Source organism: Vibrio sp. HENC-03, from assembly GCF_000305755.2.
GTDB lineage: Bacteria > Pseudomonadota > Gammaproteobacteria > Enterobacterales > Vibrionaceae > Vibrio > Vibrio owensii.
Map to the genome: position 1 here is coordinate 481088 of NZ_JH976122.1, position 57671 is coordinate 538758.

General features: G+C 44.6%; 48 protein-coding genes (1 of these 48 cut by a window edge). 26 read left to right on the forward strand and 22 right to left on the reverse strand.

Going from position 1 to position 57671, the window contains the following annotated elements:
* The first annotated feature begins 300 nt into the window (after positions 1-300).
* On the forward strand, positions 301-1767 hold the full coding sequence (locus VCHENC03_RS13155; RefSeq protein WP_230599413.1) for a lytic polysaccharide monooxygenase: 1467 nt from the start codon (positions 301-303) through the stop codon (positions 1765-1767).
* Between the two features lie 503 nt (positions 1768-2270).
* On the opposite strand, the gene VCHENC03_RS13150 is transcribed toward VCHENC03_RS13155, so the two are convergent.
* Positions 2271-3206, reverse strand: coding sequence for a universal stress protein (locus VCHENC03_RS13150; protein WP_009706006.1), 936 nt, complete (start codon positions 3204-3206; stop codon positions 2271-2273).
* A 217-nt stretch (positions 3207-3423) separates the two neighbouring features.
* Here VCHENC03_RS13150 and VCHENC03_RS13145 point away from each other — a divergent pair, with 217 nt between their 5' ends.
* Positions 3424-3855, forward strand: coding sequence for a GNAT family N-acetyltransferase (locus tag VCHENC03_RS13145; RefSeq protein ID WP_009706007.1), 432 nt, complete (start codon positions 3424-3426; stop codon positions 3853-3855).
* Positions 3856-3992: 137 nt separating this feature from the next.
* Here the strand turns inward: VCHENC03_RS13145 and VCHENC03_RS13140 are convergent, their stop codons facing one another.
* Complete coding sequence (locus tag VCHENC03_RS13140; protein ID WP_009706008.1) at positions 3993-4616, reverse strand: HD-GYP domain-containing protein; 624 nt, start codon at positions 4614-4616, stop codon at positions 3993-3995.
* Positions 4617-5376: 760 nt separating this feature from the next.
* On the opposite strand from VCHENC03_RS13140, the gene VCHENC03_RS13135 reads away from it, so the two are divergent.
* Together VCHENC03_RS13135 and VCHENC03_RS13130 are read left to right on the forward strand one after the other, a co-directional pair.
* Positions 5377-7737, forward strand: a complete 2361-nt coding sequence (locus tag VCHENC03_RS13135) for an adhesion domain-containing protein (protein ID WP_009706011.1) — start codon at positions 5377-5379, stop codon at positions 7735-7737.
* Positions 7738-7747: 10 nt separating this feature from the next.
* Positions 7748-10087, forward strand: coding sequence for a hypothetical protein (locus VCHENC03_RS13130; RefSeq protein ID WP_157621127.1), 2340 nt, complete (start codon positions 7748-7750; stop codon positions 10085-10087).
* 30 nt (positions 10088-10117) lie between these two features.
* Here VCHENC03_RS13130 and VCHENC03_RS13125 read toward each other — a convergent pair whose 3' ends face one another.
* The 9 genes from VCHENC03_RS13125 to VCHENC03_RS13085 form a co-directional block, all read right to left on the reverse strand.
* Positions 10118-10591 carry a hypothetical protein gene (locus tag VCHENC03_RS13125; RefSeq protein ID WP_232310328.1) on the reverse strand — a complete coding sequence of 158 codons (474 nt, stop codon included), beginning with the start codon at positions 10589-10591 and terminating at the stop codon, positions 10118-10120.
* Positions 10557-10982: a hypothetical protein gene (locus VCHENC03_RS13120; RefSeq protein ID WP_009706014.1), complete on the reverse strand. Its 426-nt coding sequence runs from the start codon at positions 10980-10982 to the stop codon at positions 10557-10559. Before VCHENC03_RS13120 ends, VCHENC03_RS13125 begins: the two co-directional genes overlap by 35 nt.
* A 2-nt stretch (positions 10983-10984) precedes the next feature.
* Positions 10985-11425, reverse strand: coding sequence for a winged helix-turn-helix domain-containing protein (locus VCHENC03_RS13115; protein ID WP_032802716.1), 441 nt, complete (start codon positions 11423-11425; stop codon positions 10985-10987).
* A 72-nt stretch (positions 11426-11497) separates the two neighbouring features.
* Positions 11498-12289 carry a LysM peptidoglycan-binding domain-containing protein gene (locus VCHENC03_RS13110; RefSeq protein WP_083481834.1) on the reverse strand — a complete coding sequence of 264 codons (792 nt, stop codon included), beginning with the start codon at positions 12287-12289 and terminating at the stop codon, positions 11498-11500.
* Positions 12289-13329, reverse strand: coding sequence for a hypothetical protein (locus VCHENC03_RS13105; protein ID WP_009706017.1), 1041 nt, complete (start codon positions 13327-13329; stop codon positions 12289-12291). Before VCHENC03_RS13105 ends, VCHENC03_RS13110 begins: the two co-directional genes overlap by 1 nt.
* Positions 13329-14030 (reverse strand): hypothetical protein, encoded by a 702-nt coding sequence (locus tag VCHENC03_RS13100; RefSeq protein WP_232310329.1) that lies wholly within the window; start codon positions 14028-14030, stop codon positions 13329-13331. The genes VCHENC03_RS13105 and VCHENC03_RS13100 overlap by 1 nt, the downstream gene beginning before the upstream one ends.
* Positions 14030-16804 (reverse strand): TcfC E-set like domain-containing protein, encoded by a 2775-nt coding sequence (locus tag VCHENC03_RS13095; protein WP_009706019.1) that lies wholly within the window; start codon positions 16802-16804, stop codon positions 14030-14032. The genes VCHENC03_RS13100 and VCHENC03_RS13095 overlap by 1 nt, the downstream gene beginning before the upstream one ends.
* Positions 16801-17319, reverse strand: a complete 519-nt coding sequence (locus tag VCHENC03_RS13090; protein WP_009706020.1) for a hypothetical protein — start codon at positions 17317-17319, stop codon at positions 16801-16803. The genes VCHENC03_RS13095 and VCHENC03_RS13090 overlap by 4 nt, the downstream gene beginning before the upstream one ends.
* A gap of 18 nt (positions 17320-17337) precedes the next feature.
* On the reverse strand, positions 17338-17859 hold the full coding sequence (locus tag VCHENC03_RS13085; protein ID WP_009706021.1) for a hypothetical protein: 522 nt from the start codon (positions 17857-17859) through the stop codon (positions 17338-17340).
* 242 nt (positions 17860-18101) lie between these two features.
* On the opposite strand from VCHENC03_RS13085, the gene VCHENC03_RS0125840 reads away from it, so the two are divergent.
* From VCHENC03_RS0125840 to VCHENC03_RS13065, 5 genes are all read left to right on the forward strand, one after another.
* A complete protein-coding gene (locus VCHENC03_RS0125840; RefSeq protein ID WP_032802717.1) occupies positions 18102-18698 on the forward strand; it encodes a winged helix-turn-helix domain-containing protein in 597 nt (198 codons plus the stop codon).
* Positions 18691-19140, forward strand: coding sequence for a hypothetical protein (locus VCHENC03_RS13080; protein ID WP_032802718.1), 450 nt, complete (start codon positions 18691-18693; stop codon positions 19138-19140). The genes VCHENC03_RS0125840 and VCHENC03_RS13080 overlap by 8 nt, the downstream gene beginning before the upstream one ends.
* 2 nt (positions 19141-19142) lie before the next feature.
* Positions 19143-19574 carry a hypothetical protein gene (locus tag VCHENC03_RS13075; protein ID WP_009706024.1) on the forward strand — a complete coding sequence of 144 codons (432 nt, stop codon included), beginning with the start codon at positions 19143-19145 and terminating at the stop codon, positions 19572-19574.
* Positions 19575-19724: 150 nt separating this feature from the next.
* Positions 19725-20816 carry a linear amide C-N hydrolase gene (locus tag VCHENC03_RS13070; protein WP_009706025.1) on the forward strand — a complete coding sequence of 364 codons (1092 nt, stop codon included), beginning with the start codon at positions 19725-19727 and terminating at the stop codon, positions 20814-20816.
* Between the two features lie 665 nt (positions 20817-21481).
* Positions 21482-24448, forward strand: coding sequence for a M66 family metalloprotease (locus VCHENC03_RS13065; RefSeq protein WP_009706026.1), 2967 nt, complete (start codon positions 21482-21484; stop codon positions 24446-24448).
* Between the two features lie 540 nt (positions 24449-24988).
* On the opposite strand, the gene VCHENC03_RS13055 is transcribed toward VCHENC03_RS13065, so the two are convergent.
* Complete coding sequence (locus VCHENC03_RS13055) at positions 24989-26272, reverse strand: mechanosensitive ion channel family protein (RefSeq protein WP_009706028.1); 1284 nt, start codon at positions 26270-26272, stop codon at positions 24989-24991.
* 295 nt (positions 26273-26567) lie between these two features.
* Here VCHENC03_RS13055 and VCHENC03_RS13050 point away from each other — a divergent pair, with 295 nt between their 5' ends.
* From VCHENC03_RS13050 to VCHENC03_RS13040, 3 genes are all read left to right on the forward strand, one after another.
* Positions 26568-27131 (forward strand): HdeD family acid-resistance protein, encoded by a 564-nt coding sequence (locus VCHENC03_RS13050; RefSeq protein WP_009706029.1) that lies wholly within the window; start codon positions 26568-26570, stop codon positions 27129-27131.
* Positions 27132-27294: 163 nt separating this feature from the next.
* On the forward strand, positions 27295-27939 hold the full coding sequence (locus VCHENC03_RS13045; RefSeq protein ID WP_009706030.1) for an alanine--tRNA ligase-related protein: 645 nt from the start codon (positions 27295-27297) through the stop codon (positions 27937-27939).
* A gap of 144 nt (positions 27940-28083) precedes the next feature.
* Positions 28084-28503, forward strand: coding sequence for a cupin domain-containing protein (locus tag VCHENC03_RS13040; RefSeq protein ID WP_009706031.1), 420 nt, complete (start codon positions 28084-28086; stop codon positions 28501-28503).
* A 62-nt stretch (positions 28504-28565) separates the two neighbouring features.
* Here VCHENC03_RS13040 and VCHENC03_RS13035 read toward each other — a convergent pair whose 3' ends face one another.
* A complete protein-coding gene (locus VCHENC03_RS13035) occupies positions 28566-29468 on the reverse strand; it encodes a DMT family transporter (RefSeq protein WP_009706032.1) in 903 nt (300 codons plus the stop codon).
* Between the two features lie 120 nt (positions 29469-29588).
* On the opposite strand from VCHENC03_RS13035, the gene VCHENC03_RS13030 reads away from it, so the two are divergent.
* The 9 genes from VCHENC03_RS13030 to VCHENC03_RS12990 all read left to right on the forward strand — a co-directional run bounded on the left by VCHENC03_RS13030 (position 29589) and on the right by VCHENC03_RS12990 (position 37235).
* Positions 29589-30071, forward strand: a complete 483-nt coding sequence (locus VCHENC03_RS13030) for a MarR family winged helix-turn-helix transcriptional regulator (protein WP_009706033.1) — start codon at positions 29589-29591, stop codon at positions 30069-30071.
* 32 nt (positions 30072-30103) lie between these two features.
* Positions 30104-30460 (forward strand): MmcQ/YjbR family DNA-binding protein, encoded by a 357-nt coding sequence (locus VCHENC03_RS13025; protein ID WP_009706034.1) that lies wholly within the window; start codon positions 30104-30106, stop codon positions 30458-30460.
* Between the two features lie 116 nt (positions 30461-30576).
* Positions 30577-31011 (forward strand): Mpo1 family 2-hydroxy fatty acid dioxygenase, encoded by a 435-nt coding sequence (locus tag VCHENC03_RS13020; protein ID WP_009706035.1) that lies wholly within the window; start codon positions 30577-30579, stop codon positions 31009-31011.
* Positions 31012-31085: 74 nt separating this feature from the next.
* Positions 31086-31472, forward strand: a complete 387-nt coding sequence (locus VCHENC03_RS13015) for an MAPEG family protein (protein WP_009706036.1) — start codon at positions 31086-31088, stop codon at positions 31470-31472.
* 147 nt (positions 31473-31619) lie between these two features.
* The gene (gene cyaB / locus VCHENC03_RS13010) at positions 31620-32168 is read left to right on the forward strand and encodes a class IV adenylate cyclase (RefSeq protein ID WP_009706037.1); all 549 of its coding nucleotides are present in this window, start codon (positions 31620-31622) and stop codon (positions 32166-32168) included.
* A gap of 139 nt (positions 32169-32307) precedes the next feature.
* Positions 32308-32637, forward strand: coding sequence for a hypothetical protein (locus VCHENC03_RS13005; protein ID WP_009706038.1), 330 nt, complete (start codon positions 32308-32310; stop codon positions 32635-32637).
* A 201-nt stretch (positions 32638-32838) separates the two neighbouring features.
* On the forward strand, positions 32839-35322 hold the full coding sequence (locus VCHENC03_RS13000) for a PAS domain-containing hybrid sensor histidine kinase/response regulator (RefSeq protein ID WP_009706039.1): 2484 nt from the start codon (positions 32839-32841) through the stop codon (positions 35320-35322).
* A 173-nt stretch (positions 35323-35495) separates the two neighbouring features.
* A complete protein-coding gene (locus VCHENC03_RS12995; RefSeq protein WP_009706040.1) occupies positions 35496-36110 on the forward strand; it encodes a sugar O-acetyltransferase in 615 nt (204 codons plus the stop codon).
* A gap of 183 nt (positions 36111-36293) precedes the next feature.
* Positions 36294-37235 carry a DMT family transporter gene (locus tag VCHENC03_RS12990; protein WP_032802719.1) on the forward strand — a complete coding sequence of 314 codons (942 nt, stop codon included), beginning with the start codon at positions 36294-36296 and terminating at the stop codon, positions 37233-37235.
* 100 nt (positions 37236-37335) lie between these two features.
* Here VCHENC03_RS12990 and VCHENC03_RS12985 read toward each other — a convergent pair whose 3' ends face one another.
* From VCHENC03_RS12985 to VCHENC03_RS12975, 3 genes are read right to left on the reverse strand one after another with little or no spacing between them, the layout of a single operon-like run.
* Positions 37336-38439 carry a porin gene (locus VCHENC03_RS12985; RefSeq protein ID WP_032802720.1) on the reverse strand — a complete coding sequence of 368 codons (1104 nt, stop codon included), beginning with the start codon at positions 38437-38439 and terminating at the stop codon, positions 37336-37338.
* Position 38440: 1 nt separating this feature from the next.
* On the reverse strand, positions 38441-38920 hold the full coding sequence (locus VCHENC03_RS12980; RefSeq protein ID WP_009706043.1) for a hypothetical protein: 480 nt from the start codon (positions 38918-38920) through the stop codon (positions 38441-38443).
* Between the two features lie 17 nt (positions 38921-38937).
* The gene (locus VCHENC03_RS12975; protein WP_032802721.1) at positions 38938-42096 is read right to left on the reverse strand and encodes a response regulator; all 3159 of its coding nucleotides are present in this window, start codon (positions 42094-42096) and stop codon (positions 38938-38940) included.
* A gap of 445 nt (positions 42097-42541) precedes the next feature.
* Here VCHENC03_RS12975 and VCHENC03_RS12970 point away from each other — a divergent pair, with 445 nt between their 5' ends.
* Positions 42542-44077: a diguanylate cyclase gene (locus VCHENC03_RS12970; protein WP_009706045.1), complete on the forward strand. Its 1536-nt coding sequence runs from the start codon at positions 42542-42544 to the stop codon at positions 44075-44077.
* A 56-nt stretch (positions 44078-44133) separates the two neighbouring features.
* On the opposite strand, the gene VCHENC03_RS12965 is transcribed toward VCHENC03_RS12970, so the two are convergent.
* Positions 44134-44565, reverse strand: a complete 432-nt coding sequence (locus VCHENC03_RS12965) for a hypothetical protein (protein ID WP_009706046.1) — start codon at positions 44563-44565, stop codon at positions 44134-44136.
* Between the two features lie 285 nt (positions 44566-44850).
* Between VCHENC03_RS12965 and VCHENC03_RS12960 the strand changes: the two genes are divergently transcribed.
* Positions 44851-45513, forward strand: a complete 663-nt coding sequence (locus VCHENC03_RS12960; protein ID WP_009706047.1) for a DNA alkylation repair protein — start codon at positions 44851-44853, stop codon at positions 45511-45513.
* Positions 45514-45602: 89 nt separating this feature from the next.
* On the opposite strand, the gene VCHENC03_RS12955 is transcribed toward VCHENC03_RS12960, so the two are convergent.
* Complete coding sequence (locus tag VCHENC03_RS12955; protein ID WP_009706048.1) at positions 45603-50003, reverse strand: SslE/AcfD family lipoprotein zinc metalloprotease; 4401 nt, start codon at positions 50001-50003, stop codon at positions 45603-45605.
* Positions 50004-50316: 313 nt separating this feature from the next.
* On the opposite strand from VCHENC03_RS12955, the gene VCHENC03_RS12950 reads away from it, so the two are divergent.
* Positions 50317-50706 carry an ATP-binding protein gene (locus VCHENC03_RS12950; protein ID WP_009706049.1) on the forward strand — a complete coding sequence of 130 codons (390 nt, stop codon included), beginning with the start codon at positions 50317-50319 and terminating at the stop codon, positions 50704-50706.
* A gap of 47 nt (positions 50707-50753) precedes the next feature.
* Here the strand turns inward: VCHENC03_RS12950 and VCHENC03_RS12945 are convergent, their stop codons facing one another.
* From VCHENC03_RS12945 to VCHENC03_RS12935, 3 genes are read right to left on the reverse strand one after another with little or no spacing between them, the layout of a single operon-like run.
* Positions 50754-51392, reverse strand: coding sequence for a sugar transferase (locus VCHENC03_RS12945; protein WP_009706050.1), 639 nt, complete (start codon positions 51390-51392; stop codon positions 50754-50756).
* A gap of 10 nt (positions 51393-51402) precedes the next feature.
* Positions 51403-52611, reverse strand: coding sequence for a glycosyltransferase family 2 protein (locus VCHENC03_RS12940; RefSeq protein WP_009706051.1), 1209 nt, complete (start codon positions 52609-52611; stop codon positions 51403-51405).
* On the reverse strand, positions 52608-53720 hold the full coding sequence (locus tag VCHENC03_RS12935) for a glycosyltransferase (protein ID WP_009706052.1): 1113 nt from the start codon (positions 53718-53720) through the stop codon (positions 52608-52610). The genes VCHENC03_RS12940 and VCHENC03_RS12935 overlap by 4 nt, the downstream gene beginning before the upstream one ends.
* A gap of 393 nt (positions 53721-54113) precedes the next feature.
* On the opposite strand from VCHENC03_RS12935, the gene VCHENC03_RS12930 reads away from it, so the two are divergent.
* Entirely contained in the window at positions 54114-55178 is a 1065-nt protein-coding gene (locus VCHENC03_RS12930; RefSeq protein WP_009706053.1) for a molybdopterin guanine dinucleotide synthesis B family protein, read from the forward strand.
* Positions 55175-56683, forward strand: a complete 1509-nt coding sequence (locus VCHENC03_RS12925) for an ABC transporter transmembrane domain-containing protein (protein WP_009706054.1) — start codon at positions 55175-55177, stop codon at positions 56681-56683. The genes VCHENC03_RS12930 and VCHENC03_RS12925 overlap by 4 nt, the downstream gene beginning before the upstream one ends.
* 34 nt (positions 56684-56717) lie before the next feature.
* On the opposite strand, the gene VCHENC03_RS12920 is transcribed toward VCHENC03_RS12925, so the two are convergent.
* Positions 56718-57671: the 3' portion of a GumC family protein gene (locus VCHENC03_RS12920; protein ID WP_009706055.1), read on the reverse strand. 474 nt of this gene lie beyond the right edge of the window; only the last 954 of its 1428 coding nucleotides appear in the window; its start codon lies off the right edge, out of view; its stop codon occupies positions 56718-56720.

Sequence of the window (57671 nt, forward strand, 5' to 3'; positions counted from 1 at the left end):
AAATTTCTTTTGTGATGATTATTTAAGTGATTGTAAATATTGTTATTTGTTAGTTTTTTGTCAGTATGTTCTGAAACTGTCGTTTTATTTAAATTTGTGATGTTTGTTCATATCGATAATCGTCAAACTTTCATTGATAGAACTTACGTATATTATTTTTAACTGTTTACTGATTAAAACTATAAACATGAAATAAGTAACAACGGTTATAAAACATCCGTTGAATCTTATTTGTACTATAAACGGTAGAGAGTGAAAAAAGTGAAAGCAAATAAAAACATTCTTAAAGCAGCAGTGGGTATGGCGATGCTATCTGGCCTACCAACAGCAGCAAATGCTCACGGTTGGTCAGAGTTTCCGAGTGCTCGACAAAATACATGTTATGAACAAGGCGGAATTTGGTCGGGTAACCCACCAAATGCGGCTTGTGCTCAAGCAAAGGAAATCTCTGGTTCTTATCCTTTTGTTCAGCGTAATGAATACGCTAAGAACATTACGGATTTCAACAATATGGCGGCAGTAAAAGCTGCGATTCCAGATGGTACGTTGTGTTACGCAAATGACCCTCAGAAAAAGGGCATGGGCGCACCGCATACTGGTTGGACACGTACGGAACTAAACACAGGAACATTCGAATTTGTGTTTAACGCGACCGCACCTCACAACCCTTCATTTTGGGAATTTTACCTAACCAAACCAGGTGCAGATCTGAGCAAGGCACTTGCGTGGGGTGACCTAGATCTTATCCAGACAGAAGGTAACGTGCCAGTGAGCGGTGGTAAGTACCGCATGAACGTGACAATCCCTTCAGATCGTTCTGGTGATGCGATTCTTTTTGTTCGCTGGCAGCGTGATGATGCTGCGGGTGAAGGCTTCTACAACTGTTCAGACATCACTATTGTGGGCGGCGAGACACCTCCACCAGAGCCAACGCCACAGCCAGACCTTGTGAAGGGCGACCTTTATATTCCAGTTGATTTCGTCGGTCCAGATCTAGGCGATACGGTGAAATACGACATCATCAACAAATACGGTGAAGTGGCACGTAGCTTCGATATCGAAGTGAATGCATCAAACATCAACGATTGGGAACGTCTACTGGCTTCAGAAATCAATGGTTGGCACGCCGAGTTCAAAGACGGCGCAGTCTTCATCGGTGATTGGCATGAAGAAATGTCACACTACATGTACTTCCAGAACGATCCATCACGCAACTTCTTTAACTCAAAAGATAGCCGTGCATCTGGCATGATTTCAGTTATTGATGGTGATGAAGGCGGCGTGGAGCCACTGACTGGTGACATCTACGAGCTTGTTAAGAGTGACAAGGTTGTAAATGCTGGCGACAAAGTGGTTATTGCAACTAGCGAAGCAGCGAATCTAACGCAAACCCAAGGTTCAGCAGTTAGCATTCAGAACAATGGCACGGCTTCTATCGTTGTTGATACAACGGCAATCACACAAAATGAAACACTGTCGTTTGTTGCGAATGCAGTGAACAGCGAGCGTGCAGAGACATTCACGTTTGAAGTTATTGCAGATGACAGCACGGTAGACCCAGAGCCAACACCAGATCCGGATCCAACACCAGACCCAACGCCAGATCCAAGTGGTGATGCATGGGACGCTGCGAAAACTTACCTAGGTGGTGAAGTGGTATCTTACGCTGACCAAAACTGGAAAGCTCAGTGGTGGATTCAAGGTGGTGACAATCCACAAGCGACTTACCAAAAAGACAAGTGGGGTGTTTGGCGTCCAGCTAACTAATCTCACTCGTTAAAGCCAAAAGGAATTGGCTAAGGCAAGCATCAAAGCCATCGCTCTTATTAATAGAGTGGTGGCTTTTTCATATTAACTAAATATAAGTTGAGGTCCGTCGATAAGTGGATGTTGCACAATTGGCAAGTAGAAAAAAGTGGTGTGCTAAGATGCTTATTCTTAAAGCATTTCATGCGTTAATATCCTTTTCGAGCGTTAACTAACACCTCCTATAGTTAGACCTCACCTTATAACGACAATAATGCGAAATTAGTGCTTGAAGCCCCATGGAAGTGAGGGCTTTTTTTTTGCATTTAGGCTAGGCAAACATTTCAAAACGCATCTTCAGACTGCCTCTTTTTCACTAAACGAAGCCAGTATTATCTGACTCGTTAACAGCGCTGCATGTCGCTTTTAACTTTCACCATTCTATATCGTGGATAGTACATTTGTGCATCAATGCTTCGTATGCAGGCCCGCTTCTTGATATGAGAGGCGGGCTTTTTTCATTTTTACGCCAAGGGAGAGATAAAGCCTTCTGGTTTTAAAGCAACCAGTGAGCAGTCGATTGATTGCAGGACATTCTCGGCGGTATTACCAATGATTACCCCTTGGATTCCGGTACGCGCAATTGTACCCATTACTAATACATCGATTTCTTCCTTAGTGACCCAGCGAGGGATTTGCTCATCCGCAGAACCATGAAGGTGATGAACAACAGAATCGCCAGCGATACCAGAGGTAGCAATAATGGCATCGAGCGCTTCACGGTGTGCAGTTCGGTGCGCGTTGATCTGCTGATCTAGCACATCGTCTTCGATTTGAATCCACACGTGATGCCTCAAATAGCTTTCCATCTGATATTCCCAGCACGACACGATGTGTAATTGTCGATTGAAAGAGTCGGCGATTGCACGCGCAAGTTGCAGCAATTCAACCGTAAGGACTTCTTGTTCTTTACTGGAGATAATCGGATCGATAGCAACGGCAACGCGTTTTTTCACCATTGAGTGTTTTGGTTTTCTGTTTAACCAAACTGGGCAGGGGCATTTTCTCAGAAGCTTCATGTCGAGTGCTTTGAACCCTTTGCTGCCTTCATCCAGCGGTTCAGCATCTTTAATTACGAGATCATAGTGTTGCTTAGAGACAGACTGGATGATGGAGACGCCAGGCTGATCGCCACTTTCAACATTAATTGGGAACGGTTCTACTATGTCGGAAGAGGGGTCAAGGTCCTGTGCTGCTTTGATATCAGAGAACAAACTTTCTATCAGAGAGTTTTCGTAAGTGTGTTGATACTCGCTCATGTTGGTTGGCATCGCAGGGCAAACAATCAAACCCGATAATCTTGCATCATGCGACTTAGCGAGTTTCATCGCTTGTTCCAGTGAATCACTTTTACCTTCTAACCCTTGGCTTACGAATAAGATGTTTTGAAATCTTTTCATATCGACCTCCTTTTTATTAAGTGTTGTATCAAGAAGGTGATATTTCCATGTTTATATTGTGGTTAATTGCGCTAGGACAAACCCTCCGCCATTTCGATTCGATGGGCAGTGGATCTCAATGAACAGGATCTTCCAATGTACACGTCATCACCAAGTTGCTAGACTCACGCTTCGCGGCTGCACATTGAACTTCAGTCCACTCAAAGAGAGAACATCTATGACGGTAGAAAATGTGCTTCCTGAACACTATGCAGAGCTGCTAGCTGTTTGGGAAAATTCAGTCCGAGCGACGCATAACTTCATCACAGAAGAAGATATTGAGTTTTTTAAACCGATCATCATTGAGCAGGCATTTCCTGCAGTCACCTTAAAGTGTGTGAAAGACACGACAGGTGCAATACAAGGTTTTGTTGGTGTTCATGAGGAGAAAATCGAGATGCTGTTTCTTCTAGATCAAGCAAGAGGAAAGGGCATAGGTAAGATGTTACTGCAACACGCGATCAAATATCTCGGCGCAGTAAAAGTCGATGTGAATGAGCAAAACCCACAAGCCGTCGGTTTTTACCAACGTATGGGCTTTAAAATCGAATCTCGCTCACCACTCGATGATATGGGTAAACCATTTCCAATTTTACACATGACGTTGTAACGCTCGATATGTCGTACATCCGCCTCAATCAGGTTTTGTTAGAAGAAACGCCCAAAGCTAATAACTTTGGGCTTTTCCGTTTGTGACTGTTGGATATAGGCAGTCACTCAAAACAGGTATAGGAAAGAAAATGTTTTTCATGACATGTTGCTTTTACCGTGAGAATCAATGTAAGTAACAAACAGCTCGACTAGATTTGGATTAAACTGGCCTTTATCTTTTTCGGTTAAAAGGATGTTGATTGCTTTCGAGTTAGGCATGCCTTTTCTGTAAGCTCTGTCTGAAACCATTGCGTCCCATGTGTCAACAATCGCGAGCACTTGCGCGATAAATGGAATCTCGTCGCCCTTAAGTCGAAATGGATAACCATTTCCATCCCAACGTTCATGATGAAGACCACCAACCATTGTCGCTGTTTCTAGAACTTTAATGCCTCTTGCTATCTGATAGGTGTGCTTTACATGCTCGCTCATCACTTGACGTTCAATTGGCTCAAGCTTGCCATGTTTATGGAGGATAGCCGTTGGTGTTTTTAGCTTGCCTAAGTCATGTACTAAAGCTGCATCAAAAATCAGCTCTAACTGCGCATCTGTAAAACTCAGAAACTCACCAAAATCATAAGCGATTAAGCATACATTGAGCGTGTGTGTGTAGGTTTCCGGAGAGTGCTCAGCCATTTCTTGTAGCAACTCAAGTGCTGTAAATGAATGTGCATGATTCAATGCCATTGCATACACATGATTGAGTTTGACGTTTTGCATACCTATACCTTAAGTCGTTCGTTTGGGGCGGCAAGTATGGTGAAGGTCAGTGCTTGTGTTAAATGAATGGTCGTGAATCGAAATTAATTAGGGTTAAATCGGTGTTTTAGAACTTTTTAGAATGGCGTAATTGTTTGGAATCAACGAGATAGCGTCGTATAAAACAGATGGTGAAAATCTATGGAAGAATGGGTTTTAGATTGTGGTTGCGTGGGAAAAACGGTTAACAGCTATGTCTCATCAATACGCGATTAATGGCATTATTCACAATCATTTATTGGTAACTGATTTCGCTCGTGTGGATGATAGCTGCTCGAACAATCAGTATTAATTATCACATCATGACCCGAACACTATTTCACATTACATTGTGGCGTACGACGATAGCTGAATTCTCAAAGGAGATTGGATACTCTCAACATCACCAAGGGTTGGTCAACAACCGAATCATCATTCAGTTGACTCCCGAAAGAACGCGACTGGTGGCAACTGTTCATTTAGATGCCCACTCTCTAAACTATGAAATTAGCAGCACTCAAGATTGCTTCGATTTTTGCCAACTACTTAAGGCAATAGAAAGTGTCAAAAGCTTCTAACCAGCCTTGAGCTCTGGATTTCATCAATTAAAAATAATTAATTCTCAAATTAATCATTTTAATAATCATAGTCTTAATCGTTAATAACTAATCATAGTCATTTAGTGGTTACTTTGAAGCGTAGCAGCCAAAATGGTTGAATCTTCAACAACCGAGTGACATCAATGAAACTGTTCAACATGTATCTGTTGAAAAGGAATTCATCTCTATCTGTACTAACAAGCGTCTCCCTCGCAACACTTCTTACTGCGTGTAATGGTGGTAGTGAGGGCGGTTCGGACAATCCGGTAATTACCTCACCTGTCGACAATACAGCGATCTTCTCTGCCAACATCGGTAACAATGCTATTGTTGGTGAGCGCACTTCTATTAACGTTACTGGTTATGTCAATACAAGCGATGATAGCGAGTTTGAGATTACGTCTGTCGAGTCGTTATCAGGGGACGCTTGTCAGGTCGTCAGTTCTGGCTCAACGTCGTTTGATGTAAGCTCGAATGAAACGCAAGATTGCCTGTATCAATACCGAGTCTCTCCAATGAGCAGTAGCGCACAGTCAGAGTCTTATGTTCGTGTTGCTTCTGCTTCAACATATGCATCGACATCGCTACCGAGAATCACTGCTTCAACCACAGAGAATCAAGAAATCATCATTGACCTTGAAACGGAGTTAGGTGCTTCGATGCCAGATAGTAGCTACGAGTTACAAGAACAGATGGTTGTTATTGGTAACGGAAGTGCTACTTATCTCGACTCACAACGCATTCAATTTATGCCGACAGGGAAAGGGCAGAGTGAGATTTTCTACAGCTACGAAAGCGACTCTGCTATCAAACAAGGTACGATTTCGGTTTCTGTCTCGGAGTTGACTGAAAACACTCCACCAACTGCCGATACTTTTGCTCATCAAGAGCTCATCAAACTTGGTGAAAGTACCACGATAGATGTTGCGTCATATGTCTCTGATTTGGATGGAGATAACGTTCAGTTAGTCAGTGTTGAAGACTTTAACTCTACGATCGCATTGTTGTCGCCAACGGACGTAACGAATACTCAATTTACGTTCGAGTCGACAACACCTGGTGCTCACGATGTGGCATATACCGTCAGTGACCACATGGGAGGATACACAACATCGGTTGCTCGAATCGAAGTAGAGCCTGATTTTTCATTGATTCAAGATTGGGAAGACATCGTCACTTACGACCCTGTTATTGATACAGAGATTCGTTTCTTTGCGCCAATGACAAAAGTATATGCAGACTACGTAAATGCCTCTTACACCTCTACCTATACAGAAAATGGTGAATATGGTTTGAAAGATGCAGAGGTGGTAACGCAAACACTCACCCAAGCACGCCAATACTGCAAGGTGCGTGGCGGACGTTTACCCCTTCAACGTGAACTTGAAACCTTAGTTGCAAATGAAACCAGTGCGTTTAGCAACCACAATTGGCCAACGAGTCAGAAGTATTGGACAGCAGACAAAGTCAGTGAAACCAATGCCGCGACGGTTAACTTGAATGATGGCCTGATTGGCAGCCAGTCAAAAACAGTGGCTATGTACACAACGTGTGTTGACCTCAACAGTGCAGCAGTGAGTGATTTCTCAGTATCGGCGATAGAACAATCGGCTACAGGAAATGAGTATGTTTATCAGATTGAAGTTCTTCACCCTGATGGGGGGATTGCGTCATATCAAGATGTAGAAGTAGAGGCATTAAGTGAAGCTGGTGTATTTGACTCTGGAAGCTCTTCAATATCTCTTGTAATGGATTCCAATGGCTCACAACAGCTTTCTTATTATGATACATCGTTTAGTAAATCAGTAATTGCTGCTGAAGTTGGGTCTGCAAGGGATTTATTTCCGTTTGTCCCAGATGAGGGAGCATCGGCATTGGAGACTACAGATGGGACTAAATGGAATCATATCGATATTAGATATGGCCTCACTCTACCGTCTATCGGTGAAAGTGGTGTGCCTATCCTCTTTAGTTATGACTCTCCGGATGGAATGGGTAGCAGCACTGTGTATAAACAGAGCTTTTCAGGAAATGATTTTGTTATGGCTCTCCACATAAAAAATACAGGGCGAATGGGTAGTGGTGCTGTGTCGTTTTTTATCCAGCAACAAGGAAATCTACCTGATCAAAGCTGGTTTAATGAGGAGGAAGATCCTGAACGAGATCAGCCAGGTGCACCACATACTTCAGACACCTTTAACATCGTGACGCAGTTTTCAAAAAACCAATTCAATTTATATCAAGGATTTGACAACTTTGTAGGAAGTAATTCAGCTGATGTTCAGCATGAAGACCGATATTTATGGTTCCAAAAAAAGGGAGATTTTTTGTACCACTATTCGTCGAATACACCAATCAGACCGAGTGAACCGGATTTTTCAAAGCCTTTCGATTGGGGGGATATAGATCCTACCAAGCCTTATTGGGTAGGAACTGGGGGAAGCACAAACTATGAAGATTTAGAGGCATTTCTCGTTGATGCTAACTTTGCAAGTTATTTATAAAGGTATGACCATGAAAGTATTTGGAAAAATTAGCTTTATCTTCTCCTTATCTTTAATTTTATCCGCATGTAATGGTGGTTCTGGTAATGATTCATCATCCAACAGTGTCGAAGGAAGCACTCCCGAAGCTGTGAACATTGAAACTTCTCCTATCCAATCTAAAGGATTGGTGAGTGAAGAAGTTGCTATCGACGTTTTGGCTACAAATGATGTCAACGCGGTGATGAAGGTGACATCTGTGCGCTCAATGTCAGGAGATAGTTGCCAGGTTACGTCCATTGATGAACAGTCATTTACGACTAGCTCTGACGAAGTAGGCGAGTGCCAATACGAATACACAGTCGCCCCACAAAATAGTGAGCTTTATGTTGGTGAGGAATCTTCAATTGCTCGTGTTTCTGTGTCTGAAACGGCAGCTGATAATACATTACCCAACCTTGCAGAAACGACGGATATTGATACGCCTGTTGTGATTGACCTTTCTCTGGAATTAGCCGAGGAGCTTGATACATCAGTGTTCTATCTATCGTCTGATGCATCTGTGCTTGGCACTGGTATTGTGGATAGCGATGTGGCTAACAACATGCTTACTTTTACTCCTTCTGATGTGGGTGTTTCTCGAATTACTTACTCAATGACAGATGGTTCAGTCACCAAGCTAGGAACGATTGATGTTGCTGTTTCTGATACACAGAATACGCCGCCAGTGGCCCTTAACTATGTCCGTGAAGGAAAGTTAGATAAAGGGATGTTGGTGACGATTGATTTAACGGACTATATCTCTGATGCAGAAGATGCGGTTATCCTCGAATCCGTTAGGGCTTACAACGCGGAGACGAAAATTACGTCCGCATCTGAGCATACCTTTACTTTTCGTTCCTCAGAGCCAGGAGCACATGAAGTTGCTTACACCATTAATGATGGTCGCGGTGGATACGCGGTTGGACAAGTTTATCTTGAAGTAGAGCCTGATTTTAGCCTTGTTCAAGATTGGGATGATGTAACGATTTACGACTCAACAATTGGTGCCGATATTACGTTTACGGCCCCAGTAAGTAAGGTGCTAGCGGACTACACCAATACCGCGTATACGAATTATCAAGCACAAGATGGAGTTACTGGGCCGAAAGGAGCGGAAGTGGTCACCATGAACCTTGAACAAGCGCAAAACTACTGTGCGACAAGGAATGGACGTTTGCCAATCAGCCGTGAGTGGGAATTACTCATTACAAATCAAGGTAACCTTTTTAACTCTCAAAACTGGCCTGCGGGTGCAGATTTTTGGAGTGCAGACATGATCTCCGAAACTGGTGGCAAGAGCATGAACGCGACAGATGGGACGATTTCTGAGTTAGCGAAGTTAACAGGTGAGGGGTTCGTTACCTGTGTGTTGTTAGATAGTGAGGCTGTGAAGGATTTTTCAAGTGAAATTGAATATGTTACGCGCCCTTATAGTAACGTAAGTGATGTGTCTTTAAAGGTAACTGACCCAGACGGAAGTTTAGCGCCATACCAGAACATTGAAATCATATCTGAACGTGAAAAAGGCGTGTTCAGTAATTATGAAACAAGCGAAACTCTTTTGTCGGATGCAAGCGGATCAGCAGTTACCACATACACAGACTTATCTTTTAACAATGAAGTGATCAGTGTTACAAGTAGCTCAAATGCAAAATCTTCAATTGCTTATTCGTCTAAAGACGCGGTAACTGCCTCAACTTTGCCTGTGAATGAAAGCAATAAGTGGAATCGTGTTGCAGCAGAGAGTGGTACGATTTTGCCGATAGATGATATCGGCATTCCATCACTCTATTATGGAACAGGCGGATCAATAAGAGCACTATCAGTATTTAATGAACGCTCTTTTACTGGTAGAAACTTTATTGGTTACGTTAAAGTCGAAAACTTCGGAGAAAAAGATGCGATATCCGGTAAGTTATCGTTTATCGTTCAGCAAGAATCTATAGTCCCTCAGTCAGGTTGGGGGGATGCAGCCTATCAACCAGGCTCACCTCGTAGTAACAAAGCGTTTGAAATAGTGACCAACTACTGGAATGAGAGAACACAGGTTTTTTCTGGTTATGGAAACTCGGTAGGTCTAGCTGATATGAACGTAGCCTCTCATGAGAGGCATATTTGGTTTGAAAATAACAATGGTCACTTTATGGTTTACTCCTCAGAGACGTCAGACAAACCACTAGAACCATCAGTATCATTTAACATGGATTGGGCAGGAATGGATCCAGACCAACCTTATTGGGTGCAAATCAGCAGCCGTATTAGTCGTGACAGTAACTCTTTAGGGGTTATGACGTACGTTACTGATGCTAAGTTTGCGTCTTTTGACTAATGAAAAGCTAGCCAATCTTGGCTAGCTTTTTTAATACCAATTCAACTGGCCGGATAGCCTGGCAAGTTGCTTCTGTGTCCCTTCAGACTCAATTTCTTCATCGTAGGTCAGCAAAAACTCTTGTTTGTTTAGGCGTTCAATTCTTGCGTCAAAATATCGGTTGTTTGCGTTGATGAGATCCCTTTTAAACGCTTGTGAAGAGTGATCAGCGATGTACAAGTACTGGCTGTTCAGCGTCAAGAAGTAAAAGCTGCTGTTTGTGTAACCGACAATGCCGGAACTCTTTCTCATTGTTCCGTCTTCTAATGTGGTAATGAAAGTAAACAAACCATTGTTTACGTACACGCTGAGTTTTCGGTTAGGGTTGCTCAATTGGCTTTCTATGGAGAACTTCGAGCCTAGCAAACTTAACCAAGGACTTAGGATTACCAAGCCCCCTATAATTATCGACACCTTCCACAATGAGAGCTTACCAGAAGCCCATTTGGCCAGTAATTTCGACATTATCGAGCCTTTCATATTCAAACCTCTTGCTGAGATAAACGGTGTTACTTTTTTCATCGAGTTGAGCGACGTTGATTTGAGAGAGGTAATCTTTAGCGTTGAGCGTTATTGTTTGGGCAGCATTTTGATTGCCATCTAAAAATTCATAGCTCTTGTTAAAAGACAGCATAAATACCGTATTGTTTACCACCGCATAAAGCCCTTGGCTATGACGAATGACGTCATGAGGCATGAATTGGAGTGATGAATAAAAGCCATGGGAAAATTGTACGTGCGTTTCTAGTCGTGTTGAGGTCACAGGCGAATACACGGTGAAATCACCACCAGTAGCATTGATAAAAGGCATTGCAACAATGAGCGTCGCAATACCAATCGTTCTTTTGAAGTTCATGATTAGTATAAAGAGTAATAAAGCGCGCTGCTGTAAAGCAAAATGAGAACGCTAAGGAAGATGTCTCCCCAACGAATTGAGGGGAGGTTAGCTTGAGTTGGGTAAGACGGCGCTTGCAATGGTCCTGCCCTTTCTCCCGTTTGTTTTGAGTCGGAGAGAGAGGTAAAGTCCTTGGTTGCCCTGGATCGCAATGACATTAGGTTTACACCAACAGGCAAAACCAGTTTGTAGCCTTGCGTTGGATAAGCCCGGATTTCAATGTGCGAGTTTATAGTGCCCAGTTTTCTACGCAGTTTCATGATACTCACGTTCAGTGAGTTAGAGCCGATAGGCTTATCTGGCCAACCCGCCGCGATGAGGGCATCTCGGCTGTAAATTTTGTCGGTGTCATCGAAGAGTGTTTTCGCGATGTTTAAGCTGCTTACGCTCATGGATACCGACATGACTAAGCTTTTTGTTGAGTCGTCATAGGCATCAATGGCGAGATTAGCCTCATTGATACAAAGCAACATAGTTTATTGGCACTGCAAGTTTGGGATTATGACGGTATCCTTTGGATGAATAACGTCTATATCATGTAAGGTTTTAAAGCCATCGTTGGCTGACATCAGCTCGGTAAATGAAATGTGATGTTGGCTTGCGATTTTGTACAACCAATCCCCTTCTTTTACGCGATATAGGTTCGCCTTACACTCTGTGTCGCGATCTGTGTATTCCATGACCGGTATAACTTGCTTGTCTGTTTGTGTTTCAGAAACCACTTGAATCTCATCATAAACAGGAGAGGGCGCTTGAGTGTTGGTCTTTTGGAATCGATATTGAATCCCGAACCCCAATGATTGCAATTTATAGTCTGGCTCCTGACTGGAAATGAACTTGTAGCCAAAGTTGAACGCCCAAAGCGAGTTTAGCTCATATCGAATGCCAATTTGTGCGATGGGCGAGCGCTCGTCGTTTTCCGATATCATGCCCAACCCACCGTAAAGTTTGTAGCGTTTAGATAGAGGCAAGGTGCCCAGCAACGACAGATCGGTTCCATAGCGAGAGATGTTTTGAGTGGTGTTTCGGTATTCACCGACTTTGAGCATATCTAGCTGGCCATATGTACCGGTTGACGCTTCTATTGCCCAGGTTGGAGAGAGTTGATAGCCAAGCTTTATCCCTCCTCCAAAAGAGGAATCAGAGAACTCGGTATCCGTTTTGCCGTTATGGGTGAGGGAGCCTCCCACGTACCAGTTGGTAGGCTCTGCAATAGCAACAGAAGAGAAGCCTGCAATGATTCCCATTATGAACGTAGTTCTATTCATTAATACAGCTCCTCGAACATAACGGTGAAACTTCCAGAGTAAGTGCCGGATTCAACTTTGGTTGAAGGAATATCTTGGTAACTCACCATGAGATCAAAATTAATCACATTGGTTGGCGCATCGAGTACATAACTTGTTTCGTCATTCGTCAGTTTGTTTACACCATTTTCTACCCAAATAGGGTCCTCACAGTTTGTGGAAGTACATTCAATACTAAACGGGATCTCTGTCTTCCCAGTGTTGGACGTCAACGTGAAATCATGGGTTAGCAAAGTCATAGATAATCCCGTGCTAAAGGTTCCTGTTGCGGTAATATTGAACATGGTTTCAGCTGACACAGTATGGTTGGTTGTGTCATAAGTAGGGTTCATTACACCATCACCAGCCACATCGATGCTTTCCAAACTGTTAGGAACATAATTGATATTGACGGTGAAAACGTCAGATAAAACACGATAGGTAAGGGCGCCACCTGACGACTGATAGTAGTATCGAATGTCAGCAGGAATGGTTGCCGTGTACACACCTTTCTCTTGTCCCTGCAAAGCGGCCAAGAGTGCGGTTGTATCCAAGTCAAATGTTGGCCTGTAAAAATAAAAAGGGGTAACCTCATTGCTGTAATCAAGAGAAAAGCTAGCGCTACAACTTTGCGTGCTGTCATCTGCAAGAGTGACAGTATTTCCAGATAGCTGCGATGTTGCGCAGCTTGGGGTTACAAGTTGAGTGTCATTACGAACATAATTGTTAGATGACACGTTGTATTGCACGCCTTTCAGCCCGATAGGGGCATTAACGCTTGCCCCAGTCGGTCCAGTTAACGTCATTTCATCTGGCTTGTTGGTTAGGTACGCGCCCGGAAGAAAACGATCTGTGGGAGTGAGACCACTTGCTACTGTCCAGTCACTTAAGGTGTATGTGTTGCCACCTAAAGCAATGGCGTTCTCAAGTCGCAATTGTTGACCTTCAATGTGAACATTAAGCGTGGCGCCATGAACCAGCGGGGCTGCAAGCAACAGTAACCAAGAAGCAGAACGAATCATTACTTGCCATCCTTTAACGTTATCTTTTTATGGTAGCTTTCGTCATGGTTAATAACGGTCACTTCTACTTGATCTTTTGAGATGTTTTTAGGCAATTCATACGTGCGCTCACGGCCTGACAAGGACATAGCGGTAAATTCGCAGTCTTCTGTTACCTTATCTGTACATTGGTCCACATAAGCGCGGATGAAGCTGTTACCCGTGTTGTTGATGTGCAGTTTCCCGTTCGACAGTGATACTGAGTAGTCGATTTTCTGTGTTTTCGCAGGAATCACAAAGAGAGGACGATAGCCAAAGTTGATCGTCACAGCAGACTGTGATTTTCCTTCTGGGTCGTAAGGTGATGGTTCAAAGCTAACTAGGTAGTATTGGTCTTCGTTAAAATCACATTTGTTACCACACAAGGAACGCACACCAACTTGCTTTTGGCGGCCTGATTCAAGGATCATCTTTGGATGAGTTAACGTTACGCGCCAATCAGAGAAGTTTGACTCTGTATAAGGTGTGCGCGTCAGTTCGCCATTTTTAACTTGCAGCTGAGTGATATTCGATTGAATGAACTCAGTGGTCGATTTGTTGTTTGAGATAGTGAAAATGCCGTTTCCGTATTCGTCACCTACTAACAACATAGTATCTACATTCATTGCTGAAGCTGCCGTTGAAATAAGTGCAGCAGCGAAAATTGGAAGTGATTTCATCATCAGTTACCTTCTGGTCTATTAAGTACAAAGTCGCGCTCTTGTTGCGTTTCCGAGTTGGCGTACTGAGCGACGTTTTCAATGTTTTGACGTTGTTGATGACTGAGTTGAAGATCCTTATCTCCAGTCAGGTAAACAAAAGACTTACGGCCCAAACGCGTTGTTAGCAGTTCAGCGCCATTGTTGGTCATTGCCTTAAGTTGTTGGTTAATCTCCGTGAGGTCATCGAACTGACCGATGTACATCACATTGATTTCTCGATTGTTTTTGACCAGAACTATTGACTCCAATGGTTCAAGATCTGGCTGGCAGTAATTTGTGCCAAAGTTTAATTGTTTTGCATCGTCTATCGATGGTAAATAACATTGCTGGCCACCGCTCTTGAGTGAAAAAGTTTGCCCTTCTTGAACATCAACCTTGTGAATACCTGAAGTAATGTTTGAGATAGACAAACACGCAGGGCCTTCACATTCGATAGTCTCAATGTCGTTACCGAAAATATCTTTGAATTTACTTACAAAGCTGATGACTCGGCTGACATTTGAGTTGAGTTCAATTACGGTTCCTGGGTGCGTATAACCCGTCGCGTTTTGCTGACCTGTGTTGTGCAGCGCAACACTCTCCACATCTAATTCGATAGTGCTGGTTTGATATTTATCGAGTGAAATCAAGCCAGAATCACCATAGATGTATTCTTTATGCTTCACTTTGTCGTCAGCTTTTACCACCAACAAACCTTTTGTTTGGTCCTCTCCATTGTCAAAACGAATGTTGTTTTTCGTATCAACAGAGACGTACGCATCACTCTGCTTCGTAGTGAAGTGAATGCTATTCTTACCAATAACTTGTGTACTGCTTAGCGACGCGTTAACTGACTTTTCACCGTTGTCAGCAAGGTACACAAAACCATCTGCCTGATAATGTTCGTTTCGGTTTGCCGCATAAGCTGTCACATTGTTGAGTGAAGATTGCGACGAGTTTGCATAGTAGCTGTTGCTTGCCGTTAGACGGAGATCCTTCTCTTCACTATCGAGCAGATCACGAGTTTCTAGACTGTTGGTGTATTGGCTAAAGCCATCTTGATCTATGGTGACACTTGACTTGCCTCTTAGCTTAAAGGACAAGGGTACAGACCAATTAATAGCAAGAGTCAGTTCGCCTTCATCAAAGTCAGAAGCCAACGATTCGTTGTTGTAGCTCAGGTTGACATCAAGATTAGAATCAAGCACGAAAGGTGCACTTAACCCTGATGATAAGAACCAGTTTTTACGCTCGTTGTTGTAGATATCTGCCTGATTTAAGTAGTTTACCGACCCATATCCACGGATTTTTTTACCTAGTGTGAAGCTGCTCGATAGACTCAGTTGCTCCTTGCTCGCGGCGCCATACAGGTACTGGGCAAAGCGGTTCTTCTCTTCGTTATCGAGCTTTTCATAGGTGACGCCGATGCGGCCCACATTTAAGTAGCCAGATAAGTAAGAGGCTTCGCCATCAATTGAAGAGGCCATCACTTCATAACGGCTCTCAAATGGTAAATACCCTTTGAGGCCAACTTGCCCCATGTTGTGCTCTTCGGTCACAGTAGAGCCCAAGGCGAGGGTTTGAGTATCAGACCATTTATATGCCACTATGCCTTGGAGATAAGGCTTGGCTTCGAAAGACTCAGTCTTCTGCGCTTCAAATTCATCGTCTTCATTGATGACCTCAACATCCGCTCCTTGGAATTGACCTGCTGAAATAAAATAGTCGAACTCTCCGGTGTTAAGCGTATCGGTTTGTGCGTTATAAACACGAACTGACTCCGAGGAAACCACTTGAGAACCAGCAGTGATCTCTACCATCACGTCGTAAACACCACTAGGAAGCTCTGAATAGCGAATACTGCCTTGGCCTTCTGTGACCGACTTTTGGACGATGATCTGTTCGTCTTTGTAAACTTTTAGAACGCCACTAGAAGGGGCATAAAAAAACAAAAACTGGTCATCATTGCTATTTGCTCGACTTAGGTTCTTACTTGAAGATAGATTTACACTAGCTTCATGGTACTGAGTGCCATTCAATAAAAACGATGTGCTGTTCAATGCCAAGCGGTCTTGATGATAGCCGGCGGTTAGGCGCAAGTTTTTGTGTTCGATATTGTAGTAACCGTAGTTAACCTCGGAGGTTCCTTCTTGGTTGCTGACATAAGTGTCAAGATGTACCGAGCCATAAGGTAGACCCAAAATGAGTTGGTCACTGAGTGACAGGTTAGGGCTACCGCTAAAGCTTGACGTTGTGTATACATTTGCGCGATTGATCAAACCAGGATTTGCATTGTACGTTGACGCGTAGTCTTTCTTTATTGCTCCCGGTTTTGTATTGGCAAGCAACGCTTTATTGACGTAAATGTAGAGCTTGTTTGTGTGGTAATCATAGAAAACATCGTATGACTCAGGATTAAGAGAACATAGGTTCAAGTCACCCACACAATCAACGCTGTTTTCTGCGCCAAGCACCAAATCATTAGTAATTTTCGTAGCCGTCACCTTGGTTAAGCCAGAGTGCACTAAGTGCTCCACTAACGTTTGAACGTCATTCTGATCTTGAAGTTGCACTGAGTTGTATGTGACTAACATCGGCAACGTGATGAACGAACCATTCAGCCCTTTGATTTCGACATCTCGAGCTTGTTGCTCATAGAAATCTTGAAAACCTTGAGGGATCGGTGCCGCAAAAGAAGTGTCACTAAACGAAAGTGTTACCAAAATACTGGTAGCAACGGTGGAAATTTTATTCACAATGAAAGCTCCGCTAGCACAGATAGTTCGCCTTGACATAAGCTCGCGCTCTCAGGCAAGGTCCCGAAAGAAAATTTGACGTCGTATTCGCCAACCTTTACGCCATCCGAAGCTTGATTGAACTCCATTAACAAAGGTTCAATCTCTGTTAATGGTTGTCCCTCAATGTAAACTTGAGCAAAATCTGACGGTGTTACTAGGGCCGTCTCATCCGCGCTGTAACACTGTGAAGTGTTGCTCTTCATAAAGAGTTGAAACTTCATTGATTGGTCAGAACTCGGAATGTCTGTCGTGACCGTCAACAAAGTGAACGCATCATTAAATGTGTTCGTTTTCGTATTTGTTTTTAGTGTTAATGAAGAAGGGGAAAACGCGATGTCAGTAATCTGGTGAGAGAAAAACTGACTTTTATCGATTTCACTGACCAACTGAAAAATGTGTGTTTCTGCTTTTACGCTGAAAACGAATGTTCCAGTCAAGATGCAAAATAACGAACGAATCAAAGAAAACTTCACGTTTCCCCCTTTTGTCAATTAAAGGCCGTCTTCGTAGCTAGCGGTCATTTGAACACTAACTTGACCTTCGCCTTGTACAGCAATATCGGTGATTGGTTGTTCATTTTTAACCGTCAGAGCAACAACGCCTGTTTGAAGTTCATTGAAATTACCCTGAGTGAATGTCGTGCCTGATAGTTGATCAGTTACCGCTACGTCAGCTTCGTATGACATTGAACCATCCATCATTACTTGAGCGCTGATGTATGACCATGTTGCTAGAGGCTGACGGTCACCAACGGTTTCTAATGCAGAGTCATAGTCACGAGCTTCAAGAATCACCTCTGTAGAAGTGAACTTGCCGTCTTTCTCAATGAAAAGAGTGCCGGAAGCAATCTCGCCGCCGCCTTCACCTGTAATCTTTAGGTTTGCGCTAGGAACAGAGCTGCCAATTAGACCGCTCCAGATAACTTCGGCACTTGCTTCATCTGCTGCATTTACCGCCCCAGAAGCGAAAGTGATTGCTGTCGCGCCCATCAAGAAAAATGTATTAAGTTTCATGTTTTTCACCTATGTTTAAAAAAGTTGTTGGTTCGTATCCAATATGAAATCGAGCCGTTTTTCGTCGACGGCAATTTGAATCGATTGAGCGAAAATTTGGAAATAAAAGGCTGTTAATAGTGCTTTATCGAGGATTAAAAGAGATTTAATTCAGTTGAATTTTATTTATAAGAGTATGAAAAATTTGAATTTATATTTTTTTATACAACAATTAATGCTAATGGGGTTGCACGAGGTTAAAGATGTACGAACGGCTATCTATTGATACGGTTAGAAGAACGATTACCTTGGTCGATAGTGAATCGGGAAAGGAGAATCAACCACTTGAACTGAATCGGAGTGAATATAATTTGCTTCTCGCTTTTTGTGATTCTCATGGCGAGGTCATCGATAAACAGGCGTTGATTGAATTGGGGTGGCCCGGAAGAGTTGTGGGAGAAAACTCGCTTGCGGTTGCAATTATGAAGTTACGCAAAAAGCTCGACAGTCTCGAATTGGGTTTTGAGATAAATAACCTTCCTGGTGAAGGCTATGTATTCATCAATGCAAAAAATGTCGGGATAGAGCATGAGAATGGCGCTTCAGATGCTAGTAACCCTGAAGTAGAAGAAACGGTAGTAGCGGAACCTGTTGTAGAGAATCTAGCCGACATAAAAGAGGAGGCTGACAAATCGGAACCTCGACATGTTGAGATTCAACATACAGGGATAAAAAAGCTGATCAGAAAGCCGATTTTTTGGGAGGTTTCACTCGGGATAATTGTTGGCATCGTCACTTTCTACTTCGTTTATCGCGAGGCATTTGAGTGTTTTGATTGCTTTGGAGGAGTCGGTGGCTAACGTAAAAAGACTGAGCTTTAGATTACTCGTTGTAATCGGCATTGCGTTTTTTCTCCCATGGTTCTTTTCTCTTGGTACTTATTTTTCTGGTTACGCCCACTTTCAAGATGAAGAGCATGAGATCTTATTGACGGCTAAATCGGGTATCTACAAAACCATCCATACTTTTGATGGCCAAGTGTACCGCGTTCACACTGGTATCTATGCTTCTTTAGGCAGTTCAATGTATTTCTTTTCACTTGATGGGAATTACATCGAAGGCCTTGACCCCGAGTTCGCTGAGAAGGTGATCAGTTTAGATTTATCTCGTTATTTCCGAGGACTCACTCACGTTAAGCTTGCAGATCGAGGGGATGGTAAGTGGATCGGTAAGATGCAAAAAGCAGAGAGTGAACATTTATTTGATGAAGTGGTCTTCAATGGCCGCTTGGTGGGGTGGTGATAATGACTACGAAGAAAAAAGTAATCATCTACCTAATCTTATTCATCGCTCTATTGTCTATTCCATGGGTTAATGCACTCAGCAGCAATTTTGTAATGGAAGGGGATTTTGGTGATAGGAGTGTTAAATTTATCGGCTCTCATGGTCGATATAAACTCGAAGCGAACTATCTCTCAAAGACACATGTTGTGAATACGGGATATTACGCTTCTCTGTTTGACACTTTGTATCTGTTTCAGGTGCGCCGAGATAAAGTCGCTGTTGATGATGCGTTTGATATTAACGAGTTTCTGAGGGGACATCGAATTGTTATCGTTTTTAAGCTTAATCAAAAGTCCGACAAGGAGTACTCGATCAAATTCATCGAAGAGGACCCACGCAAAGGCATTTCTATGTACCCAGTAACCATTGAAGGTGACTTGGGGATTCTATAGTAAACAAGGAGTAGTGCTCTAATCACTAGAGCGCTATTTTGTGTCTACACGAGCAATTTTATATTCCACCATTTTGATATCTTTTCGATTGTAAGTTGCTTAAAAAGGAATACAATCGCGAAATGTTACCCCTCCTTGGTGGATCTAAAAATGATAAAGAAAACCCTCCTTGCTATGGCACTTTCTGCGAGCATTATCGTTCCGGCGAGTGCTTGTACTGGCATCTCTCTTTCTACTGTGGCGAATGACCACATTCATGCTCGCACAATAGAGTGGGGCGAAAACGATCTCAACAGCAAGTTGATTGTTGCTCCCCGTGATTACACGTTTACCTCGACTATGCCGGACCAGAAACAAGGTTTGAGTTGGAAGAGTAAGTACGGCTTTGTTGGGATCTCCGTCAGTGACGATCGCTTCATTGGTGAAGGTATCAATGAAGAAGGACTGACTGCCGGTTTGTTTTACTTCAAAGGTTACGGCTCGCTAAAAGCGTACGACGCGAAAGACCGTGCAAACAGCATCGCTGATATGGACTTTGTTCGTTGGATGCTGTCGCAGTTCAAAACCGTCGATGAAGTTAAAACAGCGATGAAAAACATCGATATTGTTCCGGTTTATATCGATGAGAAAGGACAGCCTTCACCAACTGGGCACTGGCGTGTTACCGATAAAGCGGGTAACAACATCGTCATTGAAATCATGGATCATGGACAAGTACACATCTACGACAACGAAGTCGGTGTACTAACGAACTCACCAACGTTCCCGTGGCAAGTGACCAATTTAAATAATTACATTCATTTGCAGCCGGGCACTAGTGCGCCAACCAAGTTTGGTGGTGTTGAGGCGAAGTCGTTCGGTATTGGCTCAGGCTTCTTGGGTATGCCAGGGGACATTACACCACCATCGCGATTTGTTCGTGCGGCGTTTTTCGTAAACACTGCTCCAGAATCAAAAACGGGCGAAGAGGCGGTATCACAAGCATTCCACATTCTGAACAACTTCGATATTCCAATTGGTACAGAATTTGGGCCTGAATATCGTGAACATATCCCTGATTTGGCGAGTGCGACGCAATGGACCTCAGTGATCGATCAAGGTAACAAGGCGCTGTACTACACCACGATGCATGACAGTCGAATCAAGAAAGTTGACTTGACTAAGATTGACTTTGACAAAAAGCAAGAAGTGAAACGCGAATTGGATAACGGGACTTTTACGTTTACAGACGTGACACCTTAGTTTTCCCTCGAACGTATAAATAACGCATAAAGCGGAGAAGGTTTTCCTTCTCCGCTTTTTTATTTCCGAAATATCATGAATTTCAAATAGCGTTTTGAAAAATGAGGTATTGATTCAGCAAGTTATGAAGCATGAGTTATTGGTTAATGAATTTCATGACTCTGATTCCATATTAAACAGACTTTATGCGTTATTTTTTAATCTTCTTATTTATCAGTCGGATGAAAATAATAGTGCTGTAGTAAAAGTCTGATCTTTTCAACAACAAGAGGTTGGTTTAAAACTTATTTATTTAACTTTTATTTACAGAAATATGCTGCTAAATATTTAATTATTTTATGGATGCAATAATCTAAAATTACTTAAGTTCTTGAAAGTTATTGCTTTTATTTTGGTGGTTTTTGGTTTCTATCATTGTTGTCTTGATGGCTTTGAAAGCGGTGTTAATTCTCAGGATAGAGCTTTAAATTCGCCAAAACTAATTAAGTGATTTCTAAACTCATGAAATGGACGCTCTGTTCGAGCTTGCTCGATAAGAAATATTTTAACGTTTTAACCTGAACTTTCTCGGGAGAAAAATCTGATTTCATGAAGTTGATTTTTACAATTGCTGGGAAATAAAAGTAATAAACAAAGTGGTTTAAATACAAACATAAGGGAAAGGTATGAAAATAAATAAGGTCAGTATAGGGTTAAGTGTCGCTTGCGGATTATTATTCACGAGCGTTACTCACGCTCAGGTTATCCCATTCAATAATAATCAGCCGACTAATGACTTACAGGGTGATTTTGAGGCGATGGTCATTTATGCGCAAAACATCACGGTTCCTCATCACAATGATAAAGGCGATCCTAGGCCGCACCTCACTGCATTGCGCGATACTTTGCTGCTTGTTAAACCTGTCGAGAACGTACTGGACTCGACGCAAGTGAAAGTGATTGGGCGCGATGCTAATGGTGAGCAATTAGGTGTGCTGTCACTGAACCCACCAGAGCAAATACCGAGTCACGATGGCCCAAACCTCGACATTACCTATGCGCAAGATATGTGGTCAGTCACACTGCCAGCGACTTGGGTACAGCCCGGCCTTACTCTAGAGCTCCTGAATGGAAGCACATCAGGTGTCCTCTCCGGTTTGGATATTGGTGCGCCGAACGAATTGCTGATAAACACGATGGATTTAGGAATGCTAACCAATCCAAGGGGCCGTTTTTACTTCGCAGACAATCCTGAAAGACATAGAGACTACTTCCAAAAAATTCCGGTAAGCAAGTTGATCGTTAACCCATACGAAACAGTGAAACTCAATGAAGTGATGCTGCCAGATGGCCGTTTGTTAACTGAGTTAGATCCGAGCACGGGCACTTGGCACAAAGGGGATATGCGCGCGTATACCACCAAGATTCTGATGTCGCACGGCATCAACCTAGCAAACTATGGTATCAACTCTTCAACGGCGATCTCCGAGAGAGCGCATCCATATACGGCGAATCAAATTACAGCGATTGCCGCAGTAGGGCGTTATCAAAATGGCGTGGTTGCTCACGGTGGCAGTGGTGGCAACGGTATGGTGACTATCGACTCATCGTTAGGTAACGAATGGAGCCACGAAGTCGGGCATAACTTTGGCCTCGGGCACTGGCCGGGTGGCACGGATGGCACAACGCATCGGCCATCTACAGACATAAACTCTGCATGGGGTTGGGATCAATTCCAACAGCGTTTTATTGCTAACTTTATGTGGAACAAGCGCAATGGTCAGGATCAGGTTTGTTGTACCGACGGCATAGGAATCCCGGCTTTCGAAGGCTATAAGTTCAACAGAGATGCAATGGGGGGCGGTGAGCCAACTTCACCGATTTCCAAGTACACCCTGCACACTCCGTTTGTGCTAGAAAAGATTCAGACCTTTATGGAGAAAAAGGCGGCATTTGATGCGGCATCGTCGACTGGATTTAGTAAATGGGACGGTGAAACCACAACGATGCAAGAGTATGAACAACCAGCGCTCTTGTTGGCCAAATCTATCGCCTCGCAATCTCAACTAAATACGATCAAAGATGACACTTCAGGTTCAGTGCTGTTGGGTTACATCAATGACTTTGATATCACAAAAGTAGAAACGGGAGACGGTCGTTGGATTCGCGATATTTACTTGCCGAGTGCTGCAAATGTTGTCGCGGGTAAAGTGGTGAACGTTGCACGTTACTCAGGGTATGGCGTGACAGTTCATATTAATGGCCAATCGGTGAACTTGAATCGTGGTGACAGCAAGTTTTACATCAGCGATGGTAAAGGTTGGCAAGAAACCAGTGAAGCTCAGGTAGCGGAAAATAACCCAACACGTGTACCTTCGGATAGCGGTGTCGCTGTTACAACGCTCGTCGGTTACTACGACCCTCAACAGACACTTAAGAGTTATATTTTCCCAGCATTACATGGTGCGTATGGCTTTGTCTATCAGCCGACTCCGGCAGAGAGCCTAAACACAAATGGATGTTATGTCAGAGTGTATAACGGTAGAAACTACCAAACAGATAACTACCAATTGGTTGGATTCCGTTATGACGATAACGTGATGAACAAGTTCCACATCAACCTCAAGCAATCGGATGCACCGACTAGAGCAGAAGTTGTTTGCGATAATACGGTGTTGAGTTCGCTAGACATTGAGGAACCAAAGCAAGACCTCAAAGTTTCTATTGTTCAGTCTGATTCCTTAACCGACTCCACTCCAACGGAGAATAGCGCACCTGTTGCTCATGCTGGTGAAGATCAGTCTGTACTGTCAGGCGCAACCATTACGCTTTCTGCAAGCCAGTCGACGGATGCCGATGGTGATGAGTTAACCTACATGTGGAAGCAAGTCTCGGGTTTACTAGCGACCATTCAATCTACCGACACAGTGAACACCAGTGTCATTTTGCCGGAGTCTAACAAAGCGGAGTCGTACGTTTTTTCCGTCACGGTCTCCGATGGACAAGCAAGTTCTGAAGATACGGTGATGATTAGTGCTCAGCCTCAAGCAAACCAAAATCATGCGCCGCAAGTGTCTCTCCCGCAAAGCATGGAGGCAAAATCTGGAGAGATGATTGAGATTATCGCTACGGCATCGGACCAAGATGGTGATGTGCTTTCATATCAATGGCATACATCGGGCTTGGCTTATCAGCCTGTATCAGCAGGCATTATTCGTCTGACGGTTCCGGAAGTCACGGTCGATAGCCAATTTGCGGTTCGTGTGATCGTCTCTGATCCAGTAGGGGAAAGTGCCAGTTCAAGTACGGTTGTGAAAGTCAAAGCCAACAACGATGCCTGCAGCATCAGCGACCCAAATGCGGCGAACTACGCGATATGGTCAGCAAGCAAATCGTACTCGGGCGGTGATCTTGTCAGCTACAAGCAGCTCGTTTGGAAGGCAAAGTACTGGAGCCAGAACAATCAGCCTGATAACAGCGATGCCTGGGAGCTCATCAGCGATGTAGCGTTGCCGTGGTCAACTCAAAAAGCCTACTCTGGCGGTGATCAAGTGACTTACAACGGCGTTAAGTATGAGGCGAAGTGGTGGACGCGTGGTGATCAGCCAGACATTTCTTCTGTATGGACTGGCAAAGGTTCAGCATGCCAATAATTGATTGAGCAGCTTAGTGAACCAGAGGAGAAACAACCTCTGGTTCACTCAATAAATATTGTTTTTAGCTAAAACGATTAAGCTGAAATTCTTAAATCCAACAAATTTCATCTATTTTTATGGAATTTAATTCCATTTCAAACCAAGCCAAAAATTAGACGGAAAGCTTTATTTTCAACGTATTAATACCGCATTGAACGAGAAATCTGCGATTCTCGTAGGCATTCTGTCAGAAAAGTTCTGTCGTATGCTATCCAGACCACTATCGGTATTTGCAAGAATTCTCGGTAAATCTATAAATGTTGGTCGGGGGATCATTGTGAAAGACAAAATGGAAACGTATTGGGTGCAACTTGTAGACAAGGCAAGTACCGCATCTGATTTATCGGATTTGACGCGCTCAAGGTTACGAGGCTGTATTGGTAAATATGGTTTGCGTTACAAGGTGCAAGATGGTGTGCTAGCGGAGCATCGCTACAATCGCAAGGGCCTCACTCCCAGTTTAGAGAGTGAAGCATAGGCTTCACCCTCATTGTTATTTTATTGAGTGTTTTTGCTGGTGGTATTTTCCAATGCAATCTGTTTAGCGTCATTACTGGTTAGCATCTGGTAAGGACGCAAGCCAAATAAAGGCATAATAGAGTAGATGTGATCGAACAAGTCCGCCTGAACGCCTTCGTAATACGCCCAGTCGGTATTATTAGTAAAAGCGTAAACTTGAAGCGGAATGCCTTCTGGTGTGGGTTCTAATTGCCTAACCATGATCAGCATATATTGGTGAATATCTTTGTTCGCTTTCAGGTACGCATTAATATAAGCGCGGAACATACCTAAGTTTGTCATTTGACGAAGGTTGCCAAACGCCGGTTCATCACTCATCTCTTCATTGTATTCGTTAATATCACGCGACTTTTCATAAATATATTGGCGTAAGATTCTAATGCTTTTCAGCTTTTCAATTTCTTCATCAGACAAGAAACGAATTGATGTAACGTCGACATTAACGGAGCGCTTAATACGTCGGCCACCAGAATCAGACATGCCTTGCCAGTTGATAAATGCGTTCTGAACTAGTGCATAGGCGGGCAGCATGCTTACGGTGTTATCGAAGTTTCGGACTTTCACCGTCGTCAGTGAGATTTCTTCTACCGTGCCATTTGCGCCATAGGCGTCCATCTGAATCCAATCGTTTAAGCTGATCATACGGTTTGCAGAAAGCTGAATGCCAGCAACAAACCCTAATATCGTGTCCTTAAACACCAGCATCACGAAACCCGTTGCGACACCTAAGCCAGACAAGAAAATGACTGGGGATTCATTGGCGAGAATTGACATGGACACCACGACGCCAACAAAGAAGGTGAACAGTTTAATCAACTGAACAAAACTCTTGATCGGCATTCTTTTGGTTATGCCTTTAAACGTCGCGATGTCATTCATAGCGTCGAGTAGGGCGAAGATCATCCACACAAAGATGACTAAAATCGAAATGCTTAAAATTCTATCGAAGATCGCCGCCAACCAATCGTAATGACCGACAGCAAGTGGAATGAAGACATCGAGCACCATGATGGGAATGAGCAACGACAGCTTCTCTAAAACGTCATACTTGGTCAAACTCTCAGCGAGTGGTTTGTTGGTTTTCATCAGAACGTTGTTGGCCGTTCTAACAATCAGATGATGCACAATCAAATAGCTGAGAGCGGCCGCAGTGAGGCTCGCCAAAATAAAGACAGAGGTGAGTTCAATACCATAAGGGTCGCTGTTGATGCCTACTGAGCTGAGCTTTTCAGAAATGAAGGTGCGAATATGATGATCGAGCAAAATGTCATCCTCAAAAAAGTAGCCTGAATGAAAGGAGTGGGAACGTCTAAAGAAAAGTCAGGCAACTGGCGTTATAAAAGCCGCTAATCCTACTCTCCATCTCCTTGTTTTGCACTGGTTTAATCCAGCAATCTTGAAACTTATTATTCAAAAATAGCGTATAGGCGATGATGTGATACGGGTTTAACATCCATTTATGCAAACGGGACACGTATTTCTGTTAAGTCTGTGAACTCTCTATATTTTATTAGACTAGACTGAAAAGGCGGCTCGCGTTTAATTCAAGAGGCATTCAATGGAAAATTCTAATCAATCACAACAGCCTACATTCCTATCTAAAGGCTGGAAATACTTCGTTATCGTTGGCGTTATCATCGCACTAATGGGCATTGGTGCCATGAGTTTGCCTGTACTGGCAGGCGTGACGATCTCAACCATCGTGGGTGCAGTACTCTTGTTCAGTGGTCTGGTTCAGGCTTACCACACATTTTCCATCAATGTTTGGAAAGAGAAGCTTTGGTATGTATTAAGTGCAGTACTGTATATCGTGGGTGGTCTGTTTATCTTGTTCAAACCACTGGCGGGCCTTGTCACGATTACCATGTTGATGGTGATTGTGATGATCTTAAACGGTTTGACTCGTATCTTCTTTGGTTTGAGCAACCGTAGCCTACCAAGCAGCAACGTTATTGTATTCAGTGGCGTAATTTCAGTGCTGATCGGTGGTTACTTCTTTATGCTGCTTGATGATCCTGCATTCTCAACCACGCTATTGGGCACGTTTGTGGGCATCTCGCTACTGATTGAAGGCATCAGTTTCATCTTTATGGGCTTACAAATGAAAAAGATCTCCCAATAAAGACGCTATTTAGCGCTAAAACTTTATGAAATAGGAAATGCCTGCCGATTCGGTGGGCATTTTTTATGGATGAAATCGGGCAGAGAATCACACAAATACGCTATGCATTGATATAAAACTCACCTAAAGTAGGGCATCAACACGATAAATTGCAGGGAAGGCAATGACGCACAAAGTATTTTGGGATGACCCGTATCAAGTTAAGTTGGAATCTACCGTTTCTCGCGCAGACGGGCCTTGTATCGAGCTAGAAGAAACCATCTTTTACGCCGAGTCTGGTGGTCAGGAAAGCGATACAGGCACCATCGGTGGTATCCCGGTGATAAAGGCAGAGAAGCAAGGTCTATCCATTGTTTATACACTGGAACGTGAGCCAAACTTTCAAGCTGGCGAAGTCGTGACAACGCAGATTGATTGGGCGCGTCGTTATGCTTTGATGAAACTGCACTTTGCAGCGGAAGTGATTCTTGAAGTCGTGACTCACCGTTTTCCTGAGATGACCAAAGTCGGTGCGCACATTTCTGCCGACAAAAGCCGGATTGATTTTGAGTGGAATGAGAGCGTTAAACCACTGCTGCCAGAGCTGCAACAACAAGCTCAAAGTGTGATTGATTCTCACGCTGACATCATCAGTGACTTTTCTGATACCAGCGAACAGCGTCGCTACTGGAAAGTTGATGGCTTCGCGCAAGTTCCGTGTGGCGGCACTCATTTAAAAAACACATCAGAAGTTGGGCGCATTCAACTGAAACGAAAGAACATCGGCAAAGGCAAAGAGCGCATCGAAATCAGCCTAGTAGAAGAGTGATGTTCGGCTCAACAACAGAGTCGGCTGTTGCATCATGATAATAGGCTTCGCTGTTTCGCTCACACTTCTTCTTATCCACTCGTCATCATCTTCCATCCTCTCTTACTGTTTAAACAAAGGTTATCAATAAACAAGGAGAGGATTTTGAAACCTATTCAAACTGTAGTGATTACACTTTCATTGGTGTTTAGCTCTGTATGGGCAGACACCCATTTGCCAGATTCAGTAGAGGCCGACGTAGTTCTAAAGACCACGACCAGTTGGGATGGTACTACGCTGCCAAAATACCCCAAAGGCCAACCGGAAGTCACCATTGTGAAAATTACCGTCCCGAAGGGCGTGCAGCTTCCCATGCACCAACATCCTGTCATTAATGCTGGCATTGTGCTGAAAGGGGAAATCACAGTCACGAAAAAGGATGACGAGAAGATCGTACTGAAAGCCGGAGATGCAATTGCGGAAGTTGTCGACCAATGGCATTTTGGCGCAAATACGGGTGATGAGCCGGTAGAGATTTTGGTGTTTTACGCTGGAGTGAAAGATAAGCCGATAACGGTGAAGTGAAGAAAGCAGAACCAAAAAGCCCGAGCATAAACTCGGGCTTTTGTTTTTCACCTTGCAGAGCGTTATGACTCACAAGGCTTTGCGTGATTGATGCTGCGTTTTTGTTTGAACGACATCACCAGTTGCGGAACGAGTGACATTAGGATCATGCCAAGCATCAAGCTGTATTGAACGGGAGTGAAGCTTTCGCCCATCAAGACTAAGCCAGAAACAATGCCAGCTACTGGGTTTGCGATACCACCGAAGGTAAAGTCCACCACAGACATGCGTTGCAATAGCCACACGTACATGCCGTAACCAAGTGCGGTGTTAAGGACGATGACCCACAATAAACCACCGACGTTTCTTAATGATGCGTTTTGCAGGGCGCTCACATACGGCTCTGGATTAAAGCTCGCGAAGATGGCTGCGGCGATAGAAAGAATGATGCCACCTAGGATGAGCTGCCATGTTAGCACCGTCCACCAGTGCATTCTTGCACCAAGAGACTTAGTGACGCTACTGCCGATAACGATACACATGATTGCCGAGAGCATAGCGATTAAGCCAATTGGGTTGAGTGTGATCGAACTAGGAGCAAACAGGAACCACGCCAGTGCAATCAGCGCTGCGCCGCTTATCCCTTGAATCAAACTTGGCTGTCGCTTGTACACAACCCAGCCAAACAGCATCGCGAACACAGGGACAGAAATCATACCCACTCCGGAAATTGCAGAAGGCAAGGTCAACGCCATAACAAAGATGAGTCCGAAGAAGAGGGCGATATTGATCGTGCCGAGTACCAGTAAGATCTTCCAATCTTGTTTCTTTGGTAATGATGGTTTGATAGCAAGCAACAAAAGGCCAGCTGGCAAAGCTCGCAGTGCGCCAAGCAGCACTGGCGGCCAGTCTGGCAGAGTAAATTGTGTCACGGCGTAAGTGGTACCCCAAAAGAACGCCGGAATCATCGCGAGTAAAATGTTCATGTAAAATATCTTTACGTTGAGATAATTTATTGTAAAGGTACGCTCGTGATGGCTTTTTGTAAAGTATCTTTATGTTAAAATAAATTCGTAAATCTAAATGTCTTTGGAGATGAAAGGGTAATGGACGCAATTGACAGAGTGGTAAGCCAGTGGGCTAAGGAAAAGCCGGAGCTCGACACCGAACCGATGGCGATCATGGGGCGTTTGATGAGAATCGCAAAGCACATGGAGAACCACGTTGCCGAGCTGCACAAACGTTACGACCTCAAAATGGGCGAGTTTGATGTCTTAGCAACGCTGCGACGCAGTGGTCAGCCATATCGTTTAACGCCATCGGAGCTGATTTCATCCATGATGCTGACGTCCGGTGCCATGACGAATCGGCTTGATAAGCTAGAGAAGAAAGGTCTTATTGCGCGTGAGCACAGTAAAGAAGATCGCCGCAGCGTTACTGTCGAACTCACAGAAAAAGGGTTTGAGCTGATTGATTCACTGATAGAGCAACACCTTCAAGCGCAACATGATCTGATGGGCTCTTTAAATAGTGCAGAAAAAGGGCAGGTTAATCAGGCGTTAAAGCTTCTATTACCGCAGTATGAGTAGAGCCAAGTCATGGGTTTGAAAGAGGATTACGGATGAATATTAAAGAGTTAGAGCAATTTCTTGATACTTTCATGTGTGCAGAAAGCAGCTTTCCATTTGGCCCCGAAGCGCTAGTCTTCAAAATTAAAGGCAAGATGTTTGCGGTTTTGGCACAGCGCCACGGACGAGAGTATGTGAGCCTGAAAGTAGCACCTGAAGATGGGGAAGTACTAACCTCCCAGTTCACTGACATAACGCCGGGTTATCACCTAAACAAACGTCATTGGATTACGGTTTACTTCAATGGCGATGTTGAAGATGGCTTCGTGCAGGATTTGTGCGAACGCTCTTATGACTTAGTGGTTGCTAAACTAACGAAAGTGCAGCGTATTTCATTGGGATATCAGTAACATAGTTTGTGCTTGGTCACAGATACTTTGTTTATTATCAATATCTTCGGGCAAAAACTCGCACCTTTAACTCGCACCGACTATATAAATGTTATAGCGATGTTAAAGGTGAAGTTATGCGTGAACTCTCTGAATGGTTAGAAGCCTACGGTGAAAGCCATCAAAACCCAATCAATCAAAAGATTCATAAAGTGGCGGTGCCGGGTATCTTTTTATCCGTGGTTGGGTTGATTTGGTCTATTCCGCAAATTCCTTTGTTTGGATTCAATCTCAACTGGGTATGGGTTGTTGCTTTACCCGCTTGGATCTTCTACTTCCGTCTGTCTCTCAGCGTATTCATGATGATGATTGGCTACACCGTTGCGTGTATTGGGCTAATCTGGTCGATGGACATACTCGGTTGGCCAGTCTTACAGATTTCTATGCTGCTTTTTGGTGTGCTTTGGATTTTCCAGTTTATCGGGCACAAAATCGAAGGGAAGAAACCATCGTTTTTTGAAGATGTTCAGTTCCTCTTAATCGGGCCAATTTGGGTGTTTCGTAAGCATTAATGAGACAAGTAAGCAGTCGAGCAAATTAGAAATTGCTAAACTTAACTTATGAATCATTATCACGAATCCCTGTTATGCCTACCGCACTGTTTGTCTTAGTCTTTGTCAGTTTTATTCCTTATGCTTTAGCCGGCCTTGGGGGCTATGCCAAAGTCCAGCAACTCGGTCATCTAGATAACCATCATCCACGTTTGCAAGAGAGAAAACTCAGTGGTCGAGCCGCAAGAACCATTGCGGCGCAGTCGAATGCTTGGGAGGCGTTGGCATTTTATAGCGCAACCATTCTTGCCGCGAGTTTGAGTGGCGTTCCATGGTCTGATCTCTCCATGCCTGCGATTGTATTTGCTTTTACTCGAATGGCTCATCCCGTCATGTACATTGCAGATATTGCCATCGGCAGGACTTTGGTCGTCATAACTGGCATTGCAAGCTGTGTTTATATGCTTTCTCTCGCGTTTTAAGTTTTGTGCCACGTTTTGCACAAAGTTATCTTGTGTTTCAGACCAGTCGCGGAACTCATGTTACTCTTTCGCCAATTTTAAAAGTCCTTTCACCTTGTGAAGAGCAGAATAAAATGTCCAAGCGAACAGTTGTAGAGAGGTAGTCGCGTGAGTGCACAAGATCATTTTCAAGGTCAGTTTGAAGTTGAATTGAAATACCGAGTAAAAGACAAGCGAGCGTTTTTAACTGCGCTAAGCAGCTTACAGCACGAGGTGATGTTCGAAGATAACCAAGAATCAGATTGGTTTTACGATACGCCGGAACGCAAACTAACCAATGAAAACAAAAGCTTGGTGATTCGTGAAATTGAACCATCTGGTATTAAGCTTTGGATTGTTAAAGGGCCGGAAGAAGATCGATGCGAAGCGACAGACATCACCAAGTCTCACGCGGCAAAAAGCATGTTGGAGAATATGGGTTACGAGGTCATTCTTCATACTAAGAAGACTCGCAGTATCTATTTTGTCGGTGAATTCCATATCACGCTTGACCATCTCGAAGGCATCGGTTATTTCGCAGAATTCGCGATCATGACTGACGATGAAAGCGCACTAGGGCACTACAAACAAAAACTGCAAGCACTAGCAGGCATGTTTGGTTTGGATGAGTCCAACCGAGAATTGCGCTCATACAAACAAATGTGGACCGCTCAGTAAAATCCCCGTCATTTCTTATTGGTCTGACAAGCAACTCCCTCCAATCGCACTATGATTAAAGTAGTGCGAGCTTGCCGTCTCGCATCACCATTCCATTTCGCAGACTGATGGTGACAATGTCACTTAAACGGAGGGGGAAATGTACAACCGCGAGCACAAATACGTGTATTGGCGAGAAGAGCGCAAGAAAGGCAAATGGCACTACATAATGAAGTCTTTCTTGATGATTTGCTGTGCGTTGTTGGTTGGCAAGGTTATAGGCTTGTTTATCTTCGGTGAGCTGCAAACGGTAAGGGATATTACAGAGCAGTTTCCTGCCGATGTCTTCATCATGATGCTGGTGGGATTCCCCATTAGCGTTATTGGTTGGTATCACGAAGAGTCGAAGTTCTTCCGAGCCTTAAAGCGCCGAAATAAGAAATTTAAAGCGCGCTTGGAAAATCGCAAGAAAACAAACAAGCCAGTTTAGAAAGGTGCCGCAAGATTCGAACTTTGCGGCATTTTTGATTCTGTCAGTTTACTGCTTCCCATTCATTAGGTTCATGCGTGATTTGTATTGATGGAGTTGGTTCCCAAAGGTTAACCCTAAATGAGTATGAGAATTAACCGGTTACGTATCCTACACTTATTGATGTAAAAGCGATGAATTCGCGCAAGGAAGCATGTGCTCATGGCAAAAAAGCTCTCTAGGTTCAGTCCGAAAGCTCTATTACTCATTTTTATTGGAATGACTGCGCTCATTTACGGAGTCATTTCACTTATTGTGTTATCTCAAGAAAGTCAGGCGACAATAAAACAACTCCAAAAGGGGAATGGTCGGTTTGAGCTAGAGTCGGCCAAGATCTTCATGGAGAAGTACTTAGAAGTAGCGGAAGATCGAATCGTCCTTGCATCCCAATACCGTGGGGTTATCGACGCCGTGGTCGACAATGATGTTGAAGGGTTAGCGTTTCAGCTGGAGCGTTTTAAAGGCCAACATCAAACGATGCAATTTGCAGCAAGAGATGTTAACGGCGATTTATTGTTCGAAGACACTTTTCGTCACCCTGCATCTGGACAAGAAGTCGCGATTTTTAATGCGCTTTCCGAGTCTCGATTAAATGAGCGCATCGTGTATCTGCTGCACGATGATACTAATCACATCTGCTTAAAGCTTTTTATGCCCCTTGTAAATAATGGTGATTTTGTCGGGGTGTTATATGGTGAAACCGCTGTCGATTACGATGACTTTTTTGGTTCGTTCGTAACAGGAAGAGAGCGGTGGTATGAACTCAGTCAAACTATTCCACCGCTTCCTGAACTGGCTCACCTAACTGAAACACAGGCGCAAGAGCATCTCTCCCATAGCCATGAGCACGTTCCAACAGCAAGCGAAATCGACCGATGGATCATCAATAAAGAACCCTTGAGCCGAGGCAATTTGCTTTTGACTCAAGGTGTCAGTAAATCCTTCTTGGATGAACAATTAACGAACCTTCAAAGCAGTTTGCTAAAGGGCTTAATTGGCGTGTTAATCGTGAGTTCGATTATCGTAACATTCATAGGAAAAAGGCTATTTGTTAACCCACACCGTGAACTCGAAAAATCCAAGCAGGAGCTAGAAGAATCTAACCTTCAATTGAAAGAAAAAGAGAAGGAGAGCGAGTTACTTGCGACCGTAGTTAAAGCCGCGAGAGATGCCGTTGTTATTACAGACCACCACGGAAAGGTTGAGTGGGTAAACAAGGCGTTTGAATCCATGACGGGTTATCAACTCGATGGCATCAAAGGGTTAGCGCCGGGTGCTTTCTTGCAAGGTGCTGATACTTCACCAGAGACTATCGCAGACATCGGAAAAGCGATTCGACAGGGTGAGCAAGTTAGGACGGAGATACTCAACTATACGAGAAACAAACAACCCTATTGGATTGACATCGATATTATCCCATTGAGGAATGAGCAAGGTGTTGTTGAGCGGTTTATTGCCATTGAACGTGACATTACAGAAGTGAAACGTTTAGAGAGTGACCTTGAAACCGAGGCATTGAAGGCAAGGCATGCCAATGAAGCGAAATCGGCATTTTTAGCGACGATGAGCCATGAAATCAGAACGCCGCTTAATGGGCTATTGGGAATGCTACAAATACTGATCGATGACATCCGAGACCCAGAACAAAGGAAAGTGCTGCGACTCGCATTGAACTCGGGTGAACACTTAATCTCGATTCTCAATGACATCTTAGATTTAGCCAAGGTAGAAAGTGATGCGCTTGCACTCGATATTCATCCTTTCAAAATGGCGGATATCATTACACCGGTGGAAGTGACTTACCAAAGCTTGTGTTCCGAGAAAGGCATTGTGTTCAGCGTGGACAACCAATGCAGCGATGAGTGCCAATATAGTGGTGATTCTGTGCGTATTCGGCAGGTATTGCTCAACCTTGTCGGCAATGCGCTCAAGTTTACCAAGGCTGGTCATATTAACGTTTCCATCAAAGCGCTAGAGTCGCCCTTCATAGAATTTTGCGTAGAAGATTCCGGTATCGGTATTCCTCAAGATCGTATGAATTCTATTTTTAATGAATTTGAACAAGCGGAAGTGTCGACGACTCGGCAGTATGGTGGCACCGGGTTGGGTTTAGCGATTTGTCAAAAATTAGTGACTCTTATGAATGGCCAAATCAGTGTTGAGAGCGAGTTAGGAAAGGGAAGCAAGTTCCGCTTTGTGATTAGCTTACCGAGTGCTTCAGGCGATGCCATTGAAGATAAAACAGAGGATGTGAAGGTTGAAGATCTCTCTTCCGTTCACGCGCTGATTACCGATGACAATAGGATGAATCAAATCATCGCAAAAGTCTTTTTAGATAAGTTAGGGGCGAAAAGTCACACATGCAGCAGTGGACAAGAAGCGCTGAACCTGTTGAACGAGCAGTCTTTCAATCTCATCATTATTGATAACCATATGCCAGAAATGAGTGGTATTGAGGTAGTTAAGCGAATCCGCGAACAAGGGCTGGATGATGTCGTGATCTTCGGTTGGACTGCGGATGTGATGCAGCAATCGACACAATCTTTTATCGATGCGGGTGCAGATGAAGTTCTTGCCAAACCACTCATCAAAAAGGACCTCATGGATGCTTTGTCTCGGCATCTACCTAACGCGTCAAAAGACTAAGCGTCGCATTTTTGTCTGTGCAGAAACAGTACATCATCAGTGAAAGCGTACCTTGGGTTCATTACTTCACCTTGCTTACAAAGTAAGGCGCGAATTTTATGACTTTTGGCAAGCCTTTCTTATTCTGACTCTGCTAAATTCCAACCAAGAACATCCCCTCAACAGGAATAATAATGGATAAGAAAACCATGTTGCACAGCCAAAAAGTGTACTTCTGCAATGATGAAGAATTGGCGGCAATGCAAACCGAATGTCTTGAGACCTTATACGATTACAACCACACACGTCCTTCGGAATCAGAAAAGCGGGGCGAGATACTCGGTCGTCTGCTCGCGTCTGTTGGTGAGAACTGCTACATCGAACCGCCTTTAAGAGCGAACTGGGGTTGTCACACTTACCTAGGTGACAATGTCTATGCAAACTTCAATCTGACTTTGGTCGACGATACCTACATCTACATTGGAAATAGCGTGATGATTGGGCCTAATGTAACCATTGCAACGGCAGGGCACCCAATCGATCCCGATTTGAGACGAGACGTAGCACAGTTCAACATGCCGGTTCGAATCGGAGACAATGTATGGATTGGTGCAAACTCGGTGGTATTACCGGGTGTAACGATCGGAGAAAACTCGGTGATTGGCGCGGGCAGTATCGTAACTAAGGATATTCCTGCCAATGTGGTAGCCGTTGGTAACCCTTGTCGAGTGCTTAGAGAGGTCGGACAACACGATAAAGAGTACTATTTTAAAGACCGTAAGCTTGAACAAAATATGTTCAATGGTTAGTCTGAACCTTCTACCCGAATAGGGAAGTAAAATGATCATCCGCACAACCAACCTCTGGTGGCTCCTCCTTCCAATGCCAAGCAGTCGGTAGGTTGAGTTGTGCCTGGCTGCGAGTAGATGCAGCCAGAATCGTATTCTATCTCGTAGCCTTGTTTGAATGTTATCAATCATCAAGGAGAGAAAATGAATACGGCATCCGATTCCAGCCCTAGTTCAGAACATCAACCCCAAAAGAAGCCTGTTAGTGCAATGACTGTTGGCGTCATGTTTGCACTCGCTGGTACGCTGTTATTTTCTATTAAACCTGTGTTCGTCAAACTCGCGTATCAGTATGGCGGTGACGCGGTGAGCATCATGACGCTTAGAGCAATGAGTTCACTGCCTCTTTACCTTTGTATTCTCTTTTGTATGCTACGCGGCTCCGAGAACCGAGCGAAAGTGAAACACCACGGAATCAAAGCCGCCGCGATTGGTGTGCTTGGTTATTACTTAGCAAGCTATCTCGATATCACCGCACTTAACTACATTTCTGCTCAACTTGAACGTTTATTGTTGTTCTTGTTCCCGACTTTTGTCGTGTTAATTATGTGGTTTAAAGAGGGACAATCACCTAACCGTCAGGTACTGTCAGCCGTGTTGGTCGGGTATTTGGGAGTGGGGCTGATTGTGGCGCATGACCTTTCTCACTATGGTGAGCAGATCTTGCTTGGCGGCGGGTTGGCGATTCTCTCTGCATTTGTGTTTGCCGTGTATTTGGTGTTGAGCAAAGCCAGCATCGCGAAGCTAGGGAGTACCATGTTTACCAGTATCGGCATGGGCAGTGCCGGTGTCGCCATTCTTATTCATTTATCGTTTAGCTCGTTACAGTTGAGCTCGATGAACAATGAACTCATTACTATTGGTGTGTTGCTAGGCATCTTTTGTACCGTCATTCCTTCTTATCTGATTGCTGCTGCCATGGCACGGCTGAACCCTGCGCATCTGAGTTTAGTGAGTAACATCGGCCCAGCAATGACAGCGTTGTGTGCAATTTTCATATTGGACGAAGCATTTACTTGGTTTCACGCTTTAGGGATGGGGCTAACCATCGTCTCAGTCGTGATCATCAACCGATTTAAATCATAAGTCGATAAAATGGCAAAGGATGAAGTAAGTTGTGATGTTTATAGACGGATAATGTTTATAGAGGAAAAGGCAGGTCGATGAGTGTCGACCTGCCAAAGGGTTAGAACACAAAGTTAAGCATAATGGTGTACATATTAGCGTCGTCATCGGAAGGGTTAGAGACGAACGCGCCAGAGGCGTCACGATAAGCTTTGAAGTGTTGCCACTCTGCATTGAGTGACACATTGTAGTGAAGATCGTATCTCACACCGAAGAGGTAACTATCGCCAACTCGATGTTCATGATCATCAAACTGCTGGCCATAGGTCGCATAAGGTGTGAACTTGTTTAAGTTGTAAGTACCTTGCACATACCATGCGGAAGCAATGTCGTTGGTTTGTCCTTCCACAGTTAACGTCAGCGCATCAAACTCGTACTCAGCACCAAGTGAGAATAGCTGAATGTTTTGGTCTTTCGCTTTGATGGTTTGATCCGGAATCTGAACGATGCCCACACCAGGAATATTGGTGGTCAGGTTACGTAGTTTGGTCTCTTGATCGTAATTTGAGTCTAAATACGTAAAGTTCCAGCGGTAGTAATCCCCACTCAGGATAAAGTTCACGCCGTACATTTCATTAGTTTTAAACGTTAGCTCAGTATTGGCGTTAAAGTCGACGGTGCTTTCATCACGAAAGCCAATAAAAGGCGTTGTGGTTAACGTCATGCTGTCATTGAGCTCGTAGTTCCACAGGAATGAAATGCCATTAAAGGCGGTAATCCCCAAGATACTGTCGTAAACCTCGTTTGGTGGGCGCGCTGGCGTAAATGCATGTCCCACATAGTAATACTCGGAGGCCAAGAACACCGGCATTCTTAAGCGACCCCCACGAAATTCAACATTACCGTAGGTGTAAGCAAGATAAGCCCATTCAAGTTGTGGATCGCTCCAGTGATCTTGCGGTCTTTTTACCACTTGTGCGGAAGCTTTAAAGGCATCGTAGTAGAAGTCGAGCTGAACGCCAAACGTGGTATCACAGTCGTAACAGTTTTCGTCGTCGATAAATCGGTTCACGAGGACGGGCGTTTCATTGTCGGTGGTTGCCCAAGAAGTCGAGCCAAAGCCGCTCAATGATAAGTTGTCCGTTAATTCTATCGCCGCCAAGCTCGGAAAGGCCACACTGCTAAGCGCTGCTGCTGTCATTGATGCGATGAGTGTTTTCTTCATATTATTTCTCCGAACTTACTACGTAGAGGATTTGTGCATCAGAAGGGAGGCTACTCACCGGTGCATAGCCAATGCGATTCGGCTTTTCTTTCATCCAGGCTAATAGGGCATCCATGTTGGAATTGTCGATAACTTTTGGTGGACGTGCTTTGCCAGAGAACGACAAACTCGCCCAGTGCGCGTTCATTTGCGCGATGTTTTTGTTGAGTAAATAGCGATAAAACTCTGAGCGTTCTGAGGAAGTATCGGGCCAATCAGACAGCTCGATACGCTTACCTTGTAAACGCTTAGTCTTACCACGGTAAAGCTTTCTTGCTTTGGTGATGCTGAGCTCATCAAAGCCTGAGTCGAGAGAGAAAATCGCATACTGGTCTGCCGCCAATGCTTCGCTATCAAAAGACATTAACAGGGCAAAGGCGATCATTGCAGTAGAGAGTGATCTCAACACTTTGTTTTTGTTCACTAAGAAATGGGTATCCATGACCATTACCTTATCCGTTAAATCACACTTTCAATTTGGTGAAGAAGTTTTTCTTTTCTCACCGGCTTTGGCACATAGGCATCCATACCTGAGTCGTAACAGCGCTGAATATCGTCGTCCACCACACTTGCCGTTAGTGCAATGATCGGGGTTTTAGGCAGACCAGAAACTCGTTCATAAGCGCGAATTTCTTTTGTCGCCTGAAACCCATCCATCACTGGCATCATGCAATCCATCAAGATGATGTCGAAGCTGTTATCTTGTTGGAACATGTCCACGGCAATTTGACCATTCTCGGCAATCTCAAATTGATAGCCCGCTTTGCTCAGCAGCAATGACGCAACTTTTTGGTTAACGGTATTGTCTTCGACCAACAAGATGCGCTCTGAACGGCTTGGTAAGGTGTTCATTGCAGGCTCTTCAGGCTTGTCTGCCGGGCGTGTTTTTGCTGCGGCGCTGATTGGGGTTGGTACTACATCAGGGCTATCTACTGTCGGGATATCAACGGCTTTTGCCAGTTTTTCTTTAAGGATGTTGGCTTTGAATGGTTTGGGTACATAGTCATCCATGCCGACATCAAAACACTTCTGGATGTCGTCATCGACCACACTGGCGGTTAGCGCAATGATTGGAATGCGGTAACTGCGGTTCTCTTCTTTTTCGACTTGACGGATTTTCTCTGTTGCTTCAAACCCATCCATAACGGGCATCATGCAGTCCATTAGAATCAAGGCGTATTGGTTCTTCTTGAACATGTCGACCGCTTCTTGCCCGTTGGCGGCGAGGTCGAACGTAAAGCCTGCTTTTGTCACATGTAAGCCCGCAATTTTTTGGTTTACCGTGTTGTCATCGACCACCAAGATTTTGTTTTTGGTATTGGCTGTCGCGCTTGCTGCGGCTCGTTGAGCGGTTTGGCTAAATTTGGCCTCACAGTTTTCAAGCGCTTTCACCAAACGTTGGCCAAGCAGAGGTTGCGTGATCATTGCACTGACGCTTTCACCGAAGTCAAATTGATCGCTTTGTAGATGTTTGATTAGGCAAACGCGTACATTTTGAGTCTCCAATCGGTGGAAGGCATCTTCGCTTTCCATTGCCGCATTTGGTCGCGTTTCGGCGTAGATGACGATGACGTGTTCTTTGTCGTTAATCCAAGTTGGGAGGGCGTCTAAACTCGTCACGGATTGATGAACCGCAATGCGATAGAAGTTCAGCTCATCACGCAGCGTGCTCTCCATTGCGGCATCTTCACAAACCAACCAAATTTGGCTGTTGGCCGCGGCATGTTTGGCATCAAAGTCTAGCTGAACAACAGAAGGGGACAGTTGGAAGAAAAAGCGACTGCCTTGGCCTTTTTCGGATTCCAATTGAATCTTACCGCCCATTAACTCAACGAGCTGAGTACTGATTGCTAAGCCAAGACCGGTACCACCAAACTGGCGTGTTGTAGAGTCGTCTTCTTGTGCAAATGGTTCGAAGATTTTCTTCTGTTGTTGTTCGTCGATACCGATACCTGAATCTCGAACAGAGAATTCCATGACCGCATTAGAGCCAGAAACACTGTGGGTGGTAACAGAAAGAAGCACCGTGCCTTTTTCCGTGAACTTAACCGCGTTAGACATAAAGTTCATCACCACTTGGCGTAAGCGGTGATCATCAATCATCAAACGGAAAGGTGTGTTACGACTGATGCTCACTTGAAGATCGATGCCTTTCTCTTTGGCTTTAGGCGAAACGATGGAGGCGATGTCGTAAATAGATTCGCGAACACAAGTTGAATGTGGGCTGATAAGTAGCATGCCTGATTCAATTTTTGAGAAGTCTAGAATGTCGTTAATCAAGCTCAACAGCAGTTGCGATGAAGTCTCGATAGTATCCACATAGTCGCGTTGCGTGGCAGTGAGGGAGGTATCAGACAACACTTCTGATATACCGATAACACCGTTAAGTGGTGTTCGTATTTCATGCGACATGTTAGCAAGGAAGCTACTTTTTGCTTTGCTGGCTTTGATCGCATCGTCTTTGGCGCGTTCAGCGTCTTCTTTTGCTTGTGTTAGTTTGATGTTGGCTTGTTCACGCTCATAACTCAGTCTTTCCACTTCTTGAGCAAACTTGCTTAACTCGTCTTTACCTTTAACGAGCTCTTCAAGCGGCGATTCCTCACTGTAGCTATCACGACGAAGAAATTCCAAAACCAACTGAAGATTACTCGTCACTTTACGAACCAGACGTAACGCCAAGCTAATCACCAAAATGGTAATGACAGACATGATACCGATGAACATCAAGCGCTGTTGGTTTGCAGTCGTAATTGCATGATCCACGTCGGCTTTCAGTTGCTCGGTCATTTTGTTGTCGACGTTTTTAAGCAACGCTAAGCGTCCGTTCAATGCGGTTAAACCTGCGGCAACTTCACCTTCTGGCAGAGTGCTGAGCGCTTCCTCGTTGAACAGAAAGCTTCTGAACTCTTGGCTGAGGACGAACACTTCATTGGTGAATGTTTCAATTAACAGCTCAACTTGTTGTTGATTGGCATTGAGTGTGACGAAGCGTTCAAGGAACAATTGTTGGTTTTTGACGAGCGATTCAATCTCGCTGCTGATGTCAGCGTCATAAAATTGGTTTTGCTCAACGGAGTAAATCAGATATTGGCTCAGTCGGTTTTCTTCTTTGGACCAAAACATCAACCATTCAATCTGCATAAGGGCAGAGAGGTGAGCTTGGATTTCGAATGTAGCGTCATTAAAAGGGACTTTTTCTAACGCCAATAGAATCTGCTTGTAGGTGTCTGCGCGCCACTCTGCAACGTCTAAGCGCTCATCCATGTCCGTTGTCGTTGCGAGAGAAAGACTGGCTTCTTCCAGACTCGCGAGCAGATCTGCCATTTCTACGCCGTTGTCGGCAAAGATATTCTTGGCTTCATTATTGAGCGACTGCGTGACGGCTTTGATCTCCGACTCTTTGTCTGACACTTCGCTGTTATTCGGCAGGTTATACAGATAAGAGGCGCTATCCATATAGTCGGAAAACAGTTGCGCTTTCTCCAGATCCTGAGCCTGAGTGGAAAGTCTGTGAACTTGTTGCCCCGCAAGAAAGAGGAGTAAAACGATGGGTAAAAAAACTAAGCTAAACAGCTTGTGCTTAACAGATAGGTTATTCCATGAAAACGATCCGACCACTGTGCACGTCCATATCCAATAAGTTGATATGAAAAGTGTAGGCTAACTATCTCAATTGTTAGAAATCAAGCAGAAAAATTCACACTTTCGCCATATAAAAATTGTGATACTCGTTACAAAAGGTCGGTGTTTGAAAGAGATAAATCTTCTAATCTATCAATAAAAATAGGGTTTCTCACTCAGTGAGAATTATTCAACACGATGATATTTATAAACAAAAATCATTTGTCGAGTGAGTAAAATGTTTTGTCGTAAAAGGTCATAAAGTGGCTGTGTCGATATACAGGGGTGGGTATAATCGTCGGATTTTCTTGCTAATGAGACTTTGTGAAATATGTGCTTGTGATTTCCCAGAGTTGTACTTCAAACGATGCAAAGGTTAGTGGGAAAAAGGCTTAAATAAAAAGTTAACCTCCATACGACAACAAATAACAATAACTAAATCATGAACGTATCTCGAAGTCTTCAATCGGTCACTCTGCGTTACACTGTCCCGATTGTCTTGATCGCGCTTTTCACTAACTTCACCTATTGGGCATACCAGCAGGTCGATGAAGCGAAAAACCTAGCCCGATACCATGTTAAATCTGCAGAGCTCAACCTTGGTACTATCGTCGATGGTTACCGTGATCTGCTACGTGCAATGAGTAAAGATGAGCACTTCATCGAATCGGACATCACATTGCAAGAGCGTGCGCAACGTGCGGTTCCATATAAGCAGGCCTTTGAACTGGCGGGCATTGGATTCAGCGATGGTGTGGGGAACATGGTCAGCACACACAACAATAAAGTGCATTCCATCGCTCATCGTGACTACTTCCATCAAGTGATCCGCAGTAAGAAAGCGGTGATGACAGACGTTCTCACCGACGTCTCAAACGGCAAAATTGTTTATGTGCTGTGTCGTCCTATGTTTGACGAACTCGGTGATTTGATGGGTACTATCTCAGCGTCTATTCATTTCAGTGAAATTCAAACTGCACTTCAGACCGACAATGAAAACGACATCTACAGTGTACTGTTAGATGAAAATCTTAATGTCATCAGTCATTCCAAAGATAAGCATTATGTTGGGATTAACTTGTTTAACTACGGTTACGAGAAGCTATTCGACCGTGAAAAGAACCTTAAAGCGCTGACCGAAACGGCCAATGGTGGCTTTTTCACTTACAGCAAGCCTTTTGATTTGTCATATGTTGAGTTTACTAAGATAGAGGGCACGCCTTGGATCCTGCTTTCAAAAGCTAAGTTCAGTACCTTGCTAGGTGATGGAACTTTGATGTTTGGTGCAAACGTGATGCTGATTATCGCGATTTACGTCGTTATCGCGCGCTTGATGGGTAAGCAGGTGGTCGGTTTGACTCAACCGCTTGACCGATTCTTAGAAGAGAGCAAAGTAGTGTTCAACGACAGCTCGATGGAGCTAAAAGAGCACTTTGAACAAGTTCTTCAAGCCAGTCGCAATGGCGTGTTTTGTTCACGCAGTGGGTTGCTCACGCGGGAGTATTTCTTGCGAGGGGCAGAGAAGTCCTTATCTCTAAGTAATACACCCAAAGCCTGTATCTTCTTTGATATGGATAACCTCAAGTACATCAACGATACATACGGTCACTTAGCGGGCGATAAAGTTATCGCTCTGTTTGTGGCGGTGTTGAGAGAGAGTTTTGGCCACAAGCGCGACATCATAGGTCGATTTGGTGGTGATGAGTTTGTGGTGTTATCGCAAGAGTTTCGAACTAAGCGTGAATTAGAGCTCAAGCTAGACAAATTCCTCGCTAAATTACAAAGCACGGCGGATCGTCTAGGCATCGATATCAGTTTAACCGCGTCAATTGGGGTTGTTCTCACAGAGGGCGTGGGGCGAGATATTGATATTCTGCTGCACTGTTCCGATATGGCTGTGTACAGGGCGAAGCAGTTGGGTAAAGGGCGTTATGCGTTTTATCATACTTCGATGGTAGAAGTGCCGATATTCAGTTAGCAAAAGGGAGGTGTTCAGCCTCCCTTTTTTATTGTGTCTCGTTCGCTGGTGGTGAATTAAGCCGTAACCGCTTGAGGCTGTTTTCTCAACACATAGATGTCATGATCTCGCAATAGGTAGAGAGCGAAACACGCAGCAAGCATCGGCCACGCCGCGAAGAATAACAGGTTGTTGAACGGGTCTAGGTACTTCGCGAACGAAGAAAAAGTCGAGCCTGCGTGTAATACCAGAATCGCAAGATAAGTCAGATTCTTCCAAAGTCCAGCCACAAAAATCCCGATGAACGCCAACTGGGCAATACCTAACGCGACAGAAAATCCACTCGAAATATCTAAGCCATAGAAGCCAGAGAACACTTTCATTGCATGCTCTGGTACCAGCACTTTATCTAGCGCCCACATGATAAATACCAACGCGATACTTAAGCGCAATGCTAACAGTCCTAATCCCAACTGACGTTGAAGCTTTGGTTGGAGCGTTTCTTTCATTTTCATTCCTTTATTGAGTAGTGAAGGTTCCTTATGGCAGACCGACTCTTTCTTAAACTGATTACAACGAGATATGTAAATATTCGTGTCCCGTTCCAATTTGGATTCTTGTCAGCACAATACATAAACCACGGAAATATGATTGAATTGGCAAAAATGAAGTATTCGCGGACTCAAGGTGGATGTAGCTGATAGAAGATGTCACTCTTTCTTTTGAGCAAAGTCGCTCGCCAACAAAGTAACTCACGCTAAACGTATCGAAATGGAAGTACAGAAAGAAAAACAATGAGTATTGTAGAAACGTTAACTCAACAGTTAAGTGAGATTGGATACCCAGATAAGCGAGTGCGCACGGGCTTGGTGAGAGCGATCTCTGCCGATGGTTTTCGAGGTTTAGACACTAAGCAAGCAGACTTCGTTTTTGAGCAGTGTGAAACTTTGCTAGCAGAGCGCGATTGGGCGTTAAGCGTGATTGCTTTTGATTGGGCGTTCAGAGTGAAAAAGCAGTATGACGCCGCTACGTACGATCGATTCGAATCTTGGCTTTATCAATACATTACCGATTGGAATGATTGTGATGATTTTTGCACCCACGCATTCGGTGCGCTTATTGCTCAGGACAACAGCCTGTTTATTCGCACATTGGAGTGGGTTAAGAGTGATAACTTTGCCGTGAGGCGAGCAGCCGCTGTGACGCTTATCTATCCGATCAATAAAGGTCTGTATAAAGGGACTGAGCCTTTTCACATAGCGGATTTGTTGCTTGAAGATGACCATTACTTAGTGCAAAAAGGCTATGGCTGGATGCTCAAAGTGCTGGCGCAAAAAGAACCGGAGCGAGTGGTGGACTACTTGAAACGTCACCATAGCAAGATGCCGAGGACGGCGTTTCGATATGCGATAGAAAAGTTGGATAAGCAAACTAAGCGAGAGCTGATGGCCTTGTAGTTTACTTTTTCGGCACTTTGCCAAAACAAGCTGAGTGATACAAAAAAGCCGACAGAATCGAATTCTGTCGGCTTTTATCGTCTTACGCGTTACTTAACAGACAAATACTCAAAAGGGGATTTATCTGGTTTCGGTAAATCCATCGTCGCAACCGCGTTGAAACCGGCAGGCGTTAAACCACCAGAGTAATCAACAGTGCCATTTGGCAGGTTGGCTTTGGTTTCTGATGGGTTCCACATACGGAAGTAATCTGTCAGATCGTATCCGGTCAGGTATGAGGTACATGCCATCATGAGATCGCCTTGGCTTAACTGGCTGCCTTGTGCAGAACAGTAGTTAATGCCTTGGTCGCCAATACTGTCACCACGTGCTTTACGGTGTGCGAGTTTGAAGAAGTTCCAACCTTGGTCTTCGCCAAAGATACCCGGCTTCTCGGCTTGATTCGCATACCAATCATCGATGTTGAAATGGTCTTCTGCCCAAAGCTTTAACTGGCCGAACATCGCTAAGCGCATGCCGACATCCGCTTCACTCCAAGCATGGCCTTCAAAGCGATCGAGCCATAAAGGTGACTTGGATAGATCACTCGCAATGCGGTCCATGTATGGCTTTGATTCGCGCTGCTCTTGCATGTAAAGGGCAAGAATGTTGTTGGTGACCTCAGTAGAGCCTGCCATCATAAACGGCGCTGAAGCAAGGTTGTGTCCGACTTCATGCCATAGTAACCAGTCATTGGTTGGGTTTGATGGCACGACAGTCCATGTAGGCCAGTAGCTGTTACTTTGAACTGGATAGCCTGAGTGCGCTGCACCAATCGAGATTTGCGCATCATTCACGAAGCGATGTCGGTTGGCGAGCAGGGCGTCATAAGTAAATCGACGGTGTTTTCCTTCTGCCGTGACTTGATCACGTCCGTAAAAATCACTCGCATGGTTCGCGAATGCGTTCAGTTCATCGGCAAACTTAGGTACGTCTGTGTCCAGTACGTTTTTCACTGGCGTCGTGTAGACGAAATGACCTGAATCGATTTCTGCCAATGGGACGTCAGTGTTGATTGGGTTTAACCAAGCACCGTCTTTCCACCAAGACGCACGAAGCACACCAGTGAAGTTAAACGTCACAACGTCACGTGAATCCACTTCTAACGGTTGAATGTAAATCAAACCACCGTAAGGTACTTTGAAGCTCAAAGACGAACCGTCATATTGGAAAGTCTTTTGCACGCGTGGTGGGCGTTTCAAGCTCAGTTCGTGGTTTGCACGGCCTGTTAGGTCATCAACCAATGCAACATTGATAGACGCTTTTACACCACCAGAGATGGTGACTTCTTCAAGTTGTGGCGCCCACAAGCCTGTCGATTGCATGCTGCCTGCCGTACCAATCACGGTTTTGTTGTCGGTATGAATCGCAACGCTCGCTGTACTGGCTGATTGAACAGGGCGACCCGGGTAGCCTGTCGTATCAACACTGATCTCTAAATCCCAGTAGGAGCGGCCAAGCATCATGCGTGTTAATGGTTTCTCCATCCAGTTCAGAGGGTAAGATGGGTTCAGCTCGCCTGATTCAGTAATCATTGACCATTTAGCAAGTTGCTCTCGCGTCTCTTGACCACAAACATTACCGCCTTGATGTGCGTTGCTCGTGTAGCAGTTCAGCATTTCGACCGCACGTTCGAAGCCAAGCTCATCTTGTACGTTTGGATTGAATTCGTACTGCTCGTCATTCCAAAGCCAAACGGATAGGTTGTCGTAGGTTGAAGTTAGCTCAGCTTGCGACAAGCGTTCACCAATTTCCCCTTTGCTGCGGTAGTAAAGCTCGTGAGAAAGTAGACGATCTATGCTGGCACCTAAGTTCGCCGCTTTTACCATGCTATCCACGACTTCAGGGCTCATTTCGTAACGAGTAAAGTCTGGGCGATGGTGGTTACCACGGCTTGGAATGCCATGACCTTCGCGCACTTCAATACAGTTTACTTCGTATTGGTAATCGTCTTTACACACCGGAACGCCAGGGAACTCGCGTTGAAGCTCTGCGATTGCTGCTTTTTTCTCTTGTTCCGATTTCACCATGTGGAATGCATAACGTTGATGCTCTTGTCCATCAATGGAGACTTTGTATAGCGGTATCTCAAGGGTAGGCATGTCGATATTGCCCGGCCATGTCACCGTACCGTTGTCATTGATCTCAATCTTAGTCGTGTCTGCATAACGTTCATAAACCACGAGATCATGCTCTGCGACGGTATGCAAGTTAGGTACGTTCGGGCCTGATGTACTGTGACACCAATAGCTATCAGTACACAAGGATTGGAATGTCTTGGCAACGTTCGCACCGCCAACAGAAACGCCTGCCGCATCTGCTAAACGAGCAATTGGCTCTGGGTTACTTTCTTCTAAAGCATCAAAGAAGATGATGCTACCACCGTTGTTTATGTACTCGATAAGTGCTGTAACGTCATCGGCGTCCAACTTAGGTTGGTTGATGTCAGACACGACGGATTTTGTCGCGTAGCCATCGGTTTTGATTTCGTAAGACTGAAGCAAAAGCAGTGGTGTAGAGGTTGGATCTAGTGAATCAAACTGGCCGCTGCTTAATACGTCCATTTCACCTAATTTATAGCTTGGATTGACAAAGAAATCGTAGATTTGACCTTCTTTGCGATCCCAACGGAATGCGTGACCTTTATTGATGTTGGTGGCAATCGCGACAGATTCTTGCGTTGCATTCGGCACTAACCAATCAATCAAGTTGCTGAACATGATTTGCATGTTGCCATGATCAGTACGAGTATCCGCATCTTGTGCTTCTTGGTTGTGAGGCGTGCTGTAACGACATTGCTGCGCTTCGCTGTCGATGCCCAGATCTGCGCCTGCCCAGTAGTTTTCTGGACAAGAGAAGATAGAGGTGTACATCGCGTTACCCAAGAACACCACTTTACCCGAGCCAATCATACCTGCCGTCATGGTTGGTAGATTAAAGGTCGCAGTTTGTTTGGAAATCACTTCTGGGCGCTGCATCACCACTGTTGAGTTTTCATCAATGGTTGTGGCATCCACAATGTAAGCTTTTTGATCTTTGCCTGAACCACGAGTCCACGCTGCTTCTTGACCAAAAGGGAGCCAGTAACTGTTGTCGTTACGTGGCATCAGAACAGGGAAGGCTTCGTTAGTTAGGTTGAAGTTACGCATCGCACGTGTGTAACCAGAGCCACCCCAACCATGGTTATCATGGAAGACGTGCACGCTATCCACACCAGCATAAATCTGATGAAGAGACTGCGTGACATAATTACTACCAGAAGCACGAACCGTACGCAGCATAGGTGCAGCAAAGCCTGACCATTGAGGCGTCTGCTTTAGTTGCCCATCAATGATTTGTGTTAAACCTTGGCTGAATTGCGCTTCGAACTCATTTGGTGTGGTGAAGTTCGTGCCTTCAATTTTTGCACCGTTAGGTAGGCTCAGATTGATCAGCTCGTTAATAACGTTCGGATATTGAGCAAACACCTGACGAACGATATCGCTGATCTCAATATGGTTGTCAGAAGACACACCATAGCGATGAACGAACGCATCAAGGTTCTGTTTCACCAATGGGTTGTCGCTTAAATCCGCAAGTTGGTAATTGACCTTATTGCCTTTCACTTGGCCTAGAGTAAAGGTGTCGATACCAAAGATCAGGTTCTCACCCCAAAGGTATTCAAATTCACCGTTGGCATCCGTGATTCCGCGTGCGGATTGGCTAAAGAACTCGACGCCAGTAAGCGCATTTCCTTGCGAGTCGGTCAAACGGCTTTTAGTCAACGGTTTGTTGGCAGCACTTGGTTTGTATTCGTAAGTCGCCTCTGCATTGGCAGACACAAACGACCCCGTTAAGTTGTTGCTTGCGCCCGGAGTGACTTCTGGTTGAAGTTCTGGGTCAACGTGCGCGCTTGGTTGTTCACCTTCGTTTGCGACACTTGGATTGAGGAACTCATCAATCGCAGCTTGATCGTCGCTTTCGTACAAGTCTTGGATGTCATAACTGTTGATTTCATCCAAACACACTTGTGTGTCCTGAGTAGGGCACGTGTCGATCTTGTTCAACAACTTAGTGGCGTTGTTTGCGTGTTGGCCGAGTACGTCTTTTAGGTCATAGGCTTGCGTTAATTCAGCTGGCTGTGAACCCATACGAGTTTGCTCAGGGATCTGGTAACTGAACTCACCTAAAGTCACACCACCAAATTGACAATCAAAATGGCCTTCTGAAGCTGCATAGGTGAAGTAACCAGACTCACTGATGTCTTGCCCATCACACTGAATATCACCAGTGATCTGTTTACCGTTAATGAATAGCTTACCTTGGTAGGTCGTTACGCCAATATCTGGTTGATCAGGCGGTAAATCTGGTTCGACCGTTGGAGGCGTGATGCTTGTTGAGTGTTTGTTTTCATCGCCTCCGCAGCCAAACAGCAGCGAAGCGACAAGGATTGAAAGAAGACTTCTTTTCAAAGACTAAACCCTTATGAAATGCCATCGTCGTCTGGATGGCGAGTTGGTTGAGATTAACTTTATCTAAAAGCTCACAGATATTGAGTTTTGATTTATAAGTGCCTAACTTTTAGTGACTTTTTAGGGCTCAATAAATGCGCGCGCATTCTAGTTTCAAATGCGGCAGGAGGGAACAAAAATTAATGGCGCATCGCGATTATTTACACAAATGGGAGCAGGATTCCGAGAATGGTAAAACCTTGTGGTTGCTTTCGCTTTCTTTTCTATAAAAATAGCGTACAGTTTGCTGGTTTTTCACTGAAATCATCCCATTATGTCTAACGCAAAACTTCTTCTAATCCGTGGTTTACCGGGCTCTGGTAAGACGACACTTGCCAAGAAATTGTCCAAACAGCTCAAAGCAAAACATTTTGAAGCTGACATGTATTTTGAGAATGAAATTGGCGAATACCATTTTGATGGCACAAAGCTGGCTGATGCGCATGAATGGTGCTTTCAACAAACCCGCAAATGGCTAAGCAAAGGAAAGACGGTGATCGTCAGTAACACGTTTGTTCGCCATTGGGAGATGAAGCGGTATCTAAAGTATTGCGAGAAAAAGCAGATTGAAGTGGAAGTGCAGGTTTGCCAAGGTGAGTATGAGAGCATTCATGGTGTGCCATCAGCGACGATAGAGAATATGCGCCGCCAATGGCAAGAGTAACGGTTCTTCATTCTTTGATTGTTTCTAATTACTTAAGCCTCTATGGTTTACTGGCCGCGACCGTCAATCATCACTACTAGTGTTTTGCTCATGATGGCAATGTCCATGGAAATCCACGAGTAGAAAGAACTCAAGCTCAGTGCGTAACTGTGGTCGAAACCTACCTTGCGACGAACGTCTTCGATACAAGAGTCATAACCTTGGTTCACTTGCGCTAGACCTGTGATGCCAGGTAGCACACCGTAAGTGCGTTCAACAAAATAAGGGATTTCGTCTTCCAACTTTTGATAGAAAGCAGGGCGTTCTGGACGAGGGCCAATCATAGACATTTCACCTTTTAGCACATTGAACAGTTGTGGAAGCTCATCCAAGCGAGTCTTGCGTAGGAAGCGTCCAACCGGAGTGATACGTGGGTCGTTCTCAGAAGCCCATACCGCACCAGAGCGTTGTTCTGCATCCACATACATGGTTCGAAATTTCATAATTTCAAACAGGTCCATTTTTTCTGGTGTGCAGCGTCCAACACGAAGCTGACGATAAATCACAGGGCCTTTTGAGTTCATCACAATTGCTAACGCAATCAAAGGCATAATCGGCATGGTGACGAGCAAGATGAGCAGTGAAACAACTACATCGAAAGCGCGTTTTGCTAAATGAATATTTGAGTCGTAGCGTGAAGTTTTCATGATGCTTTCCTTATTGATTAACGCGCTTCCAGCGTCCGTTTTCCATTCCAAGTAGGTAGCGTAGTCCGCCTGCGAAGTTAGCTATGTGTCCAACCACTAAGTAACTGATTAACTTAAATGGCTTAAACAAATTTAATACTGGTACTAAGTAAGTGATGAGAGCAACTGAGTAGACTGCCAGTTGTGCCAGCATCAGAAATTGAAACGCTGGGTAGTGAATCAGCAGTAATGAACTCACCAAACACATAATCATTAGGTAAGGAGTCGCAAGACGCAGTACCTTTCCCGATAGAAATGCAAATGCAGTGCCACGATAGCGGGGTAATAGCAGTTTTTTCAATTTCAAGAACTGCTGCATGTTACCCGCCGAGATACGTAGGCGACGTTTGAAGTCTGAACTGTCTGAGCTTTCTTCCAGTTCGATGGCTAACATTTTTGGCTCATAAACGGAGTCATAACCTTGAAGCACAATGCGCATTGGCAAAATGAAGTCATCGTTGATGATCTCAGGCTCTAATGGCGAAAACAGTTTGGTTCTGAAGGTATAGAATGCGCCGTGAGAACCAATGGTTGAGCCGATCAATGACTCTTTGTATTTCACGTTCGATTGATATTGCCAGTAAGCTGCTTCGCCTTGGTTCTGTGTCGCCATGATTTGATAGGTTGCGTTCACCACACCTACTTTCTCATTTTGATAATGCTGACTGGCTAACAAAAGCGAATCGCAAGAGACGAGGGCAGACACATCACTTAATGCAGTAATATCTGAAGTGATGCTCTCCATCTCCGCGTTGATTAATCCGACTTTACCGCGGTTTACCTCATGGTCATGAACAATGAACAGGGTATCTGCACAGATGGCTTCTTGAATCGTATCTTGTGCAATCGCTGCGGTGTTATCTGTACAGCCATCGCAAGCAATGACTACGGCCAGTTTATCTCTCGGGTAGTCTAGGCTTGCTAGGTTACGGATTTTTTCTGCTATCCATTGTTCCTCATTGTAAGCAGGAACGATCACCGTGACACTTGGCAGTGTGCAGTCACGTTTTGAAGCTTTGTAGCAGCGCTCTTTTGCTTTTTGTTTTCTTGCATTCTTTTTCGCTTTTCGTTGTTCTCTGCGTGCCGATAACCAATTCAAAACCAAAGGATAACCGACGTGATGGTAGATAATCAGTAGCGCAGACAAAACAAAACCAGCCGTCCATAGTAGATCAATCATGCGTTCTCTCCCTGAGCCAATGTCGCGTAGCGGTTCACCATATTACGAATGTCAAAATGCTTAAGAATGTGTGCTCTCGGTGATTGGGGTGTTTGTGATAATTGCTGCGATAGCGCATCTGCCAACATAGGCACTTTGTTCGGCTCAACGAGCGCTCCAATTTGTGGGCATAGTGTTTCTTTCACTGCGCCAACATCGCTTGCAATACAAGGTACGCCACAAGCCTGTGCTTCCAATGTGGATAGAGGGAAACCTTCTTGAAGCGAAGGCAGGCAAAACACGTTTAGGCTTTGATAAAAACGAGGCATGTCGCTTACTAATCCGAGGAAAGTTACTCGGTCTTCTAACCCAAGTGTGCGAACTTGTGCTTCTAGAATGCCTCTTTGGCTGCCGCAACCAGCAATCGCAAGGTGGGTGTTTTTTGGCAGATGAGAAAAGGCTTTGATGAGGATCTCTTGTCCTTTCACCGTTTCCAAGCGACCCGCGGTACCCACAATGAACTTGTCGGTAGGAAGAGAGAAAAACTCACGTGCTTTTTGTGGATTGCCATCGGTGAATTTCTCGCAGTCGATTCCATTATGGATGGTGCTTACGCGCTGATATCCCAACTTATTCGTAATTTGATCAGCGACAAAGTCTGCATCTGCCACGACTTGAGGGCGAAGCACTTTAAGAAGCGTCGATTGCAGTCTCGCGGCCTTTTTATTGTTTAAATGCCACGCATCATGCTCAGTGTGGATCAAGGTTTTGATGCCATTCAAACGAGCTGCGGTGCCACCGTACAGCAACGGCCCAATGTGATGTGTATGGACGACGTTTGCATTCAGTTGTTTTAATTTTGCTTTCAAAACCTTGAAGGTTGATAGATGCAAACCAGACGGCTTGTTTAGAAAGTGGAGTTGGTCTTCAAAGCCCGCCAACTTATCCCAATGATTTAGCGCAGTTTGTTTGTTTCCCTCTAGGCTGATAACAAAAACGGAGTCTTCGGCTTTGGCAAAGCGAAGCATCTCAAGCACCAAAGTTTCCAAACCGCCTGGAGCAAGATGCTGAACGATGTGAACGATCACGTTGCCATTATTGCTTGAGTTTTTAGTCTCTGAGTTTTTCATTCCTGAGCCCTCGACGCATTTCCCTTAATTTTGCTTATCCAGTTCATTGCAGTCTGTATGCCAGAAATAAACCTATTAAAATTCAGTGGTTTAAATCTTACCTTTCAAAGTGAGTCAAAACGAGAAGGGTAGATTCTCAAATTGAGATTCAAATTTCGTCATATCAAGAGGAGCGAGAATTCAATTGGTTAGCAGCTATTTGGAATCTGACCAATAAGTTTTGTGAATCTTTTATTTCAAACCATCAGTTCTTCACAACTGCTTCACATTTGGTTTTCTACAGTGCTTTCTGTCAGCGCAAAACCTGACCAAATACGCAGGGCGTTGATATCACTAAGTCGGAAATTAAGTTGAAAAACGCATCTCTACAGATGGTAGAAATGGAGAATTCTTATGATTATGTTGAGTCAGGCTTACCGTATCGCTTCGGCTAAGCGAACTTTTGTAACCCGTCGTGTTCCTCTTGAGCTAATGCAGTCCCTGATAGGAGGCAAAGATGTTAGCAAACCAAAAACTGGTGACTTAGTACTTGCCAAGATTGTGCAAATTGGTCATCACAAATTTGGAGAGAGAACGGACGGACGACGTGCCGCGTTGTTTGAAGGGGACGAGATTATCTTGGCGTATGGGCATCGTTATGCGCCGGATCAGTTTGAAGCTGTTGTACCAGGTTCACTCGAAGAGTGCCATATGGTGGCAGCGGGTGGGATTGCTGCCCAAGCGATCTCTTGGCATTCAAAAACCAAATCGCCAACGGTCATTCAACCTATTGGTCTTATTGCTGACTACTCGGGCAAAATCATTAACGTGTCTGATTTCGCTGTGGATGAATCGAACTTGGTTGATCTCGTCCCGAGCGTAGCGGTGGTTGGCACTTCTATGAACGCAGGCAAAACGACTTCTGCCGCGCACATCATCAGAGGTCTGAACAAGGCCGGTTATCGTGTTGGCGCGATGAAAGTGACAGGAACTGGGGCAGGCGGCGACCTTTGGTTAATGAAAGACTCCGGTGCTTATATTGCGCTTGATTTCACAGATGCAGGTCACGCCACCACCTTTAAAGTAAACAGTTTTGACCTGATGAATATTGTCGATCGTCTGTCTCAGGAGTTGATTCGATTTGGGTGTAACGCCATTGTGGTTGAGATCGCCGACGGGATCTTCCAGAAAGAAACCAGAGAATTGCTTGAGAATCGAGAGTTTAAGGCCCGCTTCCCAAACGTCGTTTTTGCGGCGAGAGAGTCATTAGGTGCAACGGCAGGCGTCCAGTGGTTGAGTAATCAAGGTTATTCCGTCTCCGCTGTCAGCGGTATTGTGTGTGCGTCCCCCTTGTCTACCCGTGAGATTACACAACAGATAGACACGCCGGTTTATGGCTTAGATTTGCTTATTGAGCCCAGTATTTCGAAGTCTTTACTGCACTTTCCAAGCATGACACCGGAGCTCGAACTCGCATGAAGCTGCACGCCCTTTTTTCCGGCGTGAGAAAACGCTGGCTAGTTCAGTTAGTGATACTAGGATTGATCATCTCCGCACTCAACGTCGGGAATGTCTTGGTGCTCGATACGCTTTGGCATCATGCGGAATTTAATAACCTAGTGCTTTTCTTGCTGTTGGGAATTGGGGCGTACTTGCTGACGATAGTCGAAAGCTATTTGGGCGAGAAGCTTGGTCAGCATTACTTAAAAGACATACGACATCAACTCTATACCGAGTTGATGTCGCCTAAGAACGAGCAAGCTCCAAGAAGGCTTGGTGTGTCGATGAGTCGAATGATCACCGACAGTAACAACATTAAAAACTGGGCGAGTTTAGGGGCGGCGACGTTAGTCACCAGCGGGTTTTCATTTATTGGCTATCTCGTGTTGATCTTCTACTTGTGGCCGAGTTTTAGTTGGCAAGTGTCTTGGGTGGTTGCTGGGCTTTTTTCATTGTCTTTGGCGCTGACGCCACGCTTAACCGAACTTGCTTTAACACTGCGCACTGACCGAGGTCGTTTGAGCGGGCATTTATGCGAGCGCATTATGGGCTACCAAAGTGTGAATCAGTTTCGTCAGATTAAACGTGAAGGGCGACGCCTTAATCGCTGCAGCGAGATGTTGGGTGATACATCAAAGCAAAATAGCGTTTTCCAAGCTGTTCTCACCCAGCAAACGGCAATGTGGTTTTGTATTCTTCTTGCGTTATTGTTCACTCACCAAGTTTGGCAAGAGCATCCGGTGGGGCAAAATTTCGGCACTCTGATGCTGATCATCGGTTTGTTATTTAACGCGCTAAGAGATATCACTATCAGTTGGGGCTATGCCATCACTTACTATGTCGCCAAGGAGCGGTTGGAGTTGGCGATGAGTCGCACGCGGGGTAATTACAAGCGTCAAATTCATCAAATCGATACTGATCTTGCTTTGTGTTTGTGCATTAAGAACTTCTCCGTTCCGTTCTCCGGTGAAAATTTATCGGTCAATATCTTCAAAGGGCGTTCGATTGATCTGTCGAGCATCGACCCAGTCAACAAAACCGCGATTTGCACTGTATTGAGTGGGATCGTGACCGACTACATGGGGGACGTGGCGCTGGAGAAAATGGATATTCGAACCATCAACAATTCTTCATTACGCCGGCATGTTTATATCATCGATGACCAATGCCAGCTGTTTCGAGGTACGGTTTTGACCAACATACGATATGGTAATCGTCGAGCCTCGGAAGAGGAGGTAAGCAATGTGTGTCTGTTTGTTGGTATCAGTCCAGAGCGCTTGGATTGTGCGGTTGCTGAGTTCGGACGCCATTTAGACAAAACGCTGTATAACCAGATTCTGATTGCACGTGTTTTGTTGTCGAAACCTAAGCTCATCGTGTTGAATCATCACGGTATTGGGCAAGACGTCGTATTGATGCGTTTGCTTAAGGTGAATGCAAGTGTTGAAACTTACACCTTGCTCAGCTTGGTGCGAATGGAGTAACACCATCGCACCAAGGAGCAATCAAGTATTCGGTCTAAAAGGCTATTTTTGGAATGGTCGTAATCACTGGGACCCCAAGGTGTTTCTCGAGTGTTTTACGAGAGCGAATGGAGTTGTCTGCTAATTCAACAATGGTTGCCAAACCGATCCCTAAACCTGCTCCGCCAATGAATCCTAAAATGACAAATACAAACGCTGGCAGGTTGGCAGGAATCGTTGGTGTGTAAGGTTCATCAATGACTTTCACACGTTTGTTTTCCTCAAACACACCTAAAGATCCGGTGAGCTGTGCCATTTCATAACGTTCAACCAGTTCGTCATACAACTCGCGTTTTACTGTCACGTCGCGAGCTAGACGGTTGATTTCAGTTGTGGTACTACCAAAACGGTTTGCATTGACTTCTAGCTCCTGAATCATACTTTGCAGGCTAATGGTTTCTTCCTGAAGCGATTCGTATCGACCGCGCATGATTTGCAATTGATGAAGCTGAGAAACAAGCAGAGGTTGCGCATCACCAATATTGCTTACCGTTGCTGTACTGGCGATATCCCAAAGCTGATTACTGTTCATCTCTGGTTGATTTGAGTTGAGTAGAACTGAACGCTCTTGCTCTAGGCGATTTAGCTCGCGCAGCTTACCTTGAACCATACTGTGCGCTTCTGTGTACTTGGCTCGTAGTAGGGTGAGTTCACTGCGGATCTCGATGATTTGTTCCTCAATCTTACCGATCACTGGGTTGGTCTTCGAAAGCTGTTGGTCCAAGCTACCCAAGCTGCGTTTTACACCTGCAAGCTCCGCTTCTTTCTCTGCCAATGTTTGCTTTAGGCTCGCTAAACGAGTCAGGCTTTGTGCTTGCATCTCTGGTGTCGCGTGCGAGTAAGCGTTTTTGTACTCGGCAAACGCTTGCTCGGCTTTATCCAATTCTTCGCGGCGTTTATCGATGTGAATGGTAAGAAAGTGGCTTGAGTCTTTAATTGAAGAGCGCTC

What these genes read in the sequence shown, in the direction of transcription:
- VCHENC03_RS13025 (WP_009706034.1), top strand. Translation starts at nt 30,104, where the DNA reads ATGAATATTAAAGAGTTAGAGCAATTTCTTGATACTTTCATGTGTGCA.
- VCHENC03_RS12950 (WP_009706049.1), top strand. Translation starts at nt 50,317, where the DNA reads ATGTCTAACGCAAAACTTCTTCTAATCCGTGGTTTACCGGGCTCTGGT.
- VCHENC03_RS12945 (WP_009706050.1), bottom strand. Translation starts at nt 51,392, where the DNA reads ATGAAAACTTCACGCTACGACTCAAATATTCATTTAGCAAAACGCGCT.
- VCHENC03_RS13105 (WP_009706017.1), bottom strand. Translation starts at nt 13,329, where the DNA reads ATGATTCGTTCTGCTTCTTGGTTACTGTTGCTTGCAGCCCCGCTGGTT.
- VCHENC03_RS13130 (WP_157621127.1), top strand. Translation starts at nt 7,748, where the DNA reads ATGAAAGTATTTGGAAAAATTAGCTTTATCTTCTCCTTATCTTTAATT.
- VCHENC03_RS12980 (WP_009706043.1), bottom strand. Translation starts at nt 38,920, where the DNA reads ATGGATACCCATTTCTTAGTGAACAAAAACAAAGTGTTGAGATCACTC.
- VCHENC03_RS12930 (WP_009706053.1), top strand. Translation starts at nt 54,114, where the DNA reads ATGATTATGTTGAGTCAGGCTTACCGTATCGCTTCGGCTAAGCGAACT.
- VCHENC03_RS13140 (WP_009706008.1), bottom strand. Translation starts at nt 4,616, where the DNA reads ATGCAAAACGTCAAACTCAATCATGTGTATGCAATGGCATTGAATCAT.
- VCHENC03_RS13020 (WP_009706035.1), top strand. Translation starts at nt 30,577, where the DNA reads ATGCGTGAACTCTCTGAATGGTTAGAAGCCTACGGTGAAAGCCATCAA.
- VCHENC03_RS13145 (WP_009706007.1), top strand. Translation starts at nt 3,424, where the DNA reads ATGACGGTAGAAAATGTGCTTCCTGAACACTATGCAGAGCTGCTAGCT.
- VCHENC03_RS13085 (WP_009706021.1), bottom strand. Translation starts at nt 17,859, where the DNA reads ATGAAACTTAATACATTTTTCTTGATGGGCGCGACAGCAATCACTTTC.
- VCHENC03_RS13110 (WP_083481834.1), bottom strand. Translation starts at nt 12,289, where the DNA reads ATGAATAGAACTACGTTCATAATGGGAATCATTGCAGGCTTCTCTTCT.
- VCHENC03_RS0125840 (WP_032802717.1), top strand. Translation starts at nt 18,102, where the DNA reads ATGTACGAACGGCTATCTATTGATACGGTTAGAAGAACGATTACCTTG.
- VCHENC03_RS12990 (WP_032802719.1), top strand. Translation starts at nt 36,294, where the DNA reads ATGAATACGGCATCCGATTCCAGCCCTAGTTCAGAACATCAACCCCAA.
- VCHENC03_RS13000 (WP_009706039.1), top strand. Translation starts at nt 32,839, where the DNA reads ATGGCAAAAAAGCTCTCTAGGTTCAGTCCGAAAGCTCTATTACTCATT.
- VCHENC03_RS12960 (WP_009706047.1), top strand. Translation starts at nt 44,851, where the DNA reads ATGAGTATTGTAGAAACGTTAACTCAACAGTTAAGTGAGATTGGATAC.
- VCHENC03_RS13135 (WP_009706011.1), top strand. Translation starts at nt 5,377, where the DNA reads ATGAAACTGTTCAACATGTATCTGTTGAAAAGGAATTCATCTCTATCT.
- VCHENC03_RS13015 (WP_009706036.1), top strand. Translation starts at nt 31,086, where the DNA reads ATGCCTACCGCACTGTTTGTCTTAGTCTTTGTCAGTTTTATTCCTTAT.
- VCHENC03_RS12985 (WP_032802720.1), bottom strand. Translation starts at nt 38,439, where the DNA reads ATGAAGAAAACACTCATCGCATCAATGACAGCAGCAGCGCTTAGCAGT.
- VCHENC03_RS13050 (WP_009706029.1), top strand. Translation starts at nt 26,568, where the DNA reads ATGGAAAATTCTAATCAATCACAACAGCCTACATTCCTATCTAAAGGC.
- VCHENC03_RS12925 (WP_009706054.1), top strand. Translation starts at nt 55,175, where the DNA reads ATGAAGCTGCACGCCCTTTTTTCCGGCGTGAGAAAACGCTGGCTAGTT.
- VCHENC03_RS12995 (WP_009706040.1), top strand. Translation starts at nt 35,496, where the DNA reads ATGGATAAGAAAACCATGTTGCACAGCCAAAAAGTGTACTTCTGCAAT.
- VCHENC03_RS13030 (WP_009706033.1), top strand. Translation starts at nt 29,589, where the DNA reads ATGGACGCAATTGACAGAGTGGTAAGCCAGTGGGCTAAGGAAAAGCCG.
- VCHENC03_RS13075 (WP_009706024.1), top strand. Translation starts at nt 19,143, where the DNA reads ATGACTACGAAGAAAAAAGTAATCATCTACCTAATCTTATTCATCGCT.
- VCHENC03_RS13125 (WP_232310328.1), bottom strand. Translation starts at nt 10,591, where the DNA reads ATGTCGAAATTACTGGCCAAATGGGCTTCTGGTAAGCTCTCATTGTGG.
- VCHENC03_RS12935 (WP_009706052.1), bottom strand. Translation starts at nt 53,720, where the DNA reads ATGAAAAACTCAGAGACTAAAAACTCAAGCAATAATGGCAACGTGATC.
- VCHENC03_RS13005 (WP_009706038.1), top strand. Translation starts at nt 32,308, where the DNA reads ATGTACAACCGCGAGCACAAATACGTGTATTGGCGAGAAGAGCGCAAG.
- VCHENC03_RS12940 (WP_009706051.1), bottom strand. Translation starts at nt 52,611, where the DNA reads ATGATTGATCTACTATGGACGGCTGGTTTTGTTTTGTCTGCGCTACTG.
- VCHENC03_RS13065 (WP_009706026.1), top strand. Translation starts at nt 21,482, where the DNA reads ATGAAAATAAATAAGGTCAGTATAGGGTTAAGTGTCGCTTGCGGATTA.
- VCHENC03_RS12970 (WP_009706045.1), top strand. Translation starts at nt 42,542, where the DNA reads ATGAACGTATCTCGAAGTCTTCAATCGGTCACTCTGCGTTACACTGTC.
- VCHENC03_RS13070 (WP_009706025.1), top strand. Translation starts at nt 19,725, where the DNA reads ATGATAAAGAAAACCCTCCTTGCTATGGCACTTTCTGCGAGCATTATC.
- VCHENC03_RS12965 (WP_009706046.1), bottom strand. Translation starts at nt 44,565, where the DNA reads ATGAAAGAAACGCTCCAACCAAAGCTTCAACGTCAGTTGGGATTAGGA.
- VCHENC03_RS13045 (WP_009706030.1), top strand. Translation starts at nt 27,295, where the DNA reads ATGACGCACAAAGTATTTTGGGATGACCCGTATCAAGTTAAGTTGGAA.
- VCHENC03_RS13120 (WP_009706014.1), bottom strand. Translation starts at nt 10,982, where the DNA reads ATGAACTTCAAAAGAACGATTGGTATTGCGACGCTCATTGTTGCAATG.
- VCHENC03_RS13115 (WP_032802716.1), bottom strand. Translation starts at nt 11,425, where the DNA reads ATGTCGGTATCCATGAGCGTAAGCAGCTTAAACATCGCGAAAACACTC.
- VCHENC03_RS13150 (WP_009706006.1), bottom strand. Translation starts at nt 3,206, where the DNA reads ATGAAAAGATTTCAAAACATCTTATTCGTAAGCCAAGGGTTAGAAGGT.
- VCHENC03_RS13035 (WP_009706032.1), bottom strand. Translation starts at nt 29,468, where the DNA reads ATGAACATTTTACTCGCGATGATTCCGGCGTTCTTTTGGGGTACCACT.
- VCHENC03_RS13100 (WP_232310329.1), bottom strand. Translation starts at nt 14,030, where the DNA reads ATGATGAAATCACTTCCAATTTTCGCTGCTGCACTTATTTCAACGGCA.
- VCHENC03_RS13155 (WP_230599413.1), top strand. Translation starts at nt 301, where the DNA reads ATGGCGATGCTATCTGGCCTACCAACAGCAGCAAATGCTCACGGTTGG.